The sequence below is a fragment of the Guyparkeria halopsychrophila genome (assembly GCF_044582135.1).
GTDB lineage: Bacteria > Pseudomonadota > Gammaproteobacteria > Halothiobacillales > Halothiobacillaceae > Guyparkeria.
The window spans coordinates 1-57,671 of sequence record NZ_JBDODP010000005.1; the positions used below are offsets into that span (position 1 = coordinate 1).

49 protein-coding genes and 3 tRNA genes (1 of these 52 running past the window's edge) are annotated in these 57,671 nt (G+C 63.0%); 11 read left to right on the forward strand and 41 right to left on the reverse strand.

Annotation, left to right across the window (positions count from 1 at the left end):
• Positions 1-565 precede the first annotated feature (565 nt).
• Positions 566-958: a hypothetical protein gene (locus ABGV18_RS03385; protein WP_396581659.1), complete on the forward strand. Its 393-nt coding sequence runs from the start codon at positions 566-568 to the stop codon at positions 956-958.
• Between the two features lie 162 nt (positions 959-1,120).
• Here the strand turns inward: ABGV18_RS03385 and ABGV18_RS03390 are convergent, their stop codons facing one another.
• From ABGV18_RS03390 to ABGV18_RS03485, 20 genes are all read right to left on the reverse strand, one after another.
• Positions 1,121-1,351: a hypothetical protein gene (locus ABGV18_RS03390; protein ID WP_396581658.1), complete on the reverse strand. Its 231-nt coding sequence runs from the start codon at positions 1,349-1,351 to the stop codon at positions 1,121-1,123.
• Between the two features lie 114 nt (positions 1,352-1,465).
• Complete coding sequence (locus ABGV18_RS03395) at positions 1,466-1,618, reverse strand: hypothetical protein (RefSeq protein ID WP_396581657.1); 153 nt, start codon at positions 1,616-1,618, stop codon at positions 1,466-1,468.
• Between the two features lie 690 nt (positions 1,619-2,308).
• Positions 2,309-2,926 carry a hypothetical protein gene (locus ABGV18_RS03400; protein ID WP_396581656.1) on the reverse strand — a complete coding sequence of 206 codons (618 nt, stop codon included), beginning with the start codon at positions 2,924-2,926 and terminating at the stop codon, positions 2,309-2,311.
• Between the two features lie 1,121 nt (positions 2,927-4,047).
• Positions 4,048-5,883: a DUF927 domain-containing protein gene (locus tag ABGV18_RS03405; protein WP_396584816.1), complete on the reverse strand. Its 1,836-nt coding sequence runs from the start codon at positions 5,881-5,883 to the stop codon at positions 4,048-4,050.
• Between the two features lie 80 nt (positions 5,884-5,963).
• Complete coding sequence (locus ABGV18_RS03410) at positions 5,964-6,902, reverse strand: toprim domain-containing protein (protein ID WP_396581654.1); 939 nt, start codon at positions 6,900-6,902, stop codon at positions 5,964-5,966.
• Positions 6,899-7,222, reverse strand: coding sequence for a helix-turn-helix domain-containing protein (locus ABGV18_RS03415; RefSeq protein WP_396584817.1), 324 nt, complete (start codon positions 7,220-7,222; stop codon positions 6,899-6,901). Before ABGV18_RS03415 ends, ABGV18_RS03410 begins: the two co-directional genes overlap by 4 nt.
• Entirely contained in the window at positions 7,219-7,431 is a 213-nt protein-coding gene (locus ABGV18_RS03420; RefSeq protein ID WP_396581653.1) for a hypothetical protein, read from the reverse strand. The genes ABGV18_RS03415 and ABGV18_RS03420 overlap by 4 nt, the downstream gene beginning before the upstream one ends.
• Complete coding sequence (locus ABGV18_RS03425) at positions 7,428-7,646, reverse strand: helix-turn-helix transcriptional regulator (RefSeq protein WP_396581652.1); 219 nt, start codon at positions 7,644-7,646, stop codon at positions 7,428-7,430. Before ABGV18_RS03425 ends, ABGV18_RS03420 begins: the two co-directional genes overlap by 4 nt.
• A 192-nt stretch (positions 7,647-7,838) precedes the next feature.
• Complete coding sequence (locus tag ABGV18_RS03430) at positions 7,839-8,648, reverse strand: hypothetical protein (RefSeq protein WP_396581651.1); 810 nt, start codon at positions 8,646-8,648, stop codon at positions 7,839-7,841.
• Positions 8,649-8,692: 44 nt separating this feature from the next.
• Positions 8,693-9,910, reverse strand: coding sequence for a tyrosine-type recombinase/integrase (locus tag ABGV18_RS03435; protein ID WP_396581650.1), 1,218 nt, complete (start codon positions 9,908-9,910; stop codon positions 8,693-8,695).
• A 206-nt stretch (positions 9,911-10,116) separates the two neighbouring features.
• Positions 10,117-10,193 (reverse strand) — tRNA-Met (locus ABGV18_RS03440).
• 70 nt (positions 10,194-10,263) lie between these two features.
• Positions 10,264-11,358 carry a redox-regulated ATPase YchF gene (ychF, locus tag ABGV18_RS03445; protein ID WP_396584818.1) on the reverse strand — a complete coding sequence of 365 codons (1,095 nt, stop codon included), beginning with the start codon at positions 11,356-11,358 and terminating at the stop codon, positions 10,264-10,266.
• A 73-nt stretch (positions 11,359-11,431) separates the two neighbouring features.
• Positions 11,432-12,016: an aminoacyl-tRNA hydrolase gene (gene pth / locus ABGV18_RS03450; protein WP_396584819.1), complete on the reverse strand. Its 585-nt coding sequence runs from the start codon at positions 12,014-12,016 to the stop codon at positions 11,432-11,434.
• A 102-nt stretch (positions 12,017-12,118) separates the two neighbouring features.
• Positions 12,119-12,787 carry a 50S ribosomal protein L25/general stress protein Ctc gene (locus tag ABGV18_RS03455; RefSeq protein WP_396584820.1) on the reverse strand — a complete coding sequence of 223 codons (669 nt, stop codon included), beginning with the start codon at positions 12,785-12,787 and terminating at the stop codon, positions 12,119-12,121.
• 178 nt (positions 12,788-12,965) lie between these two features.
• Complete coding sequence (locus ABGV18_RS03460; RefSeq protein WP_396584821.1) at positions 12,966-13,925, reverse strand: ribose-phosphate diphosphokinase; 960 nt, start codon at positions 13,923-13,925, stop codon at positions 12,966-12,968.
• Between the two features lie 17 nt (positions 13,926-13,942).
• A tRNA-Gln gene (locus ABGV18_RS03465) sits at positions 13,943-14,019 on the reverse strand.
• A gap of 87 nt (positions 14,020-14,106) precedes the next feature.
• Positions 14,107-15,033 (reverse strand): 4-(cytidine 5'-diphospho)-2-C-methyl-D-erythritol kinase, encoded by a 927-nt coding sequence (gene ispE / locus ABGV18_RS03470; RefSeq protein ID WP_396584822.1) that lies wholly within the window; start codon positions 15,031-15,033, stop codon positions 14,107-14,109.
• Positions 15,030-15,692 carry a lipoprotein insertase outer membrane protein LolB gene (lolB, locus tag ABGV18_RS03475; RefSeq protein WP_396584823.1) on the reverse strand — a complete coding sequence of 221 codons (663 nt, stop codon included), beginning with the start codon at positions 15,690-15,692 and terminating at the stop codon, positions 15,030-15,032. Before lolB ends, ispE begins: the two co-directional genes overlap by 4 nt.
• A 44-nt stretch (positions 15,693-15,736) precedes the next feature.
• A complete protein-coding gene (locus tag ABGV18_RS03480; protein ID WP_396584824.1) occupies positions 15,737-17,506 on the reverse strand; it encodes a tetratricopeptide repeat protein in 1,770 nt (589 codons plus the stop codon).
• Positions 17,507-17,729: 223 nt separating this feature from the next.
• Positions 17,730-18,245: a DUF6231 family protein gene (locus ABGV18_RS03485; protein ID WP_396584825.1), complete on the reverse strand. Its 516-nt coding sequence runs from the start codon at positions 18,243-18,245 to the stop codon at positions 17,730-17,732.
• Between the two features lie 41 nt (positions 18,246-18,286).
• Here ABGV18_RS03485 and ABGV18_RS03490 point away from each other — a divergent pair.
• A tRNA-Leu gene (locus ABGV18_RS03490) sits at positions 18,287-18,371 on the forward strand.
• 178 nt (positions 18,372-18,549) lie between these two features.
• Here ABGV18_RS03490 and ABGV18_RS03495 read toward each other — a convergent pair.
• The 6 genes from ABGV18_RS03495 to ABGV18_RS03520 all read right to left on the reverse strand — a co-directional run bounded on the left by ABGV18_RS03495 (position 18,550) and on the right by ABGV18_RS03520 (position 25,943).
• Positions 18,550-20,961: a FimV/HubP family polar landmark protein gene (locus ABGV18_RS03495; RefSeq protein WP_396584826.1), complete on the reverse strand. Its 2,412-nt coding sequence runs from the start codon at positions 20,959-20,961 to the stop codon at positions 18,550-18,552.
• A gap of 101 nt (positions 20,962-21,062) precedes the next feature.
• Positions 21,063-22,085, reverse strand: a complete 1,023-nt coding sequence (locus tag ABGV18_RS03500) for an aspartate-semialdehyde dehydrogenase (protein WP_396584827.1) — start codon at positions 22,083-22,085, stop codon at positions 21,063-21,065.
• 142 nt (positions 22,086-22,227) lie between these two features.
• Positions 22,228-23,283, reverse strand: a complete 1,056-nt coding sequence (gene leuB, locus ABGV18_RS03505) for a 3-isopropylmalate dehydrogenase (RefSeq protein ID WP_396584885.1) — start codon at positions 23,281-23,283, stop codon at positions 22,228-22,230.
• Between the two features lie 83 nt (positions 23,284-23,366).
• On the reverse strand, positions 23,367-24,029 hold the full coding sequence (gene leuD, locus ABGV18_RS03510) for a 3-isopropylmalate dehydratase small subunit (RefSeq protein ID WP_396584828.1): 663 nt from the start codon (positions 24,027-24,029) through the stop codon (positions 23,367-23,369).
• A 13-nt stretch (positions 24,030-24,042) separates the two neighbouring features.
• The gene (gene leuC / locus ABGV18_RS03515) at positions 24,043-25,446 is read right to left on the reverse strand and encodes a 3-isopropylmalate dehydratase large subunit (protein ID WP_396584829.1); all 1,404 of its coding nucleotides are present in this window, start codon (positions 25,444-25,446) and stop codon (positions 24,043-24,045) included.
• An 89-nt stretch (positions 25,447-25,535) separates the two neighbouring features.
• On the reverse strand, positions 25,536-25,943 hold the full coding sequence (locus ABGV18_RS03520) for a DUF2237 family protein (RefSeq protein WP_396584830.1): 408 nt from the start codon (positions 25,941-25,943) through the stop codon (positions 25,536-25,538).
• A 109-nt stretch (positions 25,944-26,052) separates the two neighbouring features.
• Between ABGV18_RS03520 and ABGV18_RS03525 the strand changes: the two genes are divergently transcribed.
• Complete coding sequence (locus tag ABGV18_RS03525) at positions 26,053-26,946, forward strand: LysR substrate-binding domain-containing protein (RefSeq protein WP_396584831.1); 894 nt, start codon at positions 26,053-26,055, stop codon at positions 26,944-26,946.
• A gap of 9 nt (positions 26,947-26,955) precedes the next feature.
• Here ABGV18_RS03525 and ABGV18_RS03530 read toward each other — a convergent pair whose 3' ends face one another.
• The 8 genes from ABGV18_RS03530 to ABGV18_RS03565 form a co-directional block, all read right to left on the reverse strand.
• Positions 26,956-27,798, reverse strand: a complete 843-nt coding sequence (locus ABGV18_RS03530; protein WP_396584832.1) for an HAD-IIB family hydrolase — start codon at positions 27,796-27,798, stop codon at positions 26,956-26,958.
• Positions 27,791-29,044 carry an amylo-alpha-1,6-glucosidase gene (locus tag ABGV18_RS03535; RefSeq protein ID WP_396584833.1) on the reverse strand — a complete coding sequence of 418 codons (1,254 nt, stop codon included), beginning with the start codon at positions 29,042-29,044 and terminating at the stop codon, positions 27,791-27,793. The genes ABGV18_RS03530 and ABGV18_RS03535 overlap by 8 nt, the downstream gene beginning before the upstream one ends.
• A 126-nt stretch (positions 29,045-29,170) precedes the next feature.
• Positions 29,171-30,421 (reverse strand): organoarsenical effux MFS transporter ArsJ, encoded by a 1,251-nt coding sequence (arsJ, locus tag ABGV18_RS03540; protein ID WP_396584834.1) that lies wholly within the window; start codon positions 30,419-30,421, stop codon positions 29,171-29,173.
• Positions 30,422-30,441: 20 nt separating this feature from the next.
• Positions 30,442-31,455: an ArsJ-associated glyceraldehyde-3-phosphate dehydrogenase gene (locus tag ABGV18_RS03545; protein ID WP_396584835.1), complete on the reverse strand. Its 1,014-nt coding sequence runs from the start codon at positions 31,453-31,455 to the stop codon at positions 30,442-30,444.
• A gap of 493 nt (positions 31,456-31,948) precedes the next feature.
• Complete coding sequence (gloA, locus tag ABGV18_RS03550; RefSeq protein WP_396584836.1) at positions 31,949-32,332, reverse strand: lactoylglutathione lyase; 384 nt, start codon at positions 32,330-32,332, stop codon at positions 31,949-31,951.
• 58 nt (positions 32,333-32,390) lie between these two features.
• Positions 32,391-35,132 (reverse strand): EAL domain-containing protein, encoded by a 2,742-nt coding sequence (locus ABGV18_RS03555; protein WP_396584837.1) that lies wholly within the window; start codon positions 35,130-35,132, stop codon positions 32,391-32,393.
• Between the two features lie 94 nt (positions 35,133-35,226).
• Complete coding sequence (locus tag ABGV18_RS03560) at positions 35,227-37,950, reverse strand: EAL domain-containing protein (protein WP_396584838.1); 2,724 nt, start codon at positions 37,948-37,950, stop codon at positions 35,227-35,229.
• Positions 37,951-38,189: 239 nt separating this feature from the next.
• Positions 38,190-39,425: an argininosuccinate synthase gene (locus tag ABGV18_RS03565; RefSeq protein ID WP_396584839.1), complete on the reverse strand. Its 1,236-nt coding sequence runs from the start codon at positions 39,423-39,425 to the stop codon at positions 38,190-38,192.
• A 328-nt stretch (positions 39,426-39,753) separates the two neighbouring features.
• On the opposite strand from ABGV18_RS03565, the gene aceE reads away from it, so the two are divergent.
• The 6 genes from aceE to ABGV18_RS03595 all read left to right on the forward strand — a co-directional run bounded on the left by aceE (position 39,754) and on the right by ABGV18_RS03595 (position 47,357).
• Complete coding sequence (gene aceE, locus ABGV18_RS03570) at positions 39,754-42,411, forward strand: pyruvate dehydrogenase (acetyl-transferring), homodimeric type (RefSeq protein ID WP_396584840.1); 2,658 nt, start codon at positions 39,754-39,756, stop codon at positions 42,409-42,411.
• 57 nt (positions 42,412-42,468) lie between these two features.
• Positions 42,469-43,872 (forward strand): dihydrolipoyllysine-residue acetyltransferase, encoded by a 1,404-nt coding sequence (aceF, locus tag ABGV18_RS03575; RefSeq protein WP_396584886.1) that lies wholly within the window; start codon positions 42,469-42,471, stop codon positions 43,870-43,872.
• A gap of 10 nt (positions 43,873-43,882) precedes the next feature.
• Complete coding sequence (gene lpdA, locus ABGV18_RS03580) at positions 43,883-45,655, forward strand: dihydrolipoyl dehydrogenase (protein ID WP_396584841.1); 1,773 nt, start codon at positions 43,883-43,885, stop codon at positions 45,653-45,655.
• A gap of 27 nt (positions 45,656-45,682) precedes the next feature.
• On the forward strand, positions 45,683-46,468 hold the full coding sequence (locus ABGV18_RS03585; RefSeq protein WP_396584842.1) for a TSUP family transporter: 786 nt from the start codon (positions 45,683-45,685) through the stop codon (positions 46,466-46,468).
• Positions 46,469-46,520: 52 nt separating this feature from the next.
• Positions 46,521-47,015, forward strand: a complete 495-nt coding sequence (gene coaD / locus ABGV18_RS03590) for a pantetheine-phosphate adenylyltransferase (protein ID WP_396584843.1) — start codon at positions 46,521-46,523, stop codon at positions 47,013-47,015.
• Positions 47,016-47,108: 93 nt separating this feature from the next.
• Positions 47,109-47,357 carry a YfhL family 4Fe-4S dicluster ferredoxin gene (locus ABGV18_RS03595; RefSeq protein ID WP_396584844.1) on the forward strand — a complete coding sequence of 83 codons (249 nt, stop codon included), beginning with the start codon at positions 47,109-47,111 and terminating at the stop codon, positions 47,355-47,357.
• Between the two features lie 93 nt (positions 47,358-47,450).
• On the opposite strand, the gene ABGV18_RS03600 is transcribed toward ABGV18_RS03595, so the two are convergent.
• From ABGV18_RS03600 to orn, 7 genes are all read right to left on the reverse strand, one after another.
• On the reverse strand, positions 47,451-47,720 hold the full coding sequence (locus ABGV18_RS03600) for a phosphopantetheine-binding protein (RefSeq protein WP_396584845.1): 270 nt from the start codon (positions 47,718-47,720) through the stop codon (positions 47,451-47,453).
• A complete protein-coding gene (gene serS, locus ABGV18_RS03605) occupies positions 47,717-48,997 on the reverse strand; it encodes a serine--tRNA ligase (RefSeq protein WP_396584846.1) in 1,281 nt (426 codons plus the stop codon). Before serS ends, ABGV18_RS03600 begins: the two co-directional genes overlap by 4 nt.
• 62 nt (positions 48,998-49,059) lie before the next feature.
• A complete protein-coding gene (gene greA, locus ABGV18_RS03610; protein WP_396584847.1) occupies positions 49,060-49,542 on the reverse strand; it encodes a transcription elongation factor GreA in 483 nt (160 codons plus the stop codon).
• Entirely contained in the window at positions 49,539-52,772 is a 3,234-nt protein-coding gene (carB, locus tag ABGV18_RS03615; RefSeq protein ID WP_396584848.1) for a carbamoyl-phosphate synthase large subunit, read from the reverse strand. Before carB ends, greA begins: the two co-directional genes overlap by 4 nt.
• Positions 52,773-52,826: 54 nt before the next feature.
• On the reverse strand, positions 52,827-53,981 hold the full coding sequence (gene carA, locus ABGV18_RS03620; RefSeq protein ID WP_396584849.1) for a glutamine-hydrolyzing carbamoyl-phosphate synthase small subunit: 1,155 nt from the start codon (positions 53,979-53,981) through the stop codon (positions 52,827-52,829).
• Between the two features lie 178 nt (positions 53,982-54,159).
• Entirely contained in the window at positions 54,160-54,972 is an 813-nt protein-coding gene (gene dapB, locus ABGV18_RS03625; protein WP_396584850.1) for a 4-hydroxy-tetrahydrodipicolinate reductase, read from the reverse strand.
• Positions 54,973-55,047: 75 nt separating this feature from the next.
• Positions 55,048-55,593, reverse strand: coding sequence for an oligoribonuclease (gene orn, locus ABGV18_RS03630; protein WP_396584851.1), 546 nt, complete (start codon positions 55,591-55,593; stop codon positions 55,048-55,050).
• Between the two features lie 195 nt (positions 55,594-55,788).
• Between orn and mgtE the strand changes: the two genes are divergently transcribed.
• Both mgtE and rsgA read left to right on the forward strand, forming a co-directional pair.
• Entirely contained in the window at positions 55,789-57,222 is a 1,434-nt protein-coding gene (mgtE, locus tag ABGV18_RS03635) for a magnesium transporter (protein WP_396584852.1), read from the forward strand.
• Between the two features lie 187 nt (positions 57,223-57,409).
• Positions 57,410-57,671, forward strand: the 5' end (the start) of a protein-coding gene (gene rsgA / locus ABGV18_RS03640; RefSeq protein ID WP_396584853.1) for a ribosome small subunit-dependent GTPase A. 716 nt of this gene lie beyond the right edge of the window; only the first 262 of its 978 coding nucleotides appear in the window; the start codon lies at positions 57,410-57,412; its stop codon lies beyond the right edge, outside the window.

Consider the following 57,671-nt stretch of genomic DNA (forward strand, 5'->3'; position numbering starts at 1 on the left):
CAGCGCCGGGTCGTCAAGGCCGAACATATCGCCCTGATCGGCGGCGTTGTTATCACCCATCGACTTAACCGCGCGCATGATGTTGACCGCCACGCTGATCGGCTTGCCTTCCTGGGCTGAGCCCCAGGGCTTGCAGGCGGTCGCTGTACGGGGCGGCGTTCGCTACTTGCGCGGCGCCCTGGTCGGTGACTTGACCGGCTTGATGCGCCTCGACCAATAGCTCGCTGCCTCTTTCAGCGACCTGCCACCCAGTTCGGCCTTTTTGTCTGGACGTGAGCCCTTCGGCTGCTGCTTCATCGCCCGTGTACCCGCTTTGCTGGAAGAATTGGACATAGTCTTTCACCTCGCCCTGGCCGTCGCGGGTATTGAGGCCCGCGCCCCTCTTTCGCCTTCTGCTCTTCCGATCTCATCGGGATAGCGGAGGCCCTTCACCGGACAAGCTTGCTCGACGGAGCGGCTCATCGACAAGAAATTTGACCGCGATCCAATAAGCATCATACCTTGCGATTTGCATGAAAAGATTGGACCCGGGAACGGTTTGTCAAAAAACACAGGATTTACAAAAATGGAAAGATATTATCTTATCAAGTTGATACTTGCGGCGCTCATCACAACCACAACTGGGTGCCAATTTCAGGAAACAGAACAACCAAATTACTCCAGTTACGATGAATGTGTAATACAAAACGCAAAGCATGCCAAGACAAACGGAACCGCACGAATTATACAGAGATCTTGCCTTGGCCAGTTTCCGATCCAATTTGATTGGCAAGAAATTGCAGACAAAGCGAACATGAAAAGCTGGAAAGAAGTCTTGCAGGGAAAAGGATTCAAAGAACTTGCAGAAAAGGAAAAACAGGAAGCAAAAAACCAGTATTGGGAAGAGGTGATAAAACCATTTATTAGAAATGATTTCATAGAGACTGCGAGGGAGCAGTTCCTAGCCATTCGGCATTAAAAATTCCTATGAATTAAAATGCTTGCGCGGCATGGCCAACACCTAAATGTTGTGCCGGTGGTTCCGGTCTCGTGATTCATTAGGGCCGGGCAGGTGGCGGCGTGCGCCGCCCGCAATCCTTTCAGACAAAAGCAGAGGCACGAGCCTAGACCGAGCGCCTGTTTAGTTAGGTTTGACGATGAAGGGGTCGAGCAGGCTGAACCCAAGCGTCATCACGGCTACCCACAAAAACCAGGATGAAACCATAATGACAATGCCGATTGTCGCGCGGCGCCCTTCGTTGTCCGCGCCAGGGTAAATCTTGCCCACGAACGCCCGGCCGCCGACAACGGCGCCAAGCATTAACAAGAAGGCCGGGACATTGACCACCCACATGGCAACACTGGGGCTCATTTCATCTTTCCCTCACTCATGCTCCGCCTCCTTGAAAAGGAAGATCATGTTCACAAGTACGAGGAGCGCATTCAGCGCCACCTCAACAACTTCAACCGGGGGTATGATCGGTGCCTAGCCCAGCCCGTGCTTGAGATAGTCAGCAACGTAGATCCATATGGTGCCGATAACGTAGCTTGCAAGCAGCAGAACGACTATCAAGCCAAAGGCAGCCTCGAGGCCAACAAATTGATTGCCCCCACCTTTCTTCTTCCTTCTTTCACTCATGCTCCGCTTCCTTCATTGCTCGGCAAAATTCGTCAAGATGGTGGTCGATCCTCCACTCGATAATCGCCCCCATGGTGGTGCGCTCAAGATGGCTTGACCACTACAAGGACACTGGGAAGTTTGCCGCGCGGGGCGGGCCTCCCTTTTCGTCTTTTTGCTCTAACTATTCCTAACATTTAATGACCTTACCAAGTCTAGCGCGATCCCCGCACGCGGTGCATTTACTCCACTTGTTCTCGATCCGGTTCAGCACGTCGTGTGGAACCGCCAGCACATCGAGCAACATCCCGGACGCTTCGGCGAGGTCTCCGTCGAGGTTGGGCCGGATGAACTCCCGTCAAAGCAGGCCGAGATAGATTCGGCGTTCCTCGATTGCCTCGATCATGCCGCGCTCGGTCATCATTCCCATGGCGCACCCTCCGCAGGCACAGGCCGCCAACTCGAACAGGCGCGGCGGTCTGTGTCGAACATGAAACCGCAGGTCGGGGGCGGCTCGCACACGTTGAACCCGGCGCATCTGCGAACCCGCAGGCCAACGGATCGACCAGGGACCCGCTTGGTGTCAATCAAGTTTGCCGGGTGGTTCCTAGCCCTTAGGCACGCTCTACGCTTCCCGCGTGGGGTAGGGCGGGTACAGGGCCCCGAATGACTCGCTATGCCTGCCACCTCGCTCTCTTGCGGCCTCTCCCGCTATTCCGAACCACGGTTCGCGTTTTTCTCTGCCCAGGACTTAGAAGGGCCTTCCTCGGATGGCGCAGAAATTGGATCAAGCATGTTTGGCCCGGCAGATACCCAGTAGGCATCTGTCTGCCCATGTGGCCGAAGTTTCCGCATGGAAAAGCTGAGGTCACCCAAAAAGACTACGTCACCAGCGTTGAACATGCGGCACTCACCACGGAGCCGATGGGCGCTCAATGACCTTGCAAAAGCCGCTTTGTCACCGGACGCGGCAAAAGAAGCTAGCCGGTCATAATCACCACGAGACTTGCAGCCAACGATGCTGCTTTCTGCGAATCGATACCAACCGGATGAGCTCGCAACTTGTGGCGGCGCATTTTCTGCCGTGGGGTTGTCATTGGTTTCAGGCGAACTGACTTCATCAGGACTGCCGTAAACCATTTCGATTTGCTTTTCGATCGGGACCGGAGTGTAGACCTCACGGTTTGAATCGACGGCGGGCTCTCCAAGTATCGCGTCATAGGCTCCAGCCCCAGCGAAATAGAAACCAAACCCGATGATCGCGGCGAAAATAATGGCAACCGGCCCATAGACCAGCACACGGATCGTGTTTTCTATCCAGCGCGGCATGAGAGCCCCCTATGGCCGCACTCCGGGCAATCCCTCATCGTCATTTAATGACACTCCATGTTGTTGACCTCAGCCCTTACAGTAGCCCGATACCAACGGCAGAAAAACCCGCAATGTGCCGGCCATGGTGATTGATCATCGGCGCAAGGGCCCCTAGTAACCTACCGCCAGCGTCGGGACCGTGCCCGTTCCTCGGCACGTCGAAGGTAGGCGGTGTAGCCGCGAACCTGATCCCCCAGGGTCGAGCCCGGCGGCGCCACTTTCCCGCTTGCTTGCAGTTGTCGCAGGCGTCGGGCGGGGATGCCCAACAGTCGGGCCACGGTGCGTTGTGGCGGCGTCAGAGTGTCCAGGTCGATCATTGGTTGGTGCTCCCGGTTCCGGTGTCGTGGTCGGCCAAGGCTGGGCCATTCGTTGCAGTCGGGCGGGCTGGCAAGCGTGGGCGCTTCCGGTATCTGGGGGACAACAACAACCCCCAAGGCAGGCCGAAAATTATTCGAACTCCGCGGTCTGCCGCACCCGCGTGGCCGGCAACTCTCAGAGGGACCCGCGCACTTCCCGTCCGCCATGAGCGCGTGAGCATGTCGGTCTGCTATCGTCCGTATTGGCCCCCTCGCCAGGAAGGCGATGCACCAAGACATTGGGAAGTCTGCGATGCGGGGCGGGCCTTCCTTCCGTGTCTCTCTGCACTAACTTTTTCTAACTTTCTGACCCGGCTTGCTTGGCTCGGCCGCCATCGCTATGACTCTCCCTCCACAGTCACAGGCCGCCAGATCGAACAGGGGCGGCGGTCGGTGTCGAACATGAACCCACAAGCCGGGGGCGGTTCTCCCGCCAGGCATCGCCCGACACGGGCACGGGGTGCGATCCGCTCGAAGCGTCGGCAGTCGAGACAGCGAACCAAGGGCAAAGGCGGCACACCAAAGCCGGGCCATGCCGCCGGCTCTGCCTTTGGTGCTTGCGGCGCGGCCTCCCGTTTTTGACTCGGACCCCTGCTATTTTCGGTGGTACGGGTGGTACAAGGGGTACAGCCCCGCCATGGCGCGGTTTCAGATGTACCATCTGCCTTTTTCTCAGGTGGTACAGGTGGTACAGGCCGGCGGGTGGTCATGTGGTCGAGCACGTTACCCAGCCCCATGGTCGCCTCCCTCGTCGGGCAGTCTCACGACATAAAGCCGCTTCTTACCCTCCGGCGTGCGTACCTGCTTTGATCGCTTGCCGTAACCCGCTTCCTTGTCAGCAAGCCAACCGGCCACGTCCAATGCCTGGGCAATGCGGGCAGTGTCGAAGCCTGGGGAAGCGGCCCGAAGGCCGGTCGGAGTGAACAGGTAATCACGCACCCCGTGGCGCTCACGCCACCAGCCAGCGCGGCCCGCGTGCGTGGTCACCTTGTCCGGTCCCTCCAGATTGGTAAACCGAGTGTCGGCATGCGCGTCGATAAAAGCCGCCACGGCATCGCACACCTGCCGATCCTCGGTTACACCCGAACCCTTGGCATTCGCCCACACGGCGAACAGATCGGCGGCGGCTTGCATGGCCTCGCCTTCGGGCCAGCCGGTAATGCCATATTCCGTCGCCAACTCGCCCGCGATCCCCGCCACGGCAAACGCCTTGGCGGCGCGACCCTCCAGGCCATCGCGGCCGGCAAAGGCGGGCAGGGCCAAGGCTCGCTCCAACTCCCCGCCCATGTCTCGGGTGTCATCGATCAACCGGCACACGAACTCCGGGCCGGCGTGCCCATAGTGGCGACCGGCGGCCCGCTTGATCGCGTCCGCTAGCGACCGGCCGCCCTCGTGCTTGTGCAGGTCATCAAACACCCCTTGGGCGCGGTTGGCGGGAATGTCCAACAGCCGGACCGACTGCCCGGCTTTCTGCCGGTGTCCGCCTTCGGCCATGTGGGCGGCCAAGGTGCGTTCCCCGGTAGACAACATCGCCACCCGCCAGCGGTAGGCATGTCGTGCTGCCCCTGTCCGGGCGGCGCGCGTCTTACCGACTCCGTTGCCAAGCGCATAGACGGTGCTACCAATCTCCCGGCTGTCCGCCTCGCTGATCTCGTCAAGGCATAACAACGTGTCGTTCAGCGCGGCGGCGATGCCCTCCAGGCCATTGCCCGTCGCTCGCCAGGTGCGTACAAAATCAGGGCCACCCCATACGCTGGCGGCCGCGTGCAAGCCGGTGGTCTTGCCGCTCGAACTGTCACCCACAAAGTGGAACCCGTGCCCGGTGTGAGAAGCCACGCGCTCGAACAGGGGCCCGGCGAACCCGACCGACACGGCGAACACCAGCACGGGGTTGCCCGCCATCAACGAAGCGAGCTCATCCCGCCAGCCGGACAAGGTGCCGCCAGCGGTGAACTGATCGGCGGCCGGGTGCTCGCTCTGATAGCTCACGTCGCCTTCGCCAATCGTCTTCCGGGGCAGGATGAATAGCTCGTCACCATGCCAGCCGGTGCGGGTGGCGGCGGTGACTCGTCGCCTCGGGCTCGATTGCATCAACCAGGCGTTAAGCCGTGCTCGCGCCTCCGGGTTGATCCTTACCCCAAGGTCGAGCAATTCGGCGCGCATCTCGTCGCCCCCGGCATTCAGCAGGCGCATGGGCATTGCCCACTCCCGCCACTGGCCGTCCGGGTTCACGAACCGCAACAGGCGGCCGAAGCTATCGCCCTGGGGGCTGGCGGTGATCGCCTCGACGTGGATTGGCGAACACACCCACAGGTCGAAGGGCTCCGGCGGTTTGTCGCCTTTGCCGCCTCGCATGCCGTGGTAGTACAGGCCGGGCCGGCCCAACTCGGTCCAATCGTTGTAAACCGCAAAGCTCGGGCGCTTCGGTTCCGGCAGCTCCGGCGTTTCGGGCGGCGGTGCCTCAGTCGGTGCAACCGGCTCGGGCAACTCCGGGGCGGTTTCGTCTGTACCACCTGCACCACCCTCGGAAATGGCCGGTGGTACAGGCTCAGGCCGCATGCTGGCGGGCTTGTACCACGTGTCCCACCTGTCCCCCCGGTTTTGCAAGGGGGCCGGGTTCGTTTCGGGTGCTGTCTCTGTCATTCGGCACCCCCTTGGTGATAGGCCATCAGGTCGTTGAAGTCGGAAATCTCCAGCGGCGCGCCCGGCGGGAAATCCGGCCAGATAACCCGACCGCCAGCATTGATCGCGGCGGCTCGCCCGGCTGCCATGCCGGGGTTGTGGTCCGGGTGTTTGCGGTCGTTGTCGCAAGCGACCACCAACGGCAGGTCGGGCCAACGCTCACGGGCCGCCAGCGCCACGGGCTCCAGGTTGCCGGCGTCGATTGCGGCTAACACCAGGTCGCCCGGTGACATTGCCGCCAGCGTGCAGCCGGTCGCCCATCCTTCGCAGACGGTCAGCCGGTCCGGTTGCTCGGGTGCATGAACAGGGATCGCATGCCCGCGCTTCGCCCCGCCGGACAACATGCGCTTCCCGCCCTGTTGATCGATGAACTGGAGGGACGCAAGCGACCAATCGGATAGGCGGCGGATAGGTAACACTAGGCGGCCGCCTTGCTGACGGGCACCCATGGGCTCGATCCGCTTTCGGGCAGCGTAGGGGTGGGCCGCATCGGCCGGGACCGATCCCGCCCATAGGCTGGCGGCTCGCTTGGCGGCCATGGCATGGCGGTTTGCTCGGTCGGCAGCGGTCTGGGCTTTGGCGGTTGCAATGCGTGCCCGTTGCTCTGCCTTCTCGGCCTCGCTCAGCGATTGCCAGGCATCGGCGTGCCACGTGTGCTTTGCCCCGGTCCGCCAGCTACCGAACACCCCGACCGGGTTTCGATCTCCGTGCAGCACGTACCACCCGTTTTTCGATCCGGGTTTGTCACCCTCGACCCGGTATCGGCGCATATCACCATCGGCAACCAGGGCGGCACCTTCGGCCGGGGCCAACTCGGCCTCACGCATGGCCGCCAGCATGGCAAGCTCGGGCGGCGTGATTGCCTGTCTCTCGCCTGTCTGGGTTCGTGCGCTCATTGGCTCACCTCCGCAGCTCCAGGCATTAGGACGTACTCGGCAACGTGGTGGGGGTTGCCGGCGGCGTCGCGCTCTGTGCGCCATAGCGTTTCGATGCGGTGGCCTCGGGCTCGCAGCTCAAACACACGGCCGGCAGGGTGCAACACGTTAAGGCGCTCGCGTGCCTCAATCGTTGTCAGGCGGTGATGCTGGCGAAGGTGGGCGAGAACGCGGGCGCGTTGTGCTTCGGCACTCCGGCCCTGTGCCTGGGCGGTGCTACGCTGACGGTGTGTCCCCGGCCCCTGCATACCTTCGCGGTGTGTGGGGGTTTCTCGTTTCATGCCACAGCCTCCCGCTCGTTTGCCTCGATCTCAGCGGCCAGCGCATTACGCGACCGGACTTCGGCGGCGTTCAGCTCGTGCCGGCGGCGGTAGGCTTCGGCCTCCGCTCGACTGGCGAAGGGACCGGCCACCATGTGGCGAATCAGGATCGGCGGGAACACGGTCGGCAGGGCGCGGCGGTCGGTAAGGTGGTAGGCGCGGGCGGTCATGCTTCCACCCCCTGCCGGTCGGCAATGAACTGGTCGAGGGTGGACAGCCGCCAGCCGGTTACCTGTGCCGACAGCTTGATAGGACGTGGAAGCTCCCCGCGCTCGACAAACCGGTAGAGGGTCGATTTACCGATCCCCAGATAGGCGGCCGCCTCACGCGGACGGATGATGGCTTGGCCCTGATAGGCCGGGCCGGCATGGGTGTTTCTGGTCATGCGTCTTACCCCGTGGGTTTCGTTGAACACGGAATAAAACTAGGGCGGGAACGGGGCGGCGAATAGGTGGGCAGGTTGCAGAAAACCCATCCCGTAGAGCGGGTGCAACCTGGGGTGGGTAGGTGCTGACCTCGACTCGCTGAGATCCCTCGAACCCTATCGTGACGGGCTTTGCTAGAGGGGGTAGGTTCGTCAGTCCCCGCCTGGGGTTTTCGGTGATCCGCCTTGCGGTCGCCAGTTGACGACGGCGGCGGCTTGCTCGATTCCGGTCTGATTCATCTTGCGCTTGCCCGTTTCGCGGTCCGTTGTCACCAGGTCAAGCTCGGAATAGTGAGACTCCAGCCATTTGGTCGCGGCTGATTTCGGGCTCTGCCCGCTCCACAGCTCGTCATCCTCCATCGCTTCCCATGCGCGAACAGCGGCCGCCAGCTTCGGGGAGTAGCGCGGGTGTTCGCGGTCGAGATATGCGGGCTTCCCTTCTGATTCGAGGCCGAAAAACGGAACGGGAAATCGGCGCGACTCCAGCCAGGAGACCAGGTCATCACGCGCCACGGTCGTCTCGAACCAATCAGGGAATTGCTTGTAGAAGAATGACCCGCCCTCGGACTGGTGGAACTCTTCGTCTTCGTCGGCGGTGTTGCCGTACTCGGGGTTCATTCCGAACGGCGCGGTTTCTCCGGCCTCCCGGTAGTCCATGTCGGTCACTGCGTCTGCATAGCCATATTCGCGGGCCGAATAGCGCACGGTCGCCGGCAGCTTGTCTTCACGGATCGCGTTGGAGATAGCAGACAGCACGGTCTCAAGGTCCGCTAATCCGGGGTCCAGGTTGTTGGCATCAATGCTGTGAGGCGTCGGCAAATTGCGCCCATTGTCCGGTTTGAACCAATAGACCTTTGTCGGCTCGATACCAGCCACGAGCGCGACGGCATCAACCACCCGGAAAACGTCACTCAGCGCCCAAAACTTCCCGATCTGCCGGGTTGATTCGGTTTGGTCACTCATCGCTTTCCCTCTCTAGTGTTTCCCGTGGAATCGTCCATTGGCGGTCACTCGTCGCCAGGCTTTCGCAGCCGGTCGCAGTAGTCCGCCCATGTCTGCATCATTTCCCGCCGGTCCTCCAGGTGCTTGGTCCGGTTGTAGCTCCGGCCGTTGGGATCTCGCACGGTGTGGGCTAGCTGGTGCTCAATCCAGTCGGGGCGATACCCCAACACCTCGTCGAGCATGGTGCGGGCGCTCGCCCGGAAACCGTGGTGGGTGTGCTCGGTCTTGTCGAAGCCAAGGCGGCGAAGGCAGGCGTTCACGGTGTTGGCGGATAACGGCCGATCCGCGTTGCGGATGTTGGGGAACACCAATTCCCGGTGCCCGGTCCATGCCCGCAGCTCCCGCAGAATCTCGACGGCTTGTGAGGGGAGGGGCACGGTGTGCAACTCGGGCTGCTCTTGCGCCTTGCGCTTGGATTTCCAGAACGTCCATTCCGCCCGGTCTAGGTCAACTTCCGACCAGCGCATGTGCCGCAACTCGCCGGGGCGTGTCCACAGCAACGGGGCGAGGCGGACGATTGCCAAGACTTGAGGTTGCGCCTCTAGGCCGTTGATCGCTCGCAGCAATTCCCCGAAGCGGGCCGGGGTGGTGATGGCGGAAAAGTGATCCGGCGCGGGTTTCTTTGCCATGGCTTCCTCCAGGCCGGCGGCCGGGTTGAAGGTGGCCAGGTCGGAGGCAATGGCGAACTTGTAGATTCGGGCAACGTGCTGGCGGGCGCGGCGTGCCGACTCGATCCCAGCGGACTTCTCGACCACGCGCAACACCTCCAGCAATCGGGAGGGTGTTATCTCAGCAATCGGCACGTGGCCAAGGGCAGGGAACACGTGGCGGTTTAGCCGGCCCTCGACCTTCTCGCGTGTACCAGCGGCCCACGCTTGCGCGGCCAGCCAATCGCGGCCGACTTTCTCCAGGGTGGAGGTCCGGGTCTGATCGGCCATGCGGGCGGCCTCGACTTGTTGGCGACGGTGCTCGATTGGGTCGATCCCATCCGCCAGGAAGGCGCGGAACTCGTCACGGCGGCGGCGAGCATCGGCCAAGCTCATCTCTGGCAGCTTGCCCAACGTGGTTTCCCGGCTCTTGCCGTGGAACTTGTAGCGGAACACCCACGCCCGGCCACTTTCGCGGACGCGCAAAGACAGGCCGCCCCCGTCAAATAGCTTGAAGGCGCGGCCGGCGAACTTGGCCCGGCGAACGTCGAGCGCGGATAGTTGGTTGGTACGCATGCCTCTGTCCCCTGTATCAGCGAGGCGGGGCAGGGCGAAGGTGGGGGCTAGTCAGTCCCCACCCGTGCCGTGGTCCCCCCTCTGGTCCCCTCTCTCTATCCTACATTGGTGGGGACCGGCTGGGACAGGGCGGGACAGCAAAAAGCCCCGGAACCGCACTTTAGTGAGATCTCCGGGGCTTTTTGGGACTCACTGGGGAGGCTGTTTGGTGGCTATGGGTGGATTCGAACCACCGACTCCGGCATTATGAGTGCCGTGCTCTAACCAGCTGAGCTACATAGCCAAGCAAGGCGCGCATTATCGGGATTCCCCGACGGGTTGTCAACCCTGTCCGCGCGCCTTTTCACGCCCATTCAGACATTGAATCGGAAGTGCACGACATCCCCTTCGTGCATGACGTAGTCCTTGCCTTCCAGCCGCCATTTTCCAGCTTCCTTGGCCCCTTGCTCGCCACCACAAGTGACGAAATCGTCGTAGGCGACCACTTCGGCGCGGATAAAGCCCTTTTCGAAGTCGGTGTGGATCACACCGGCGGCCTGAGGGGCCGTCATGCCGCGCTTTATCGTCCAGGCACGCACTTCCTTTACCCCGGCGGTGAAATAGGTCTGCAGGCCGAGCAACTCGTAGCCGGCGCGAATCACCCGGTCGAGTCCGGGTTCCTCGAGTCCCATCTCATCGAGGAACATGGTCTTGTCCTCGCCTTCCAGGTCGATCAGTTCGGCCTCGGTGGTCGCGGACACCGGCACCACCGTCGCTCCCTCAGCGCCGGCGAGGTCGCGGACCTGGTCGAGGAACGGATTGTTCTCAAAGCCGTTCTCATCCACGTTGGCAATGAACATCAGCGGTTTGCTGGTCAGCAAGTGCAGATCGTGAAGCAGGGCGAGCTTCTCGGCATCAAGCTTCATGCTTCGGACCGAGTGCCCCTGATCGAGCACCTCGGCAACTTCCTTGACCAGCTCGAGCTTGGCCGCGGCATCCTTGTTCTGACCGGACTTGGTCTGCTTGGTCAGCCGGTCGGTGGCCTTTTGCACGGTGTCGAGATCGGCAAGTGCCAGTTCGGTATTGATCACCTCGATGTCGGCGACCGGGTCGACCTTGCCCGCCACGTGGATGACATCATCATTGGCGAAGCAGCGCACGACCTGCACGATGGCATCGGTCTCACGAATGGTGGCCAGGAACTGGTTGCCCAGACCTTCGCCCTTGGAGGCACCGGCCACCAGCCCGGCGATGTCGACGAACTCCATGCTGGTCGGGATGACCCGCTCGGGCTTGACGATCTCGGCGAGCTTGTCGAGGCGGGGGTCGGGGACGGCGACCACCCCGACGTTCGGCTCGATGGTGCAGAACGGGTAGTTGGCCGCCTGGATGCCGGCCTTGGTCAGCGCGTTGAACAGGGTGGACTTGCCGACGTTGGGCAGGCCCACGATGCCACAGTTGAAACCCATAGGGACTCCGTTGATTCAGTGTCAGGATGCGGCCGGGCAGGGCGGCCGCGGGTGTGTCGGGTCGTCCGTCCGCTCAGGCGGACGGGCGATAGCTGTTGATCGCCTGCCTCAGTGCCGCGTCATCGGCATGCACGAGCTTGGGCGCGAGGTGACGGACCTCGATGACCACGTCCTCGATCAGGCGTCGTTCATCCGGGGGCGGGTTGGTCAGGACATACCCGACCACCGCATCTCGGTGCCCCGGGTGCCCCACGCCGATGCGCAGGCGCCAGAAGTCCGCGCTGCCGAGCGCGGACTGGATATCCTTGAGGCCATTGTGACCGCCGTGCCCGCCACCGCACTTCAGTCGCATCCGGCCAGGTGGCAGGTCGAGCTCGTCGTGGATTACGAGGATCTCTTCTGGGGCGATCTTGAAGAACTGCGCCAATGGACCGACGGACTGGCCCGACCGGTTCATGAAGGTATCGGGCCGCAGCAGCCGTAGGTCGACGCCGTCGACCATCACCCGGGCAGCCGCGCCCTTGAACTTGCGTTCCTCGGCCCAGCTGCCGCCCAGTGTGGTGGCGATGGCGTCCACGGCCCAGAAACCGGCATTGTGGCGGGTGCCATCGTACTTCTGTCCGGGGTTACCCAGTCCCACGATCAGCTTGATACTCATGGGCGCGGATTATCGCATAGCTGATTGCGCCAACACCCGGACCGAAATGAAAAAACCCCGATCAATTGATCGGGGTCTTTCGAGGATCGCGGCGGGGGAGGATCAGGCTTCTTCGCCGCCTTTCTCTTCCTCGCCACCGGCTTCGGCTTCTACGTCGGCCTGTTCTTCCTCTTCCGGCTCTTTCTCCAACTTCGGCGGGTGGATCGCGACCACGGCCACGTCATGCCCTTCACCCAGCGCGAGCTCCGGAATGGCGATGCCTTCCGGCAGGTTGATTTCGCTCAGGTGGATCGCCTCGTTGATATCCAGTTCGCTCAAATCGATGGTCAGGTACTCCGGCAGCTGGCGCGGCAGGCACTCGATCTCGACTTCATTGTGGATGACACTGACCACGCCGCCGGCCTTGGCGCCCTTGCTCTCTTCGCGGTTGTCGAAGTGCAGCGGGACGTTCATCCGCATCTTCTGACCACGGGTGATGCGCTGGAAGTCAGCGTGCAGCACGACGGTGGTCTTGTACGGGTGACGATGCAGGTCACGCAGGACCACCTCGTCGGTCTCACCGCCGACATTGAGCTCGAGAATATGCGAGAAGAATGCCTCGTGGTCGAGGTGCTTCAGGAGCTCGTTGTGGTTGATGGTCAGCGAGACCGGGGCCTTCTTGCCACCGTAGACGATGGCCGGGATGTTCCCTTCGCGACGCAGGCGGCGGCTCGCACCCTTCCCCAGGTCATCGCGAACGGACGCTTCAATCTTAAAAGTTTCATTAGACATGATTGGGTCCACTCCAGAAATAAAAACCGCCGGGGCGACGACTGTCCGGCTCCCGGCGTCTGATGTACGGTTGTGGCCCGCGACCAAGCCACAACCGACGCGCGCCGCCCGAGTGATCGAGCGGCGCGCGAATTGTACAGGGAAAGCCCGTTCGCTGGAAGGGCAGACGGCCTTGCTGTTAGTCGTCGTTATACAGCGAACTGACCGACTCGTCGGTATGAATGCGACGGATGGTCTCGGCGAGCATGCCGGCGACAGAGAGAACGCGGATGCGCTCGCAGGCCTCGGATTCCGGCTTGAGCGGCACGGTGTCGGTCACCACCAGCTCGTCGAGGGAAGAGGCCTCGATGTTCTCGATTGCCTTGCCCGACAGGATGGCGTGGGTGGAATACGCGACCACCTTGCGGGCACCCTGTTTCTTCAGGGCATCGGCCGCCTTGCAGAGGGTGCCGGCGGTATCGACCATGTCATCGACCAGCACGCAGGTCTTGCCCTTCACCTCACCGATGATGTGCATCACCTGCGAGACGTTCGCCCGGGGGCGACGCTTGTCGATGATGGCAAGATCCGCGTCATCGAGGCGCTTGGCAACGGCTCGGGCACGCACCACGCCGCCGACGTCCGGCGAGACGACGATCAGGTCTTCGTATTTCTGTCGCCAGATGTCACCCAAGAGGATGGGAGAGGCGTAGACGTTGTCCACCGGAATGTCGAAGAAGCCCTGGATCTGGTCGGCGTGCAGATCGACGGTCAGGATGCGGTCCACGCCGCCGCTCTGCAGCATGTTGGCCACAACCTTGGCGCTGATCGGCACGCGAGACGAGCGGACACGACGGTCCTGGCGGGAATAGCCGAAGTAGGGGACGACCGCGGTGATGCGGTGAGCCGAGGCCCGACGCAGCGCATCGGTCATCAGCATGAGCTCCATGATGTGGTCGTTCGTCGGATCGCAGGTCGGCTGAATGACAAAGATGTCGCGACCGCGGACGTTTTCCAGGAGCTCGACGGCGGATTCGCCGTCCGAGAAATGCGCTACCGATGCCTGTCCGAGTTGGCTATCAAGACTTTCCGCAACTCGTTCGGCCAATGGCCGATTCGCGTTGCCCGTGAAGACCATCAAGGAGCGTGTTAGTGACATCGGTCTCGCCGGTTATTTGGCTGGGCCGGCAGGATTCGAACCTGCGAATGCCGGAATCAAAATCCGGTGCCTTAACCAACTTGGCGACGGCCCATTCGAAGAAGGTGCGCATCTTAACCAAGCGATCCGGGTTTGCCAAGGGCTGATGGCGGTTTTTTTACCTTTTCGCATGGTTGGTCCCCTAAGGCGCTGTTTTGGCGTGAGCGAGCCGTGAAGAGAGGAAAAACCGTCGCAGGATTTCGTGCCTCGATGCCAGCCGCTCACCGATCCGCTGGCCCTCGAGTTCGGAGGCAACCGGGGTGAACAGGCAGGCGCCCGACCCTGTCATGCGCGCAAATCCCGCTTCGGCCTTCAAGTCGGCGAGCAGGGCGGCGAGTTCCGGCTGCTGATCCAGCACGAGCCGTTCGAACACGTTCTGCCCCTGGTCGCGCCAGTGTTCGAGCAACTCGGCATCCGGTTGCTTGGGTAAGTTGCGCTCTAGCCGCTCGTTGGCGAACAGGCCGGCGGTCGGCGAGGAGACACCCGGCACCAGCACCAGATAGATGCCGCTGGTGTCCGGCGCGACGTCGGGATGCAATTGCTCACCGATGCCGTGTGCCGTGGCACTGTGGCCATGAACGAAGACCGGCACATCGGCACCGAGCTCCTTGCCGATCCGCGCGAGGGTATCGACCGGATAATCGAGGTTCCAGGAACGATTAAGGGCTCGTAACAGGCAGGCGGCGGCCGCTGAACCACCGCCCAGCCCGCCGCCCACCGGCACGTGTTTTTTCAAGGTGATGTGCGCGCCGGGCGCGGGTTGATGGCCGCGCCGATCGTCACGGGCTTGCTCGCGCAACCGGATCGCTGCCCGGTGGAGCAGATCGCCGTGGGGATCGGCCGGCATTCCGTCGATCGGCTCGTTGCCGGCGATCCACTCGACCCGAATATCGTCGTGGCCGGTGTCGATTAGCAATTCGTCACCGTAGTCCAGCAACTCGAAGAAGGTCTGTAACTCGTGATAGCCGTCCGGCCGTCGGGCGTTGACGTGCAAGTAGAGGTTGAGTTTGCAGCCGGCCTGGAGCCAGGTCCCCGCGTTGGCGGATTCCGCGCTGGGGGAAGCGGTCATCGAGGTGTTTGTCCGATGTCCCAGGTGTCGACCACGATGCGGATCCGCATGCCATCGTGGGATAACTCGACGAAATGGGGCAGGGCGAGTCGCCCGACATCCTGGTAGCGGTCATATTCGACCTCCCAGCCATCGTCGTCGGTGAAGGCGGCGAGACGGCCTTGATCGTCGAGACGGTAGTCGCCCGCGGACAGCGCATCCAGGGAGTGACTGGGCAAACCTCTCACCCACCGCGGCAGGGTGGCCAACGGGATGCGCCAACCGGTCTGTTGCTCGAGGAGCGCTTCGGGATCGTCGGTGACGCGTTGATTGCCTTTACCGTCGGTCAGGAGCATGTGGCTTGGTGTCCCGGTCATCGCCAGGCGCCCCGTATCAAAGGGGCCACTCAATACGAGCGAGGTCACGGGGCCTACCTGTGTCCAGTCGAGTTGAACACTGCCGCCGGTGACGCCGGAGCGAACGGCCGCCCGTCCATCAAACGCCCAGTCGGCCATCGATTCGAGCGCTCGCGCGTGCGAATCCCACGCCGTCAATTGCGCCTCGCTGGCTGGCTCGGTCGGCTGTGTGCCAAGTAGCGAGGCGCAGCCGGAAAGCAGGGCGGTGGCGACGAACAGGGCGGTAATGCGCAGTTTAATGGTGGACGTTGCAATGATTGACATGAAGAAAGACGGCGTCGGTTGCTGGGGGCGGGCGGCGGTTTGACTCACGGTTGACCGTTTGCCGGCACCAGCTCCGGGGCGAATTTGCGCAGGGTTTCGAGCAGGGTGATGTCACTGGCATCGAGTTCGAGGGCCTCTTGCCAGATCTCGAGCGCCTGGTCACGCTCGCCCTCGGCCCACAGCACCTCACCGAGATGGGCGCCGATTTCGGCGTTGGGTGCGCGACGGTAGGCACTTCTCAACACCCTGAGGGCCGATTCAAGATCGCCCTGGCGGTATTTGAGCCAGCCGAGGCTATCGAGGTAGGCCACGTTATCCGGGTCGATTTGCAAGGCGCGCCCGATCAGCTTCTCGGCCTCGTCCAGATTGCGGTTTTCGTCGGCCAACGTGTAGCCCAACGCGTTGAGGGCTTGGGCATGCTCGGGATCGCGGTCAACAAGTTCGCGCAGCACGCTGATCGCCGAGCCGGATTCTTCGAGGGCAAACAGCGTCATGGCCTTTTGCAGACGGAAATCGCTGGCATCCGGCCAGGCATCCAGGGCCTGATCGGCGATTTGCAGGCTTTCCTCGAACTGTCCGGATGCCGCAAGCGTCGAGGCGAGCGCGAGCATGAGCTGCTGATGGTCGGCCTCGTCAATCTCCTCAGAGAGCAGGGCGGCTTCCAACCCACGGATAGCGGCGTCCGCCTGGCCCTGATCGACCCGGGCGCCGGCTAGCAGCACCTGGGCATTGGCGTACTGCTCGCTGCGGGGGCTTACCTGCGACAGGGCGGATTCCGCGCCGTCGAGGTCGGCGTCCTGCAAGGCAACGCGTCCACGGATCAGGTGGACGACATCCGCATGGCCGGGTAAGCGCTCGAGGCGGTCCAGTGCCTGTTCGGCCAGATCGGGACGCTCCAAACGAAACGCGAACAGCGACAGGGTGCGCAGGAGCTCGGGATCTTTCGGCTGGATTTCCAAGGTGCGCTCAAGCAACGCAAGCGCGGCGTCGTCCCGGCCGGCCACCAGTCGCGCCTCGATCAGCCCGCTCGTGTAACGGCCTTCATCGGGAAACTGGTTGTGGGCCTTTTCGAGTACTCGGATGGCTTGTTCGACATCACCGTCACGATTGGCAATGACCATCGCCAGATCGTAGGCCATGGTCTCGTCGGGACGCAGTGACATGGCACGGTCGGCGGCGTTGCGGGCCAGCGCCGGTTCGCCGAACGACAGCGCGAGCTTGGCGATGACCACCTGGGCTTCGTATTGCTGGGGGAAACGTTCGGCCAGGTGGTGGGTATAGGCCACCGCCCGGTCGCGATCGAGGCTCTTTTGCAGGTATTGGCCTGTCTCGTTGAATATCTTCTCGACGTTGCCCGAGTCAGACTCGAGCCACTGGTTGAGGGCTCGATCCGCTTGCTCGGTCTCACCGAGTTCGAGTGAGGAGACCATCATGACCGCGGCCGCGCGGGCGTTTCCCGGCGAGAGTTCGCGCAGTTGTTCGGCAAGGGTTTGGGCCAGGTCGAAGCGATCGGCAAAGATCGCCGACTGAATGGCACGTTCGAGCAATGCCGGATCGTTGCTGTTCTGGGCGACTGCCGCGTAGTGGGTCGCGGCCTGATCGTAATTCTTGTGCCGACCGTAGAATTCGCCGGCAAGCACGTTGAAGATCGGGCTCTGATCGAACGCGTCCAGTTCACGGGCCGTCGCACCGGATCCGGTGGCGCCCATGTCCGAGTCGGCCGCGGACTCGTTGGCCGGGCTGCTGGAACAGCCGGACCCGAGCAAGGCCAGATTCATGGCAAGGAACAACGCAGCGGACGGGATCGGTCGCATGGCGGGCCTATCGAAACGGTGAATTCATTCGGTCCGAAGAGACTTCCGGACGACTGGTGACCATTGTAGTGCAACTACCTGCGGGCATGGTTGCCGCGTGTGCTTGCGATGGGCGATGGCCACGAGACAATCGCCGCCCAACACGTCATAGCTATACGAGGACAAAGGTTCGTAGAATATATATTATGTTAAATAGAGTCCAGACTGGTCTCGAGGTAGGCCCTCACCACCGGTACTTGCCCCACAGCTCCGGATTGGCCCAATGACGCGCATTCAACCAATCCGGGGTCCGCTTGTAGGTTTCGATATCGAACAGATAAACAGGCACATCTGCCGCGTGACGGGTAAACCCGAGCGACACCATCTGTTGATCCACCGAACCACCCACCCGATGCGCCTCACCGAGATGAACGATCAGCGGCCGATTCAATCGGTCACGCAGTGCGGCAAAAAATGGCGAGATCGCCTTCGTCCACTCATCCAGCTCGACGATCAACTCGATGACGGCGTCATCCTTGGTGGCCGCCCGTGAAATCAGGTCGTCCAGGTTCACGGCTGACGTTGTCGCCTCGTGCGGGTTTTCCTCTGGTGCGTCTGATGTCAGGAAAACCGTCAACCGCTGTTTGCCGGGATACGGCTTCTCACACGCAATCAAGCGCTTGTCGTCACTGGCCAACGCCGGGCGGCGCTCGGGCGCGACCACCCGCAAGATCAACTTCGGCGTTTTTTTTGCATTCACTGTTGACAGCCCCCCTCAGGATTCCTAATATGCGCCGCGTTGCCCAGGTGGCGGAACTGGTAGACGCGCTAGTTTCAGGTACTAGTGGAGAGATCCGTGGAGGTTCGAGTCCTCTCCTGGGCACCAAATTGCAAGTCCGATAGAAGGCCGGTGGCTCCATGAGTCGCCGGCCTTTTTCGTTTCGCATCGCCGAATCCGTTCTTGAGCCAAGCTTTCCACGCCAAGCGATGAATAGACAATAACAAAAAGGCCCACCAACGGACGGCGGGCCTTCTCTTTTAGGATCGCGTGAGTGGCGCGGGCATCAGCCCGGGTGCCGATTCTCCAACTCGTCGAGTCGCTCCAGTGCTGCCGTGGTGCCCTCTTCCTGCAACTCGGCTTTGATCATGTCGAAGCTTTCCCGATCACCCACATCGAGGAAGGCTTCGGCCAGTCCCACCCGCGTGTCGATGTCGGATTCATCGCCCGCGGACGACGCGGTTTCCTCGTCGGTGTTGGTGGAGGCAGGCTCGTCTTCGGCAGGCTCCTCAGGGGACGGGGCCTGATCGAGATCCAGGTCCATCCCCATGTCCTGATCACCCGAGGCGGTGGGCTCCCCGCGCTCACCTGCCGGTTCGTACCCCGAGAGGTCCAGGTCGAGCGGCGCGGGTTCGTCCGTTTCGCTATCGCTCTCCGGGGTGTCGACGCTGGCCGGTGGCGTTTCATTTGCCGGCAACTCGAGCTCGTTCGGCTCATGTGGTGACGGTACATCTTCCACCTGGTTCGCCGAAGGCTCCTTGGCCGGTGTTTCCAGCGCGAAGGAGTCGTCGAAATCCATCGACTCCTCGTCTTCGACGGGGCTGGTCTCCGGCTCGGGCGTGGCGAGCATATCGTCGATGTCATCGTCCCATTCGCCCCCGGACGAAGCTTGCGGCTGGTCGTCGGCCTCCCATTCGTCAGTCGACTCAGGTGTCTCATCCCACGCGGTTGAGTCCACCGGGACGCCTGTCGCCTCCTCGGGGCCGGCAGACTCGCCCACGGACTCGTCGCCCTCGGCCGTCCACGTGGAATCATCGTCTTGCGGCTGGGAGTCGCCGAGTTCATCCCCGGTTTCGCCGGCATCGATGCCCTTGAGGCGATTGAGCGCCGACTGAAGGCCGCTGTGCCCCGGGTGCTCGGCAAGGCTGTCCTGCAACAACTCCTCCGCCTGGTGAGTCAGGTTGAATGACTCGAGTACCCGCGCCTCTTCGAGCGCCATCTCCGGGTTCATGGGGTCATCCATGCCGCTGGCCGGAGTTGCCGCCACGTGATCCGGGTCGCTATCCGTTGGCGCGTACGCCACGCCGGCAGCCGCCGCGCCGGTGACCGCAGCCGATCCGGCCACGGTCGATGCCGTGGTAGTCGACCGCGGCGGCTCAACGACCGGATCGTGATCAACCGCCGGCTGGTTCGACGCGCCGGCGGTGACCGGCATCGGCACCCCGGGTTCCTCGTCCGGTCGATTACGCCGCAAGCCGAGGGCGATCAGCAACGCGATGATCACCAGCCCCAATACGCCGGTCAGGTACTTGCCCCACTCCATCCAGAAATTGCCGGATGCGCGTTCGGCGCTCGCGAGTTCGGCCCGCGATTGCTCGATGACCTGCTGCAATTCAGCGATCTGGGCGTCGCGCTGGTCGACGGCGAGCTTGACCGTATCAATCTGATCCTTGAGCGCGCGGAGCTGCTCGGTCAGCGCCTCGCTCTCTGCGCGAGCCGACTCGACCTCCTCGCGGTCCAGCAACGTCTCACGCTCGTCCTGCGCGTTAGATGACTGTGTGCCGCCGGCAATCGCCGCCAGCGGCTGCTCACGAGTCAAGCCACCAAAGTCGCCCAGGGTCGCCGGAGCGACAGCGGCTCGCTCACCACCCTCTTCTTCCGGTCCCAAGAGTTCGAGCGCCGGCAGCCGCTCGATCTCCGTCACGGAGTCCGAAGCGGAATTGTCAGGCTCGGCTTGGTCGGTGCTGGTGGGTGACGCGCCGGTGTCCGGCACCCGAAGGCGTGCTCCGGCCATCAGGGCGTTGCCGTTGCCATTGGCGAATGCTTGCGGGTTGGCGTCAATGATCGCCTGCATCATGGGGCGGACATCGGCGCCGTCGGCCACATATTCCCGAGCAATCTCGTAAAGCGTATCGCCGCTTTGGACATCACGGGTCCCGTCGAGGGGTACGTCTTGCGCCGGTTCGACGCGTTGCCAGCTGGAGGTGGCCGGCGACGAGCGCGAGGGAGCTTGTGTCGTGGAAGTGGGGGCTACCGCTTGGTTGGAGGTTGTTGCTCCACCGGAACGGTCGCCCTGGGTCGAGCCCATCGATGGCGGATCGAGCAGCAGGTTGTACTCGCGAATCATCCGTCCCTGTGGGGAATCCACCTCAAGCAGGATGCTTAGGATGGGGTCACGAATCGGACGCTTGGAACCGATCAGGACGTATTCCTGGCCACGATCCGACTCGATAGTGAAGGTGAGATTGCCCGTGATGTTTTGCAGCGAAACGCCCGCCTCTCGATAGAACGAGGCCGGTGCCAACTTCACGGTGATCTCGTCGAGTGGCTCGTCACTGGAGCGCGCCAGCGGCACTCGCACATCAAGGGGTTGACTCAAGTACGACTGCACCCGGGCCTCGCCCAGGGTGGCGGCCTGGCTGATCAACGGGGTCCCGGCACCCAGAATCCCCGCAATCACCAAACTCAACTTCCGCATGTCACTCACTCCTTGCTCGCGCCGGTGGGCCGAGCGTCATTGCCCGGTTAACGTTCCGTCGCCTTCCTTTGGCCCCATTTCGGGCCCGATTGTGCCACAGTTCAGAGGTGGTCGCGCACCAGGCATTCGGCGATCTGGACGCTGTTGAGTGCCGCGCCCTTGCGTACGTTGTCGGCCACAACCCACAGGTTGAGGCCACGCTCGTGCGAGATGTCCTCGCGGATGCGGCCCACGTAGACCGGGTCGTGCCCTGCCCCCTCGGTCACGGCCGTCGGGTACCCGCCGTCACGACGCGTGTCGAGCACCTCGATGCCCTCGGCCTTCTTGAACAGATCCCACGCCTGCTGGGCGGTGATCTTGTCACGGGTCTCGATGTGGAGGGCTTCGGAGTGACCAAAGAACACCGGCACGCGGACCGCGGTCGGGTTTACCAGGATCGATTCGTCCTCGAAGATCTTCCGGGTCTCCCAGACCATCTTCATCTCTTCCTTGGTGTAGCCGTTGTCCTGGAAGACATCGATCTGCGGCAACGCATTGAAGGCGATCTGCTTCGGATAAACGACGGCATCGGCCTCTTGGCCATTTAGCTTGCGGGCGCTCTGCGTGGCCAGTTCCTCGATCGCCTCCTTGCCCGAGCCGGAAACGGCCTGGTAGGTCGCGACGTTGATCCGCTCGATGCCCACCGCGTCGTAGATCGGCTTGAGCGCAACCAGCATCTGAATGGTTGAGCAGTTCGGGTTGGCGATGATGTTGCGCTGCGTGTAGCCGGCGATCGCGTGGGCGTTGACCTCCGGGACGATCAGCGGCACGTCATCGTCGTAGCGGAACTCGGAGGTGTTGTCGATCACGATGCACCCGGCCGCGGCGGCCTTGGGCGCGTATTCGCGCGAGATCGAGCCACCCGGCGAGAACAACCCGATCTGGACCTTGGAGAAATCGAACGTCGCCAGGTCCTCGACCGTCACGAACGAGTTGCCGAAGGCAATCTTCTTGCCCGCCGAGCGCTCGGATGCCAGTGCGTACACCTTGCCGACCGGGAATTTGCGCTCGGCCAGGATGGACAGCATGGTCTCGCCAACGGCACCCGTGGCGCCAACGATAGCAACGTCGACCGTCTTGCTCATGAAGATTTCTCCTTGCGATTGGAAGTCTGTTCAAACGGGGGCGCGGGGTGACGACCGTCGAACAGTCGTCCCCGCAGAATGCGAAATGGTGGATCTAGCCTAGCGCATCACGCCGGGCTCACGAAGGGGTCCGTTCGGCCACTCAGGCCTTCAGGGCGTCGACGACGGCCTGACCCATGTCGCTGGTAGAGACCTGCGTCATGCCCGGCTGCATGATGTCCGGCGTGCGCAGGCCCTGGTCGAGCACGGCGATGCAGGCGTTTTCGATCCGTTCGGCCAGGTCGCCTCGACCGAAGGAATACCGCAGCAGCATGGCGGCCGAAAGAATCGTCGCCATCGGGTTGGCCACGCCTTTCCCGGCGATATCCGGTGCCGAGCCGTGACTGGGCTCGTACAGGCCCTGCCCCGTTTCGTTGAGCGAGGCCGACGGCAGCATGCCGATCGAGCCGGTCAGCATCGAGGCCTGATCGGAAAGGATGTCGCCGAACAGGTTCTCGGTGACCATCACGTCGAACTGCTTGGGCGTGCGCACCAGTTGCATCGCGGCATTGTCGACGTACATGTGCGAGAGCTCGACGTCCGGGTATTCCGCGGACAGACGATTCATCACCTCGCGCCACAACTCCGAGGTTTCCAGCACGTTGGCCTTGTCCACCGAGCACAGGCGCTTGTCGCGTTTCTGTGCCGCCTCGAAGGCGACGCGGCCGATGCGTTCAATCTCGGCCTCGTTGTAATGCATGGTGTTGAAGCCTTCGCGCAGACCGTCGACTTCGCGGATGCCACGCGGCTGGCCGAAGTACACCCCGCCGGTCAGTTCACGCACGATCAGGATGTCCAGGCCCGCAACCACCTCCGGCTTGAGCGAGGAGGCGTCCGCCAGGGCGCTGTAAAGCATCGCCGGGCGCAAGTTGGCGAACAGCCCCATGGTCTTGCGGATCGCCAGCAGGCCGCGCTCCGGGCGCAGCGGCCGGTCGAGGTTGTCGTATTGCGGGCTGCCCACCGCGCCGAGCAGTACCGCATCGGCTTCGGCGGCCTGTTGGCGGGTGACCTCGGGAAACGGTTCGCCTTCGGCGTCATAGGCTGCCCCGCCAATCAACCCGTCGGTGAACGACAGCTCCAGGTCGCTGCCGTCGACGACGGCCTTGAGCACCTTGACGGCCTGCTCGGTGATTTCCGGGCCGATGCCGTCGCCGGGCAGGACAAGAATGTTCTTCTGAGTCACGGGATTAGCGATCCTTTTGTTCTTGAATTCTCGGGAAAACGGGCCGTTTCAGCGGCGACTCAGCCGCCGAGGTTGCCACGCAGATCGTTGAACAACCACGGCGTCCTTTCCCGTTGCGCCGCCTCATAGGCCTTGATCTTGTCGGCATGCTCGAGGGTCAGCGCGATGTCGTCGAGCCCATTGACCAGGCAGTGCTTGCGGAAGCTGTCGATCTCGAACTCGTAGGTCGTGCCGTCCGGGATCTTGACGACCTGGTTCGGCAGGTCGATCTCGAGTTCCTGGCCCGGCTTCGCCGCGACCGCCTTGAAGATCGCATCGACCTCTTCCTCTTTCAGCGCAATGGGAAGCAACCCGTTCTTGAAGCTGTTGTTGTAGAAGATATCGGCGAACGACGGCGCGATCACGGCACGGAAACCGAAGTCGGTCAACGCCCAGACCGCGTGCTCACGTGATGAACCGCAGCCGAAGTTCTCGCGAGCCAAGAGGATGGTCGCGCGGTCGAACGGCTCGCGGTTGAGCACGAAATCCGGGTTCTTTCGGCGCTGGCTGTGATCCATGCCCGGCTCGCCGGGATCGAGGTAACGCCAGTCGTCGAACGCCGTCGGCCCGAAGCCGGTGCGCTTGACCGACTTGAGGTACTGCTTGGGGATGATCGCGTCGGTGTCGACGTTCGAACGATCGAGAGGGGCGACGATTCCCTGGTGGGTAGTGAATGCCTGCATGATTCTGTCTCCCTTACGCTTGTCGGACGTCGACGAAATGACCCGCGATGGCCGCGGCGGCCGCCATGGCTGGGCTGACCAGGTGCGTGCGACCACCCTGCCCCTGCCGACCCTCGAAATTGCGGTTCGAGGTGGAGGCACAACGCTCGCCCGGCTCGAGCCGATCGGCGTTCATGGCAAGACACATGGAGCAGCCCGGCTCCCGCCACTCGAAGCCGGCCTCGAGAAAGACCTTGTCGAGCCCTTCCTTTTCGGCCTGCTGGCGCACCAGCCCCGAGCCCGGCACCACCATGGCGAGCGTGACGTTGTCGGCCACGTGGCCCCCCTTGATGACCGCGGCCGCGGCGCGCAGATCCTCGATGCGGGCATTGGTGCATGAGCCGATGAAGACCTTGTCGATCTGGATGTCCGTCATCGGCGTGTTGGCCTCGAGCCCCATGTACGCCAGCGCCTTGCGCATACCCTCGGCCTTGACCGGGTCTGCCACGGCTGCCGGATCGGGGACGCGCCCGTTGACCGGTCCGACCATCTCCGGAGAGGTGCCCCAGCTCACCTGCGGTTCGATCTTGGTCCCATCAAGGGTCACGACCTTGTCGAACTCGGCGTCGGGATCGGACTTGAGGGTGCGCCAGTACTCGGCTGCCCGCTCGAACATCTCGCCCGTCGGCGCGAACGGCTTGTCGCGGAAGTACTCGACCGTTTTCTCGTCGACCGCCACCATGCCGGCACGGGCACCCGCTTCGATCGACATGTTGCACACGCTCATCCGCCCCTCGATCGAGAGCGACTCGATCGCCGATCCGGCGAACTCGATCGCGTGGCCGGTCCCGCCAGCGGTGCCGATCTTGCCGATGATCGCGAGCACGACGTCCTTTGCGGTCACGCCCGGGCCAAGCTCGCCATCGACGCGCACCTGCATGGTCTTCGTGCGCTGTTGCAACAAGGTCTGCGTCGCCATGACGTGCTCGACCTCGGAGGTGCCGATGCCGAACGCCAATGCGCCGATCGCGCCGTGAGTCGAGGTATGCGAATCACCGCAGACGACCGTCGAGCCCGGCAGCGTGAAGCCCTCCTCGGGCCCGATGATGTGCACGATCCCCTGACGCATGTCGGCCATCGGGAATTCCTGGACACCGAATTCCTGGCAATTGCGATCGAGGGTGCTGACCTGCTCGCGCGAGACGGGATCGACGATCCCGCCGGCCCGATTGGTGGTCGGCACGTTGTGATCCGGCACGGCCAACATGGCGCCGGTGCGCCACGGCTTGCGATCGGCCAGGCGCAGCCCTTCGAAGGCCTGCGGGCTGGTTACCTCGTGGACGAGGTGACGATCGATATATAGCAACGCCGTGCCGTCACCCTGGTCATGGACGACGTGCGCGTCGAAAAGCTTTTCGTAGAGTGTCTTTCCAGCCATTGGCGTTTTCCTCCGGATGATCCGGACCGGCATCGATCACCGACCGGGGTAGATCTCCGTCTTATCAATGGGTTGAGGCGTCTTATTCGCTAAAACTCGTAAAATCCGTCATCCAGTCCCGAGGCCGGCGGATCGACGGCGTGCTCGATCAGGTCGCGCAGCTTGATCACGCGCAGTACCTCGTGGTGGGTCGAGGCCAGCACCACCGGTGGCGCCACGCCGGCCTCGAATGCCTCTCGCCACCGCCAAGCGCAGATGCACCAGCGGTCCCCGGCCCTAAGCCCGGGAAAATCGTAGGCCGGCATCGCTCGGCGCAACTCGTTGCCCTGGGCGGCGGTGTAGTCGAGAAACGCGTCATCGAGCTCCGTGCACACCCCATGCACCCCGCCATCCTCGGTGCCGACGAGGCATCGCCCGTCCCGGTAGAAGCCGGTGATCGGGTCCACCGAGCATCTGCCCAGTGGCAGGCCGAGCACGTTGAGGGCGTCTGTTTTCATGGCGGAATGATAGCGGCGTTACGATAATAACTAAAATGGAAATAACGCATGACGTCCATTCCCAATGGTTATACTTGCCATCGGCAGTACCGGATTTTGGAGATGGCCGATGAACCCCCTTCACCTTGATACCCAACAGTTACTCACGTTTCTGGCGGTGGCCGAAACCGGTTCGTTCTCGGCGGCGGCCACCCAGTTACACATCAGTCAGCCGGCCGTTTCCAAACGGTTGGCGCAGCTAGAGGAGCGGTTGGATTTCCGTTTGTTCGATCGGCTTGGACAGCGAGTCGTACTGACCTACCGGGGTGAGCGACTGCTTCCCTCGGTGCGCGAGGTACAGACCTGCCTGGATGACATCGCCACGGCCGCGGAGGTCAGCGGGGAGGCGCTCAGCGGCCGATTGGCTCTGTCCCTGAGCCATTACGCCGGCTTGCACCTGCTACCGGAGGTACTCGAGCGGTTTTCCGAACATTATCCCGAGGTACTGCTCGATCTGAGTTTCCATGATTCCGAACGGGCGATCGAGCAGGTTGCGCTGGGTGAGTCGTCGTTGGCGTACGCCACCCTGCCGCCCCGCCTTGACGATCGCGTGCGCACTCGCGTTCTTTGGGAAGAGACCATGCAGCCGGTGGTCGCTCAACGTCATTGCCCGGGCGGCAGGCCACCGGCGCTGGATCAAATCGGCAAGCGCTTGCCGTTGATCCTGCCGGCGGAGGCCACCAGTACGCGCACGGCCATCGACCGGTGGCTCGACGACCGGCAACTCCTGCCCCCGGCGATCATCGAGATCAATCAGCTGGATTCCATCGCCGTTCTGGCCGGAACCGGGGTCGGTTGGGCCCTGCTGCCCACCACCTTGCAGCGTGAGGGGCTGGTGGGGCTCGAGTGCGGCAATTGCGTGCTACCCACCCGTCGCCTGGGCCAGATCGAGCCGGTCGGTCGGGCGCGAAACCCCCTCGCCGAAGCCTTTATGACAGTGGTAGAGGAACTCGACGCGGGCTGAACCCGCGCCTCACTCTATCTCCAGCCATGAGCGGGCCTCGGGAATGAAGTGCACGACGCCCTCCAGAATGCCTGCCGCGTAATTGCCGTTCATCCCCAGAAATCCCCCGCGGGCGACGTACAGGCAATCCCCGGCACCACGCTCGGCCGTGGCGTGGATGGCAGCCTGCTTGATCTCATCCCTGGCATTGGCCACCACGATCGCCTGAAGACCACTCGTCAGCACGGGCAGGTCATTGCCGCTGTCGCCGGCGAAGACCGTCCGGCTCGGGGAGGCGTGCAGATGCGCCTGGAGAAAACGGATCGCGTGTACCTTGGTGGCCCCGGCCGGCAAGACATCGACCAATCCCACGTCGCGCATCTCGTCGATGCTCCAGATGACACTGCTGCGCACCCCGGCCTCGGCAAGGCGCTCGCCAATCCGTTCGGCAAGCGACTCTCCATCCAGATCTGCCGGCGCGTAATAACTGAGCTTGTAGGTGTTCTGTTTTTCCGATTCCTGAGGCTCGATATCCGGAATATCCACGAGCATCTCGGCCAGCATCTCTCGGCTGTTGCCACCCCAGTCGGCCGCGATCTCTTTCGCCCAGGCCTCCCAGGCATGCCACTCGCCGTCGTCGATGCGGTAGATCGTCGTGCCCACGTCGCCGATGGCGAAATCCGGCACGGGCAGCGAGAACTCGTCTATTGCCGACTGAAGCAGGCGCCGGTCACGGCCGCTCACGTAGGCCAGCGTCACTTCGGGGCGTCGGGCCAGTCGCCAAAACAGGTCGCGTGCGTCTCGCGATTCCAGTTGGTGGCCGTTCGGGATCAATGTCCGGTCGAGGTCGGTACATATCAGCAGTTCACTCATCGTCGTCGATCCTGAAAAGCGGTTCGCCCTGCAGGGCATAATGGGCGGTGACGGCCGCGGCAGCGCTCCATCCCTGGCATCGCGTCCCGCCCGGCGTGAGGTCTCGGCCGTGCACGAACTCCGGGAATGACCAGGGTTCTTCATCTTCCATCGACAAGAGGTTGGCGGCGTGAATGGCGTCGAGGTGCCGCCGGGCCTTTACGCTATGCCCTCGTTTGGCCAGATCGGCGACGTAAAAGCCGGTGAGCATCGGCCAGAGCCCGCCATTATGAAACTCGTACGGTTTGTTCTTGAAGGTGTACGAGAACATCATCTGCAGGCTTTCCCAGTCCCGATCCACGGCTTCGATGATGGGGTGAAAGGCCGGCAGGAGCGGCATGGCTTGTGGCGCGATCGTCGCGATGTAGGCATCGACCTGCTCGCTCTGCGAGTCGTTCGCGACACGGAACAGGTTGGCCAGGACATTGGCGAACGCGTCAAACCGGTACCCGTAGCCGGTCGGCGAAAAGAATGGCATCCAGTATTGATCGTCACGGCGCGGCGCGGCCTTGCGCCCCTTCTGATACAAGACTTCGTGGTAGATGTCAGCCGGCTCGTTGCCATTGAACCAGAAATTGCCTCGAATCAGGTGAAGCAGTCGGGTGGTTCGGTCCTGCAGTTGATGGTCGGCCGAGCCGTGGACATGGGTGTGGATGCGGCAAAACGAGCGCAATGCCTGCAGGTAGAGCAACTGGTCGTAGAGGATGTAGCCGGACTGGACATATTCGTCGGCCCAGTCACCGGTCTGCGGCACGTAAATCAGGCCGCGGTCGTTGAACTCCCAGGCCCCGAGCAGGAAACGCACGCGCTCCAGGGACGGCAGGATTTCCGCCAGAAAGGCGTCATCCCCGGTGGCACGCCAGTACTCGGCGCAACCGATCACGAACCAGAGATCCGCATCCACGCGCCCAGTGGTGCCACCGTAGCTGATGCGTTGCGTGGTGGTATCGACATTGCTGGGGATCTCGCCATGGGGGCCTTGGTGACGTGCCAAGGTGCTGAGCGTCTGGCGCATCGTGGCTACCAGTGACTCTTCCCCGGTCATCAAGGCGGCCAGCCCGATGATCACCCCGTCACGGGCCCAGACCCGGCGATAATTGTCCCGCTGGGTGGGCGAGGCAAGGAACCCGTCGTCGGTGGCGCACTGGCGCACCAGTTCCAGCGCATGCTCCAGAGCTTCCTTGCGCGTGTCGGATGATTTCGTCATTGCTGCCCCTATCGGTTTCCTTTGCCGCCGTCGTCACGCAAACGAGTGTAGAAGGTGGCCGCCCTAAAAGCGGGCAAAGGACCCGACTGGCCTGCGATCGAGCGGTAGCTGACGCTACGTGACGGCTCAGTCGCCCTCCCCGCCCAAGCTCGATTCCAGCGCGACGAGTCGCAGACTCAGAAGGCCCGCAATCACCACGAAGGCCAGCGCAAAGCCGAGGCTGCCAGCAATACCCAGCCACTGGTAGCTTGCCCCGGAGAGCACGGTGCCCAGCAAACGCCCGCCCGCATTCGCGGCGTAGTAGAACCCCACGTTCTCTGACGTTTTTTCATCGGCCGAATAGCGCAACACCAGGTACGAGTGGGTGGCCGAATTGAGCGCGAACACCACGCCGAAGAACGCCAGGCCCAGGGTGATGATCCAACCGGCCGTCTGCCCCGACGCAATCGCCAGCAGCAGTGCGCCCAGCGGCAGGACCAGGGCAAAGCTCCAGATGACCGCGGTGCGGGCACCGGGGCCATCAGGTGAGCCATCCGTTGGGCCACCGGGGCCTGATCCGGTTTTCGGCCGACGTGCGCCGAGCAACCAGGGGGCCGCGGACTGAACCACCCCGTAACCAATCACCCACAGGGCAAGGTAGGCCCCGACCCAGTGGAAATCCCAGCCGATCGAGACGAGGAAGACCGGCAGCGCGACCACGAACCAGACATCGCGAGCGCCGAACAGGAACAACCGGGCCGCGGCCAACCAATTGATCAATGGCTCGCGGGCGAACATCTGCCGAACCCCGGTCTTGGCCTTGATGGCGCCGAAACCGCCCGGCAGCGTCAAGGTCATCAGGAAGCCCACTACCAACAGCGCGGCAAGCAGGCCCATGGCCCCCTGGAATCCAATCGCGGCCAGCAACACGGCGCCGAGGAAGAACCCTGCGCCCTTCAGGGCATTTTTCGAACCGGTGATCCAGGCGACCCAGCGGAACAGCTGCGCGTTGCCCTCGCGCGCGACCAGCTTGACCCCGGCCTTCGCCGACATCTTGTTGAGATCCTTGGCGATGCCGGAAAGCGCCTGGGCCAGCATCACATAGGCCACCGTCAACCAGGGATCGGGCACCGTCAGCATCAGCAACGCGGCGATCTGCAGCCCAGTACCGACCTGCATGGTTCGATTCAGGCCGATACGCGCGCCCAGCCAGCCCCCCACCAGGTTGGTGACGATGCCGAAGAACTCGTAGAAGAGAAACAGCATCGCAATGGCGAACGGCGAGTAGCCGAGCTGGTAGAAATGCAGCACCACCAGCATGCGGATCGCCCCGTCGGTCAGGGTGAACAGCCAATAGTTGCCGGTGATGGTGAGGTAGTGGCGTAGCGCGGTAGGCATGGTGACTCCGTGTGCTTGCCTCAGGCCCGACCGATCATCGACACGAGTTCGACCAGCCGCTGGGCATAGCCCCACTCGTTGTCGTACCAGGCCAGCACTTTAACCAGATCCTGGTCGATCACCATGGTCGAGGGCGCATCGATGATCGAGGAGCGCGGATCATTGGTGTAATCCACCGAGACCAGCGGACGGGTCTCGAACCCCAGGATGTCCTTCAACTCCCCGTCGGCGGCCTCGCGCAACAGCCCATTGACCTCGTCGACCGTGGTGGAGCGCGCGGGGGTGAAGACGAAATCGGTCAACGAGGCATTGAGCAACGGCACTCGCACGGCCAGCCCGTTGAGCCGCCCGTCGAGCTCCGGGAAGATCGCGCCGATGGCCTTGGCCGAGCCCGTGGTGGTGGGCGAAAGTGACATCGACGAGGCCCGGGCGCGGCGCCAGTCCTTGTCGCCCTTGTCGACCACCACCTGCGTGTTGGTCGGGTCATGCATGGTGGTCATCGTGCCGCGCTGGATACCCAGCCCCTCGTGCAACACCTTGACCACCGGCGCCAGGCAGTTGGTGGTGCAGGAGGCGGCGGTGACGACCTGGTGACGGCTGGCATCGAACAGGTCGTGGTTCACGCCCATGACGACGTTGAGCACCTCATCATGCTTGACCGGCGCGGCCACGGCGACGCGTGACGCCCCCTGCTCCAGGTGCGGCGTGATTTCCTCGAAGCGCCGCCAACGGCCGGTCGCCTCGATTACCACGTCAACCGAGGAGCGGCCCCAGTCGATCCCTTCCACCGACTCGCTTCGAGTAAAGCGGATATCCCGCCCGTCCAGCGTCAGGGTGTCACCCTCCCCCGCGATCGACCGTTGCCAACGGCCATGCACGGAATCAAATTCCGTCAGGTGCGCCATGCAGGCAGCGTCGGCGGCGATTTCATTGACGTGCACCACCTCGAGACCGAGGTCCGGGCGGTCGGCCAAGGCCCGGAATGCCAACCGGCCAATACGCCCGAACCCGTTGATGCCTACCCGAATCGTCATGCCTTAACTCTCCCGCTGGTGTCGATGGCCTTGATCGGCGCGGCCACAGTATATGGACTATGGAATATAGCGAAGCCTACGCCGCGAATATGACAGTTGCATGTCGTCGAGCGAGTGCATCGCCTTGCTACTTACGGCACAGCCCTGACTCCAAGCGAAGTATGCCGTCTCGGCCGGTTTAACCGTGACACCGATCGGTACGAGATCGACCGGAATCGCGCCGATTTCGACCCGCCAAAGTTTTTCACAGAAACTGTGGATAACTATGTGGAAGAAACCCAGAATGGTCGGTCCTACAAGGCAGGAGACACTGTTGGGTAATTTTTAACCAAACTGTCGCACTCTGAGCAAAAACATTTGATAACAATGGGTTAGACAACCCCCTTCGCTAACTGACTGATTCATCGTGCACGAAAAAGGCGCAACCGACGTTGCGCCTCGCTGTATGTGGAAAATACTCACTGTCAAGGCTTGACAGCGGTCTATTTTTCCCTCACTTCGCACCGATCAATTCAATGGCATACCCGTCCGGATCCGCGACGAACGCAATGATGGTGGAACCGGCATTCATCGGGCCGGGTTCCCGCAGGATCGTGCCCCCTTTCTCGCGGATCTTTTCGCCGGCGGCGTAGACATCATCGACCTCGATCGCGATGTGGCCATAGCCATCACCGAGGTCGTACTGGTGATCACCCCAGTTGTAGGTCAACTCCAGCACGGCAGTTTCGCTCTCTTCGCCATAACCGACGAAGGCCAGGGTAAATTCACCGGCCGGGTAGTCCTGCTGGCGCAACAGCTTCATGCCGAGTACGTCGGTATAGAAGGCCAGCGATTTCTCGAGGTCACTGACACGGATCATGGTGTGAAGAATGCGCATGGGTTGTCTCCAATCAAAAATGAATCGCAGTCGGGTTTGAATCGAGCAGCGAGCTGCTTTAGACGAGGTCAGGCCCTGCGTGCCCTCTAGACGGTTCGGCCCCACCGTTGTCCAACGGAGTCGGGCGATGCAGCAGGAAGCCTTGGATGTAATCGACACCCATCTCGGTCACTTGTCGATACTGGTCGTCGGTTTCCACCCATTCGGCCACGGTCTGCGCGCCCATTACGCGTGACACCTGGACGATGGCGGAGACGATTACAGCGGCCACGGGATCATGTGACAGGTCTTCGACCAATCGCCCGTCGATCTTGATGATGTCCGGGTTGAGACGACGCAGGTATTCGAACGAAAGGAAACCGCCGCCGAAGTCGTCCAGGGCAAATCGGCACCCGATACGGCGCATTGCCCCGATCAATCGTTCGGCCTGATCGAGGTTGACGATCGCCGCGGTTTCGGTGATCTCGAAGACCACCCGCGCCGGGTCCACGTTCCATTCGCCGAGCTCATGGCGGATGAACTCCAGCATCTCCGGGTCTTGCACCGAGTGAGCGGAGAGATTGATGCTCACTGTGCCGCGATCTGGCGGCTGGCGAGCAAGCCAGCGGCAGCTATGGCGAATCACCCAGCGGTCGATTTCGCCCATGGCATGATGTTTCTCGGCGATCTCTATGTATTCACTGGGAAATCGCAGGCGCCCATCGGCGTCGGTCACGCGCAGGAGCATCTCGTGGAGCATGGGAATCCCCGCCTTTACGGGGACGATATGCTGGGCGGCCAGGTTAAGTCGATCCTCGGCGATTGCTGCGCGCAGGGCATTGTATCGTTGGATCTGTTGCTCGCGCTCCAGCATCTCGGTGTCCTCGCCGGAGAATTGCACCACCCGGTCGCCCCCCAGCCGTTGGGCACTCTGGCACGCACGCTCAGCGTCTTCCAGGCGTCGCGAGGCGAGCAGATCGTCGCTGTCGATCCGAGTCACGCCGACACTGGCCTTGAGCCGCAGGTGTTCGTGCTCGTCGGGCAGCCGAAACGCGTGAATGATTTCCAGCACCTCACGGGCGACCAGGGCGCAGGTGTCGCGGCTGGCTAGTGGCATCCAGATGGCGAATTCGTCCACCCCCATACGCGCGAGCACGGCATCCGACGGCAATTCGAGCGAGAAGTGACTGGCCAGCGAGGCGAGGATGCGGTCGCCCAACTCGCGGCTGCCGATTTCGTTGAGCAGCCGGAACTCGTCGAGGTCGGTCCAGACTAGACAACTGGCGTGGACCGGTTCGTTGCGTGGCGCCCTGCCGGGCATGGCCTGGGAGAGAAATTCCTCCATGGCCTCCCGGTTGAGCACCCCGGTCAACCGGTCATGGTTGGCCCGGTAGCTCAAGAGTGCATTGGCCGAGCGCAGATCGGTGACATCCAGCATCGACACGAGCAACTGGGTGCCGCCCTCCGCCTCGATCCGACTGAGCTTGAGGTTGACGTCAAATCGCTGCTTGTCCCGTTCGATCATGCCATCGACCGAGCACGTCTCTTGGGTCTCGACCGTTTCGACCAGATCACTGAACGAACATTGTGGTGACAGCCCCTCGGTCTGGAGATTGAACACCTCACAGAACGGCCGCCCAAACAACTCCCCGTCGAGGTCCGCGCGCGCAAAACCCTCGACCGCCCGATTGGTGAGAAGGATAGTCCCCGATGCGTCGGTGAGTACCGCGCCGGTATGCAAACCGGAAAAGGCGCGCCGGAGCCGACGTTTTTCGGCCCCCAGTCTTTTCGTGGCGCGCCGCGCCTGCCAGGCGAACAAGGCGAGCAGCACGGCCAGAACCAGCACGAAGTAGTGCCAGAAATGTCGCAACAAGGACGCGGGGGAGATCGGATCGGGGAGCCACTTGTCGCGCAGCCTTTCGACGATGGAGTAATCCAACGGCGGGCGCCATCCGGCAATTCGTGCCTGTTCGGCGGCCGGGGCGTCGGCAGGCATGGCGATCAATTGGCGGGCGACACCGGCCGCCAGGCCATCCGGCGCATGACGGGTGGCGGCAAAAGGCCATTCAGGCACCAACGGCGTATTGCTGGGATAAGGGAAACCCTCGCGTGCCGCATCCCCCACCGGCACCAGCCGGCTGTCGGGATAGGCTTCCAGGTAACTCTGAAAGAAGCTGGAACGCACCACCCCGGCGTGCGCTCGGCCATCGAGCACGGCATCCACTACCGCCTCCAAAGGCAGCCCGGTGAAAATCGGCGTGATCTCGTGCTCGACATCCAGCCCGGCATTCTCCAGTGCTTGCATCCCGAGCAGCCAGCCGCCCAGCGCATTCGGGCTGGTGCCGGCAACCCGGGCACCAACCAGGTCATCGAGTTCGGCAAAGCCGGTTCCCTGGCGGGTGAAGATCACCGCTCCCAACTGTTCCAGGGGCTGGCCGTTGGCCTCGACCACCAGGGTCGCCAACGGCCAGATGGAATCCAGTCGGGAGAGCTCCGCGTACTGCAGCGATTGCGTCAAAACGAAATCAAGCCGCCCTTCGACAAACGCATTGCGCAACTCGGAGAGAAAAAGGGGCTTGATGACAAAGCGATAGCCCGGGTTACGTTCGCTCAAGTAGTCGGCGGTCGGCTGCCAGCGGCCGAGTGCCTCGTCCTTGCCGGCGTAGGCGAGCACACCGACCTGAATCGACGTTGCCGCGGCGTCCCGGTCGGCTTGTGCGGGTGCAGGGTTGACGAGCCAAACCCAGGCCAGGGCAAACAACGCAAACGCGATCCGTCTACCACCAACGACAAACGGCCGACCGGTCTGCACTCCTCCCACGCCCAATTTCCACCCCGTGCCGAATCGCGGCATATCGTTGTCACCGTCAATGTCCTGCTTGTTATCGATCGCTCGGTCAAATGCGGGAGCGCCGTCAGCCAGCCAACACCGGGCGCTCCGCGGCGAGTCGTTCGACCAGTGATTCTGGACGATGCAGCAGGTAGCCCTGCACGAAATCCACCCCGATGCGCTCGAGTTGCGCCAGCGTGGCCGGCGTTTCCACCCACTCGCCTACCGTTTGGGCCCCCATGACTCGCGCCACGTCGTGAATGGATTCGACGATCACGGCGGCGACGCGGTCGTGTTCCAGGTCGCAGACCAGTTTGCCGTCGATTTTGACGATGTCCGGCTTGAGTCGACGCAGGAACTCGAACGAGATCAAGCCACCACCGAAGTCATCCAGAGCCACCAGGCAGCCAAGGTCGCGTAGCGAGGCTATCAGCTCCACTGCCTGATCAAAATTCGCGATGGCCGCCGTTTCGGTGATCTCGAAGCACAAGCAGGTCGGATCGATCTCGTAATGTTGCAACGTGTCCCGGACAAAGCCGACCAGTTCGCCGTCCTCCATCGACTGGCCGGAGAGGTTGATCGTCAATCGCATCGGCGGTGACCCGGCGATCAAGTGGTCACGTAGGGTCTGGAGCGTCCGGCGGACCACCCAACGATCGATCTGCGGCATGTAGTTGAATCGTTCGGCCAGCTCGATCAATGGGGCCGGCGAACCCAACTGGCCATTCTCTCCGGCCAGGCGGATCAAGACCTCAAGACGCACCCCGTCGGTTTCGGCGGCGCCGATGGCGTGGATTTCCTGGGCATGCAACACAAAACGATCCTGCTCGACCGCTTGCTTGAGACGGTTGAGTTCGGCGAAATCGGTCTGGCGCAGGGACCGTTCACCGGCGCTTTCCTCGAACCCGACCAAGCGGTTGCCGCCCAGCTTCTGAGCGGTCACACAGGCCGATTCGGCCTCCTCGAGGACGGTGGCGGCGTTGTAGCCACCATCAGCGGCCACCTCGCGAACACCGATGCTGGCCGAGGTGCGCAACGCCCGGTCGTCCCCGTCGAGGCGAAAATCCCGGATCGCGTGGAGTACCCGTTCCGGCCAGTCGTCGCCGGCCGACGCGGCCAGGTAGATGCCGAATTCGTCACCGCCAAGGCGCCCCACCGGCGTGTTGGGCGGCAACATGACCCGCAGGTAGCCCGCCAGACGACGGACCAGCTCGTCTCCCATCCGATGCGAGCCTCCTTCGTTGACCAGGCGAAAATGATCCAGATCCACCCAGAGCAGCGTTCCGCCTTCACCGCTCCGTTCTGCATCCGTGGGCTGCATCCGCGACTCGACTTGATCGAGGAAATGCCGTCGCGTCAACAGACCGGTCAGCTCGTCGTGCGTGGCGCGATAGGCCAGCTGCCGACTGGTCTCGTCGAGCTCGGTGATGTCCATCATCGAGACGACCAGCCGCCGCACCTCGCCGAGGTCGGCGACGTCGTCCATTCGAGCGGCCGTCAGGTTGAGCACCCGCCTGGGATGGCCATGCGCGAGGATTACCGCGTATTCCACCCAGCTGCGGGTGGCCAACTGTTCGATCATGCCGGCAAGCGAAAAGTCATGGGTGTCATGGCGCAACATCAACGCGAACACGTCCGTCAGGCGTTGACCCACGGCCTCCACCGACTGCATCCCCTCAGGCAGCAACCGCTCGGCCGAGGGGTTGGGAAACTGGATGCGCCCTTCCCCGTCGAGCGTGACAACGGCATCGTGCATCGCCGTCAGTGCAGCCCGATGCTCGCGCTCGCGTTGGGCGAGAAGACGGCGGGCTCGCCATTGTTGCCAGAGCAGGAGGGATAACAGCGCACTCAAGCCGACGGGCACGACCCACCAGTGCGCCCGGAACCAGTCGACCATGTCGACTGGTGGGGTGAGCCATCGATCGGCCAGCGCCTCGAGGTCACCGTAATCGACCGGTTCAGACCAGCCGGACAGGTTGGCGGCAAGGAGGGGTGCCGAATCGGTCGGCATCGAGAGCAACGCCGAACGGACCTGTTGGCGCAATGCCGGCGCCGTCCGCGTCGTTGCGGCCAATGGCCACTGCGGTACCAGTCGGCTCGAGAGGGCATGCGGATAACCCGGTTCACTGACACGGTTGAGCACGCTGAATGTCTCGGCTGTGTAGCGCCCGGCTTCGATTTCCCGCGTGAGCACATCGGCCCGCACGATACCGGCATCCGCCCGCCCGGCTGCCACCGCGCCGAGCACATTGCTCATGGGTAGACCGACGTACAGGGGCAGGATGTCGTTCTCGATCGACAGCCCGGCCCGTTCAATCTCCTCGGCACCCAGGATCCAGGCCCCAAGGGCATTGGGCGCCACCCCCGCAACGATTGCGCCCTGCAAGTCAGCCAGGTCGTTAATCTCATCGCGCCCGGCCAGGCGCACGATCACCGACCCGAAGCGATTGCTCGGACTGCCCGCGCCGTTGACCACCCGGGTCGCCAGGGCTTCGAGGCCGTAGTCGGCACGCAACTGGACGAATTGAAGTGGTTGGAGGTGAACGAAGTGCAGTTCGTTCTGCCGGACGGCACGTGCCACTTCCTGCAGGTACAGCGGCCGGATCTCGAAACGCGTCCCCTTGATGCGGTCACTGAGGTAATCGGCGGTCGGGTTCCAGCGCGCCTGCGCCTCCTCCTTGCTGGTGATGGTGAGCACGCCGATGCTGATCAGTCGATCGTCACTCGCCCATGCCTGGGCATGGATCGGGGACTGCCACGCTGCAAGCACGATGATCCCGATCAACAGGCGTTGCACGGTGTGTTGCATCAAACCAACCCCCGCTCGGCTGGTGGCACCGATGACACAAAAAAGGCGGGCCGTGACCATCGCCACGACCCGCCCTATCAGCGGAGATACCTTTTTGGCGACCATTTCCCTGCGGTTTACCACTCGCTGCATGCCAGACATCCCTTGCCTGTGAATCACACCCTTTCGGGTACCGGTCGGCCCGTCCCCGTTGCGCCGGGAGGGAGCCCGGTTTGCTGCCGGGACACCCTTCCAACCGCTTAGCCGCGTCGGCCGGCCTTCGCGCTGATGCGCAGACGCAGGGCGTTGAGCTTGATGAAGCCCTCGGCATCGCGCTGGTCGTAGGCACCGGCGTCGTCCTCGAATGTCGCGATTGCCGGGTCGAACAGGCTGTTGTCGGACTGGCGGCCAGCCACGATCACGTTGCCCTTGTACAGGCGCAGGCGCACGTCACCGTTGACGTTGTCTTGTGTCGCGTCGATGGCCTTTTGCAGCATCTCGCGCTCGGGGGCGAACCAGTACCCGTTGTACACCAATTCGGCGTACTTGGGCATGAGTTCATCCTTCATGTGCGCCTCGCCACGATCGAGCGTGAGCGACTCGAGTGCGCGACGCGCCTTCAGCATAATGGTGCCACCCGGGGTCTCGTAGCAGCCGCGCGATTTCATGCCCACGTAACGGTTTTCGACCATGTCGAGTCGACCGATGCCGTTGGCACCACCCAGCTGGTTGAGCTTCTCGAGCAGCGTGGCCGGCGAAAGCGTCTCGCCGTCGATCGAGACCGGGTCGCCCTTCTCGAAACCGATCACGATCTCGGTCGCTTCATCGGGCGCCCGCTCCGGGCTGACCGACCAACGCCACATGTCCTCCTCCGGCTCCCACCACGGATCCTCGAGGTTCCCGCCCTCGTAGGAGATGTGCAGCAGGTTGGCATCCATTGAGTACGGCGATTTCTTGCCGGCGGCGGCGAAGTCGACCGGGATGTCGCGGGACTCCGCGTAGTTCATCAGCTTCTCGCGGGAGGTGAGGTCCCACTCGCGCCATGGAGCGATCACCTTGATGTCCGGATTGAGTGCGTAGGCATTGAGCTCGAAACGCACCTGGTCGTTGCCCTTGCCGGTAGCGCCGTGAGCGACGGCATCGGCACCGGTCTCGCGGGCGATGTCCACCAGGCGCTTGGCGATCAACGGACGAGCGATGGACGTGCCCAGCAGGTACTCGCCCTCGTAGATGGCGTTGGCGCGGAACATCGGGAAGACGTAGTCGCGCACGAAGGTCTCGCGCAGGTCGTCGATGTAGATTTCCTTGACGCCCATCTTCTCGGCCTTCTCACGCGCCGGGTCGAGCTCCTCGCCCTGCCCCAGGTCCGCGGTAAAGGTGACGACCTCGCAGTCATAGGTCTCTTCCAGCCACTTGAGGATCACCGAGGTGTCCAGACCGCCGGAGTAGGCCAGTACCACCTTGCCGAGCTTCTTGGGGGCCGCGGGATTACTCATCAGAACTCCTGATTTCGATTTGTGTTTGCGATGTGCTTGGCACGAGATCGCGCCATTATATAGACACCGCTGCGCCTTGACAGGGCATAGGGATTTTCAATCCCCCGATTACGCCACTCCCAGGGCCGTCAATATGGCACTCTTCTGATTGCTTGCGTCCCTGAAAAGGGGCGTGAAACGGCTTCTCCATGCGCTCGTGCATAGGAAAACGCGGCGTAATCGCGCATAATGAGGCGCAAATTTTGGTCCGGTGCGACCATCGAAACCCCGCCATGAGGCGCTTTGTGGGGATTTCGGACGCGCCCAACGACAGCTTTGAGGAGTGCTTGTGACCGATTACATCGATCAGGATCCGCAGGAAACCCGGGAATGGCTCGACGCACTCGAGGCAGTGGTCAGCTTTGAAGGGACGGAAAAGGCCCGCCATTTGATTGGCAACATGATCGAGCTGGCGCGCCAGCACGGCATCGACACCCCCTACTCCGCGACCACCCCCTACATCAACACCATTCCGCCCGAGAACGAGCCGCAGTATCCCGGCGACCGTCAGATCGAGCAGCGCCTGCGCGCCCTGATCCGCTGGAACGCCATGGCGATCGTGGTGCGGGCCAACAAGGAAAGCTCGGTCGGCGGCCACATCGCCTCCTATCAGTCCAGCGCGACCATGTACGAGGTCGCCCTGAACCACTTCTTCAAGGGTCACGACCACCCGGAAGGCGCCGACATGGTGTTCTTCCAGGGTCACGTCGCGCCGGGGATGTACGCCCGGGCGTACCTCGAGGGACGCATCACCGAAGACCAGCTGCTCAACTACCGCCAGGAAGCGCACAAGGATGGACTGAGCTCCTACCCGCACCCCTGGCTGATGCCGAACTTCTGGCAGTTCCCGACCGTCTCCATGGGCCTGGGGCCGCTGATGGCGATCTACCAGGCACGCTTCATGAAATACATGGACGCGCGCGGTTTCGGCAAGATCAACAGCCGCAAGGTCTACGCCTTCCTCGGTGATGGCGAGATGGACGAGCCGGAATCACTCGGCGCCATCGGCCTGGCCGTGCGCGAGAAGCTCGACAATCTGGTCTTCATCGTCAACGCCAACCTGCAGCGCCTCGATGGCCCGGTTCGCGGCAACGGCAAGATCATCCAGGAACTCGAGGGTAGCTTCCGGGGCGCCGGCTGGAACGTGATCAAGGTCATCTGGGGGCCGGGCTGGGACGAGCTGCTGGCTCGCGACAAGTCGGGCAAGCTGATGGAACGGATGATGGAAGTTCCCGACGGCGAATATCAGGCCTACAAGGCCAAGGATGGCGCCTTCGTCCGCGAGCACTTCTTCGGCAAGTACCCGGAGACCGCCGAGCTGGTCAAGAACATGACCGACGACGAGATCTTCTCGCTCACCCGTGGTGGCCACAGCCCGCGCAAGATGTACGCGGCCTACAAGGCGGCCAACGACTGCAAGGGCAAGCCGACCGTCATCATCGCCAAGACCATCAAGGGTTACGGCATGGGCCCGTTCGGCGAAGGCGCGATGACCGCCCACCAGCAAAAGAAGTTGGACAACGACGGGCTGAAGTACTTTCGCGACCGTTTCGGCTTGCCGATCTCCGACGAGCAGCTCGAAAAGAACGTGCCGTTCTACAAGCCGGACGACAGCCACGAGCTGATCAAGTACATGAACGAGCGGCGCAAGGAGCTGGGCGGCTACCTGCCCTCCCGCGTCGACCGCGCCGAGTCCATCCCGGCACCGGAGCTCAAGGCCTTCGACATGATCCTCAAGGGCACCGGCGAGCGCGAGATGTCCTCGACCATGCTCTTCGGTCGCATCCTGGCGATGATCCTGCGCGACAAGAAGCTCGGCAAGCGCGTCGTGCCGATCATCCCGGACGAGGCCCGCACCTTCGGTCTCGAGGGGTTGTTCCGCCAGGTGGGTATCTACGACCCCGCCGGTCAGCTCTACGAGCCGGTCGATTCGGACCAGGTGGCCTGGTACAAGCAGGCGGCCAACGGCCAGGTGCTGCAGGAAGGCATCAACGAGGCCGGCTCCATGTCCTCGTGGCTGGCCGCGGCCACCGCCTACGCCAACTACGGTGAGGCGATGGTGCCGTTCTACATCTACTACTCGATGTTCGGCTACCAGCGCGTGGGCGATCTGGCCTGGCTGGCGGGCGACATCCGGGCGCGTGGCTTCCTGATTGGGGCGACCGCCGGCCGGACCACGCTCGAGGGCGAGGGTCTGCAGCACAACGACGGCCACAACATCATGATGTTCTCGGTCGTGCCCAGCTGCCGCGTCTTCGATCCGACCTACGGCTACGAGATGGCCATCATCATCCGTGATGGCCTGCAGGCGATGGTCGAGGAAAAGCAGGATTGCTACTACTACATCACCGCGATGAACGAGAACTACGCCCACCCCGCGATGCCCGAGGGTATCGAGGAAGGCGTTCTCAAGGGCGCCTATCGCCTGCGCGAGAGCAAGAAGAAACTTAAGAACCGTGTCCAGCTGATGGGTTCCGGCACCATCCTGCGCGAGGCCGAGACCGCGGCCGTGATGCTCGAGGGCGACTGGAAAATAGCGGCCGATGTCTGGTCGGCAACCAGCTTTACCGAGCTGGCCCGCGAAGGTCAGGCCTGCGAACGGCACAACCGGCTGCACCCAGAAGCCGATCCCAAGACGCCGTACATCACCGCCGCCCTTGAGGAACGCAACGCCCCGGTTATCGCGGCGACTGACTACATCCAGGCCTACCCGGATCAGATCCGTCGATTCGTGCCAAATTCGTTCACCATCCTGGGCACCGACGGCTACGGCCGTTCCGATACCCGCGCGGCACTGCGTCGCTTCTTCGAAGTCGATGCCGCCCACATCGTGGTCGCCGCGCTCAAGGCCCTGGCCGACGAAGGCACCATCCCGGCCACCAAGGTCACCGAGGCGATCAAGAAATACGACATCGATCCGGACTGCGGCCCGCCGATCGAGCGCTAAGACCTACCGCCCCTGCCCCGCTCATGCCGGCATGACGCGGGGCACCGGCCCCATTCGATCCGACGCCCGCAAAAAGACGCGGACGCGCATGCAACCTTTCATGGAGACAGGCTGATGGCCATCAAGTCGATCACCCTCCCCGATATCGGCAATTACGACAACACCCCGGTTATCGAGGTGCTGATCTCGCCCGGCGACCGGGTGGAAAAGGAAGACTCGCTGATCACGCTGGAGTCCGACAAGGCCACGATGGAGATCCCGTCCCCCTACGCGGGCGAGATCAAGAAGGTGCTGGTCAAGGTGGACGACTCCCTGAAACAAGGAGACCTGATCGCCGAGATCGAGGCCGAGGAAGATTCCGGAGACGACGCCGAAACGCCCTCGAGCCAAGAAGCGGCAAGCCAGGAAGAGTCGACCAAGGAAGAGTCAGCCGAGGCAAAGCCGGACGAGAAACCGGCCGAGACCGAGAAGCCGGTACCGGCTGGCGAGAAGCCCGCCGAGCCCGCGGCCCAGGCGCCGCAGACACCCGCGCCCGTCAATCGCCAGAGTGCCGGTGCGGCCTTCCACGCCAGTCCATCGGTGCGTGTTTTCGCCCGAAAACTGGGCGTGGACCTGGCCAATGTCACTGGCACCGGTCCCAAGGGCCGCATCCGGCAGGAAGACGTCGAAGGCGCGATCAAGACGGTGATGGAAGGCGTGGCCAAGGGCGGGGCGGCTACCGGGGCGGGCATCCCGCCGCTGCCGGAGATCGACTTCTCCCAGTTCGGCGAGATCGAGGAAAGCCCGCTCTCACGCATCAAGAAGCTTTCCGGCAAGCATCTCTCGACTGCTTGGTTGAACATTCCGCACGTCACGCAGTTCGACGAAACGGATATCACCGAGGTCGAGGCCTTCCGCAAGTCACTCAAGCCGCGCGCTGAGAAGGCCGGCATCAAGATGACGCCGCTCGTGTTCGTGCTCAAGGCGCTGGCGCACGTGCTGCGCGAGTTCCCGCACATGAATGCCTCGCTCGCGCCCGATGGCGAGAAGCTGATCGTCAAGCAGTACATCAACCTCGGCGTGGCCGTGGATACCCCCAAAGGGCTGCTGGTGCCGGTGGTGCGCGATGTCGACAAGAAGGGCATCTTCGAGCTCTCCGAGGAACTGATGGCCATCTCGGAGCGTGCCCGAAACGGCAAGCTGACCGGTGAGGACCTCTCCGGCGGTACGTTCTCGGTCTCCAGCCTCGGGGGCATCGGCGGCACCCAGTTCACGCCAATCGTCAACGGTCCGGAAGTGGGCATCCTCGGGGTGTCCAAGGCCAGCATGCAGCCGGTCTGGGATGGTTCAGACTTCGTGCCGCGCCTGATGCTGCCGCTGGCGTTGTCCTACGATCACCGCGTCATCGATGGCGCCGAGGGCGCGCGGTTCATGACCACGCTCTCGCGCACGCTCACCGATCTTCGCGAACTGATGCTGTAAGGAGCACCGGATGACCATCGAAACCATCAACCTGCCGGACATCGGCAACTTTGACGAAGTCGAGATCATCGAGGTGCTGGTCGAGGCCGGCGACGCCGTCGAGGCCGAAGACTCGTTGATCACCCTGGAGACCGACAAGGCCACCATGGAGATCCCGGCACCCGCCGCCGGCACGATCACCGAGATGCTGGTCGGCGTGGGCGACAAGGTCCGCACCGGCAAGCCGATCGCCAAGTACGAGCCCGCCGCAGCCGATGGCACGGACGACAAGGACGACAAGGCCGATGCACCGGCCGAGACAGCCCCTGCCCCGACCGAGGAAGACAAGTCGGCCGCACCCGCTGCTGCCGCAACCACCGACGCCAAGGCCGACGTCGAGTGCGAGATTTGCGTCCTGGGTGGCGGCCCGGGCGGCTACACCTCCGCCTTCCGCGCCGCGGATCTGGGCAAGAAGGTGGTGCTGATCGAGCGCTATCCCGTCATCGGCGGCGTGTGCCTGAATGTCGGCTGCATTCCGTCCAAGGCGTTGCTGCACGTCTCCGAAGTGCTCAACGAAACCCGCTCGATGGGCGCGCACGGTGTGACATTCGCCGAGCCCAAGATCGATCTGGACAAGCTGCGCGGCTTCAAGGAAAAGACGATCAAGAAGCTCACCGGTGGCCTCGAGGCCCTGGCCAAGCAACGCAAGGTGCAGATCGTGCGCGGTTACGGCCGTTTCGTCGATCCGCACCACGTCGCGGTCACCGATGACGATGGCAAGGAAACCCTGGTCCGGTTCGACAACGCCATCGTCGCCGCCGGCTCCCAGCCGGTGAAGCTGCCGTTCATTCCGCACGACGACCCGCGCGTGATGGACTCCACCGACGCTCTCGAACTCGAGGAAGTGCCGGGCAAAATGCTGGTCATCGGCGGCGGCATCATCGGTCTGGAAATGGCGCAGGTCTATGATTCGCTCGGCGCCGATATTTCGATCGTCGAACTGGCCGACACCATTATCCCGGGGGCCGACAAGGACCTGACCCGTCCGTTGCTGAAGATCCTCAAGAAGCGCTACCAGGACATTTTCCTCGGCTCGAAGGTGACCAATGTCGAGGCCAAGAAAGATGGCCTTCATGTCACCTTCGAGGGCAAAAACACACCGGAAACGGCTGTTTTCGATCGCATTCTGGTCGCCGTTGGTCGCGCGCCGAACGGCAAGAAGATCGATGCGGACAAGGCCGGCGTATCGGTCGACGAGCGCGGCTTCATCGCCGTCGACGAGCGGATGCGGACCAACGTCGAGCATATCCATGCGATCGGCGACGTGGTCGGTCAGCCGATGCTGGCCCACAAGGCGGTGCACGAGGGCAAGGTCGCCGCCGAGGTGATCTGTGGTCTGCCGTCGGCCTTCACGCCGATGGGGATTCCCAGCGTGGCCTACACCGATCCGGAGGTCGCCTGGGCCGGCAAGACCGAGGACGAGCTCAAGGCCGAGGGTGTCGAGTACGAGAAAGGCGCCTTCCCCTGGGCCGCCTCAGGCCGATCGCTGAGTCTTGGCCGCGACGAAGGTCTTACCAAGGCCTTGTTCTGCAAGAAGACCCACCGCCTGCTCGGCGCGGGCATCGTCGGCCCCAACGCCGGCGAGTTGATCGCAGAAGCCATGCTGGCGATCGAGATGGGCGCGGACATGGCCGACATCGGCTTGACGATCCATCCCCACCCCACCCTGTCGGAGACCCTTGGCTTCGCCGCCGAGATGGCCGAAGGCACCATCACGGACCTGCTGCCGCCCAAGAAACGCTGATTGGGCGCCGGCAAAGGGAGGACGCGAATGGAATACCTGTTGTTCGCCATCCTCGGCATCGTCGGTGGAGTGGCCGCCGGCCTGCTCGGCATTGGTGGCGGACTGATCATGGTGCCCGTCCTGCTGATGATCTTTCCGACCATCGGTATCAGCGGCCCCCATCTGGTGCATATCGCGATCGGCACGTCATTGGCGGCTATCGTGTTTGCCTCGATTACCTCGGTATACAGCCACCACCGGCACGGGGGCGTGCTCTGGGACGTGTTCGCGCGGTTTGCGCCGGGGATGGCGCTCGGGGCTATTCTGGGCTCGACGGTGGCGCATTACCTGCCCGGCAACGTGCTCAAGATTGTCTTCGGCGTGCTCGAGATCGCGGTGGCCCTGCAGATGGCCTTCGGCAAGACGCCGCCGGCCAGTCGGCAGCTTCCCGGAATCGTCCCGCTCACCGGGGTATCGAGCACCTTCGGGGCGATCGCCTCGATCATGGGCATGGGCGGCGGCGCAATGACGACCCCGTTCTTCCTCTACTGCAACGTCACCGCTCGTAACGCGATTGCGACCAGCGCCTCGCTGACCCTGCCGACCGCGTTCTTCGGCGCGGCCGGGTACATTGTCAGCGGCTGGACCATCGAGGGTCTGCCCGAGATGACGGCCGGCTACGTGTACCTGCCGGCACTGGCGGGTATTGCCGTGTTCTCGGTGCTTTTCGCCCCCATCGGTGCCAAACTCGCGCAGATATTGCCGGCCCTGATGCTCAAACGCATCTTCGCCTTTGTGCTGATGGGTCTGGGCATTCACATGATTCTTTCCTGATCCGGGCCTGCACCCGATCCGCTTTCGACCTCAGTCCATCGGGGGCTTCTGCATGACACGCAAGAAACGCATCGCGGTCTATCCGGGCACGTTCGATCCGATCACGTATGGACATGTCGATCTCGCCCATCGTGCCGCCCGGCTGTTCGACGAGGTGATCGTTGCCGTCGCCGGTGATTCGGGCAAGCAAACCCTTTTCTCCCTGGAAAAGCGACGCACCCTGGTCGAAGAGGCGATCGGGGACGAGACCGGTGCGATTCGGGTGGGCTCGTTCGATGGTCTGTTGGTGGACTTTGCCGCCGAGGTGGGGGCCACCGCCCTGGTGCGGGGATTGCGCGCGGTGAGTGATTTCGAGTACGAAATTCAGCTGGCTGCCATCAATCGACGACTCAACAGTGAACTCGAAACCGTGTTTCTTTCCCCGGCCGAAGATCTTGGGTTCATCTCGTCGAGTATCGTGCGTGAACTGGCGCGCCTCGGTGGTGATGTCACCGACTTCGTTCCGCCGGCGGTGGTTCGAGCGCTGGACGATATTGACCGAGCCTGATACTGCGGAATTTTCTGCCCGAGCGCACCAAAATACCGTTTACCTGTTATCCTGTGCGCCAGTTAACGACGAGATTTTTGGGGAGGAATCCGCATGTCCCTGCTGATTACCGACGAATGCATCAACTGCGATGTCTGCGAGCCGGAATGCCCGAATGGCGCCATTTCCCAGGGTGACGAGATCTACGAGATCGCACCCAACCTCTGCACCGAGTGCGTGGGTCATTACGATGAACCGCAGTGCGTGGAGGTTTGCCCGGTCGATTGCATCATCACCGACCCGGACAACAAAGAGACCGAAGATCAGCTGATGGGCAAGTACCAGCAACTGACGGGCAGCTAAGCTCGACCGAGCCTCTGCTCAAGCAAAAACCCGCCGGAGGTTCGGCGGGTTTTTTACGTTCGGCCATTCAATCTGGTAGACGTCTTGAGACGCTTACGTCCGTACCCGGATGAATTCGGTCACCGTGCCGAATGTCGCGAACCATTCGGCGTCGATTTCATCATCGGAAAGCTGGATGTCGAAGCGATCCTCGAGTGCGGTGAGCAGCAACACCACGCCCATCGAATCGAGCTCGGGTATCTCGCCGAACAACCCGCTTTCCGGCCCGAAGCGTTGCGCCGGCCCGGGCAGGTCGAGCGTGTCGAGGATGATCTGACGTACCGTATGAAACAGCGGGTCGGGCGCGATCGATACCTCGCTCACACCTGGGCCTCAATCCGTTCGACCCCGCCCATGTAGGGGCGCAACACCTCCGGCACGATCACATCACCGTTTTCGCACTGGTAGTTCTCGAGCACGGCCACCAGGGTCCGGCCGACGGCCAGACCGGAGCCGTTGAGGGTATGTACCGGTTCCGGCTTGCCTTCGGCGTTGCGTGCACGGGCCTGCATGCGCCGCGCCTGGAAATCGCGGGTATTGGAGCACGAGGAGATCTCGCGATAACGCCCCTGCCCCGGCAGCCAGACCTCCAGGTCATAGGTCTTGGCCGCGGAAAAGCCCATGTCGCCGGTGCATAGCGCCAACCGGCGGTACGGCAAGCCCAGGGCATCGAGCACTGTCTCGGCATGGCCGGTCAGTTCTTCGAGGACGCGTTCGGACTCCCCTGCCGACACGATCTGCACCAGTTCGACCTTCTCGAACTGGTGCTGGCGGATCAGCCCGCGCGTGTCACGCCCGGCCGATCCGGCCTCGGAGCGGAAACAGGGGGTGTGGGCAACCATCTTGAGCGGCAACTCGTCGCTCTCGAGGATCCGGTCACGCACCAGGTTGGTCACCGGCACCTCGGCGGTCGGGATCAGGTACCACGGGGCTTCGCCTTCGAGCTTGAACAGGTCCTCGGCGAATTTGGGCAATTGCCCGGTGCCGAACAGCGAATCGGCATGCACGATGAACGGCACCTGCACCTCGGTATAACCGTGCTCACGGGTATGCAGATCGAGCATGAACTGCGCCAGCGCACGGTGCAGGCGGGCGACCGGCCCGGACATGGTGACGAAACGCGCGCCCGTCAGCTTGGCTGCCGCCTCGAAGTCCATCCCGGCCAGACCGGCCCCGAGCTCGACGTGATCTCGCGCCTCGAATGAGAACGCCGGGATCTTGCCCACGGCGTGCACCTCGACGTTGTCGTCCTCGCTCTCGCCCACCGGCACGTCGTCGTCCGGCAGGTTCGGGATGCCGGCGAGAAAGGCATCCAGTTCATCGGCGATGTCGTTGAGGCGTGCCTTGGCGGAGTCGAGACGATCGCCAAGCTCACCCACGGCCGCGATCAACGGCTGGATATCGTCGCCGGCCGCCTTGGCCTTACCGATCTTTTTCGACTCGGCATTGCGCTCGGCCTGCAGCGTCTCGGTCTGCACCTGCAGGGATTTGCGTTCGGATTCGAGCGAATCGAACCGCTCTCGATCGAAGGCAAACCCGCGACGGGCCAGCCGTGCGGCGACATCGTCGGTTTCCTGGCGAAGAACTCGGGCGTCAAGCATGGGGGGTCCATCGGTTGCGAAGGAGAGGCCGGCGGGTTGTCCTACCCGGCCGGCAAGGCATGTCAGGCGATGTACTCGACCTCGACGATCTCGAAGGTGCGGGTCTTGCCACCCGGGGCATTGAAAGTGACCTCGTCGCCGACCGACTTGCCGATCAGGGCACGGGCAATCGGCGAATGGATCGAGACCAGATCCTTCTTGATGTCCGCCTCGTCGTCGCCGACGATCTTGTAGCGGATCTCCGCGTCGGTATCCAGGTCGAGGATTTCGACCGTGGCGCCGAAAATCACCTTGTCACCCGGCGGCATGCGGGTGACGTCGATGATCTGCGCATGCGACAGCTTGGCCTCGATTTCCTTGATCCGTCCCTCGACGAAGCCCTGCTCCTCGCGGGCGGCGTGATACTCGGCGTTTTCCTTGAGATCGCCCAGTTCCCGTGCCTCGGAAATCGCCGCGATGATACGGGGACGCTCCACGCCTCGCAGTCGCTTGAGCTCTTCCTCCAGGCTGGCCGCACCGGCGGCGGTCATCGGGGTCTGATTCATGTAACACACTCCTGATGCAGGTCCTGCAGCCGGTTGACGGTGACCGGCTGGTGCAGATATTTCAATGCCAACGCCATCGCCTCGGCTCCGGCCAAGGTGGTGAAGTACGGGATCCGATAGTGCAGCGCCTCACGCCGGATCTCGTAGGAATCGCTGCGCGATTGCTGACTGTTCGAGGTGGTGTTCACGATCATCGCGATGTCGCGGTTCTTGATCATGTCGACCACGTTGGGACGCCCCTCGGTCACCTTGTTGACCATGGTCACGGCCAGCCCGTTCTCGTCGAGGAAACGCGCGGTGCCACGGGTGGCGACCAGCGAGAAGCCCCACTCCACCAGTGCCTTGGCGACCGGCAGCATTCCCTTGTAGTCCTGCTTGCGCACCGAGATGAACGCCGTACCCGACAGTGGGAGGGAATTGCTTGCCCCGGCCTGCGCCTTGGCGAAGGCCTCGCCGAATTCGCGACCGACCCCCATCACCTCCCCGGTCGATTTCATCTCGGGGCCGAGCAGCGGATCGACGCCGGCGAACTTGATGAACGGGAATACCGCTTCCTTGACCGAGTAGAACGGCGGGATCCGCTCGGCCGTAATGCCCTGGCGTTTGAGGCTGACACCGGCCATCGTGCGCGCGGCCACCTGCGCCAGCGGAACACCCACCGCCTTTGATACGAACGGCACGGTCCGCGAGGCGCGTGGATTGACTTCGATGATGAAGATCTCGTCACCCTGGATGGCGACCTGGGTGTTCATCAGGCCAACGACATTCAGCTCGCGGGCCATCGCCGTGATCTGCTCACGGACGCGATCCTGTACCGACCGCGGCACGGTGTACGGCGGCAGCGAGCACGCCGAATCGCCCGAGTGGACCCCGGCCATCTCGATGTGCTCCATCAGACCACCGATCACGACGTCCTCACCATCACAGACGGCATCGATGTCCATCTCGGTGGCATCGTCGAGGAAGCGGTCGAGCAGGACCGGCGACTCGTTGGACACCTTGACCGCGTCGCGGATGTAGCGCTTGAGTCCGTCCTCGTCGTGGACGATCTCCATCGCGCGGCCGCCCAGCACGTACGACGGGCGCACCACCAGCGGGTAACCGATCTCGGCGGCCAGATGAATCGCCTGGTCGGCCGATCTGGCCGTGCGGTTGGGCGGCTGCTTGAGATCCAGCTTGTGGATCATGTCCTGGAATCGTTCCCGATCCTCGGCCCGGTCAATGGCATCCGGCGTAGTGCCGATGATCGGTGCGCCGGCCTTCTCCAGGTCGCGCGCGAGCTTGAGCGGCGTCTGCCCACCGAACTGGACCACGACCCCACGCGGCTGTTCAACCTCGATGATCTCGAGCACGTCCTCGAGTGTCAGCGATTCAAAATACAGACGGTCCGAGATGTCGTAGTCGGTGGACACCGTTTCCGGGTTGCAGTTGACCATGATGGTTTCGTAGCCATCCTCGCGCAGGGCGAGCGCGGCGTGAACGCAGCAATAGTCGAACTCGATGCCCTGACCGATGCGGTTGGGCCCGCCACCGAGGATCATGATCTTGTCACGATTCGACGGCTCGGCCTCGCAGAACGGCTCGTAAGTCGAATACATGTATGCCGTCGACGTCGGGAACTCCGCGGCACAGGTATCGACCCGCTTGTAGACCGGGCGCACGCCCAGCGCGTGGCGGTGCTTGCGCACCGTGCTCTCGGTCTCGTCGAGGAGTTTGGCCAGCCGCGCATCCGAGAAACCCAGCCGCTTGAGCTGGTACATCTTCCCGGTCCCCATCTCCTTGAGACGTCCGCCCCGCAGTGCTTCCTCGGTGCGCACCAGGTGTTCGATCTGCCGCAGGAACCACGGGTCGATGAACGAGTGACGGTGAACGCGCTCGACGTCGAAGCCGTGGCGGAACGCGTCAGCGACGTACCAGAGTCGATCGGCACCCGGCGAATGCAGCTCGCGCACCAACCGATCTTCGATATCGTCGTCCGCGAGGCTGCCTTCCAGCACCTCATCCAGACCATCCCGCCCGATTTCCAGGCCGCGCACCCCCTTCTGCAGGGACTCGCTGAACGTCCGGCCGATCGCCATCACCTCGCCGACCGATTTCATCTGAGTGGTCAGTCGATCGTTGGCGGACGGAAATTTCTCGAAGGTAAAACGCGGAATCTTGGTGACGACGTAATCGATGGTCGGCTCGAACGAGGCCGGGGTCGCGCCATTGGTGATGTCGTTCTTCAGCTCATCGAGGGTGTAGCCGATGGCGAGCTTGGCCGCGACCTTGGCGATCGGGAAGCCCGTCGCCTTGGAGGCCAGTGCGGACGAGCGCGACACCCGCGGATTCATCTCGATGACGATCATGTCGCCATTTTCCGGGTTGACCGCGAACTGCACGTTCGAACCGCCGGTTTCCACCCCGATCTTGCGCAATACCGCCAGCGAGGCGTTGCGCATCACCTGGTATTCCTTGTCGGTCAGGGTCTGTGCCGGGGCGACGGTGATCGAGTCCCCGGTGTGCACGCCCATCGGGTCGAGGTTCTCGATCGAGCAGATGATGATGGCGTTGTCGTTCTTGTCACGCACGACCTCCATCTCGTATTCCTTCCAGCCGAGCACCGACTGTTCGATCAACAGCTCGTTGGTCGGCGAAAGATCCAGACCGCGACGAACCAGTTCCTCGTATTCCTCGCGGTTGTAGGCGATGCCCCCGCCCGTGCCGCCCATGGTGAACGACGGACGGATGATCGCCGGAAAGCCGATCTCGCCTTGCGCGGCCAGGGCGGCCTCGAAGGAATGCACCACGGTCGAGAGCGGGGTCGACAGGCCGATCTCGGTCATCGCGTCCTTGAAGCGATCCCGATCCTCGGCCATGTCGATCGCGTCCTGGCTGGCGCCGATCAGCTCGCAATCGAACCGGTCGAGCACGCCGTGCCGGTGGAGCTCCAGCGCACAGTTCAGCGCCGTTTGGCCGCCCATGGTGGGCAGGACGGCATCTGGACGTTCCTTCTCGATGATCGCGCTGACCGCCTCCCAGGTGATTGGCTCGATGTAGGTGGCATCGGCCATCTCCGGGTCGGTCATGATCGTCGCCGGGTTCGAGTTGATCAGGATGACCCGCAGGCCCTCCTCGCGCAGCGCCTTGCAGGCCTGGGCCCCGGAATAGTCGAACTCGCAGGCCTGACCGATCACGATCGGCCCCGCGCCGATGATCAACACACTTTGAATATCGTTTCTCTTTGGCATGCTCGACTCACCTGCCAGCCGTGGCTGGGCAGTTGGTTGTTCTGGAAAGGCGGCTCAGCGACGGGCGTCGATGCTCTCGACGAACTGATCGAACAGCAGGTCGAGATCATGCGGCCCGGGGCTCGCCTCGGGGTGGCCCTGAAAGCTGAAGGCCGGACAGTCGGTACGACGGATACCCTGCAGGCTGCCGTCGAACAGCGAGCGGTGCGTGGACTCGAGATGGGCCGGCAGGCTGTCCTCCTCGACCGCAAAACCGTGATTCTGGCTGGAGATCAATACACGCTTGCTATCGAGGTCCTGGACCGGGTGGTTCGCCCCATGGTGGCCGAACTTCATCTTGCTGGTCTTCGCGCCGCTGGCCAGTGCCAACAGCTGGTGGCCCAGGCAGATGCCGAACAGCGGGATACCGGTCTCGAGGACGCGCTCGATGTCGCCGATCGCCTTGGTGCAGGCCGCCGGGTCGCCCGGGCCATTGCCCACCAGGATGCCGTCGGGGTTGGACGCCAGCAATTCCTCGACCGGCGCGTCGGCCGGGAATAGCGTGATGCGGCAACCGCGATCAACGAGCTTGCGCAGGATGTTGTGCTTGAAGCCGTAGTCGTAGGCGACCACATGACGAGTCGCCTCGGGGCGATCCTCGTCATTCACCCACCAGGAACCAGCGGTCCACTCGCGCACCTCGTGGATACCGACCTCGGGGATCAGGTCCATGCCGGCCAGACCGGCGAAGGCCTGTGCCTTCTCCACCGCGGCAGTGGCGTCGAGGTCCTCACCGGCGACGATGCAACCCTTCATGGCCCCCTGGTCGCGCAGGCGGCGGGTCAGCTCGCGGGTATCGACTTCCGAGATGGCGACCACGTCATGTTCGCGGCAGTAGGCCTCGAGGGTCTGTTCGCCGCGCCAGGAGCTCATCTGGCCGGAATCGCGGACCACCAGTCCGGCAACGTGGACCGAGTCGGATTCGGCATCCTCGGCATTGATGCCGACGTTGCCGATGTGCGGGTACGTGAGGGTCACGATCTGACGCCGGTAGGACGGGTCGGTGAGAATCTCCTGGTAGCCCGTCATCGCGGTGTTGAACACCACCTCGCCCACCGACTCGCCATCGGCCCCGATGGAGGTGCCGTAAAAAACGCTCCCGTCTTCAAGAGCCAGGAGCGCCGTGTTGGCCGGGAGCCCGGTGTTCGCGTCTGAGACCGTGCTATCCAAGAACTTTCCCCCACAGAATTGTCGTGTCACCCCGCCCGAGTTGGCGCTGGCCGCCGAGGCAGCTAGCGCCCCTCGGTTTCGGGGCGCAATTATGACTGAAACGCCCCTATGCTGTCCACGGCGGGAGGTGCCGAGTCGGGGCGCTCACTGGTCCAGCCGCACCCATCTAGCCGTGGGGTCAGACCGGCTTGAGGCCCAGCACGTGGCTCATGTCGTAAAGCCCGGCGGGCTTGTCGGCCACCCATTGCGCGGCACGAACGGCGCCCTTGGCGAAGGTCATGCGGCTCGAGGCCTTGTGGGTGATCTCGACGCGCTCGCCGATGCCGGCGAACAGCACCGTGTGATCACCGACCACGTCCCCGCCTCGTATCGTCGAGAAACCGATGGTTTCGGCGGAGCGCTCACCGGTAATCCCTTCCCGACCGTAGATGGCCACCTGTTGCAGGTCCCGGTCCAGCGAGTCGGCCACCGCTTCCCCGAGCCGCAAGGCCGTGCCGGATGGCGCGTCGACCTTGTGGCGGTGATGCGCCTCGATGATTTCGACGTCGTAGTCGTCACCCAACATGGAGGCAACCTGCCCCAGCACCTGCAGCAGCACGTTGATGCCGATGCTCATGTTCGGGGCGAAGACCACCGGGATCTCCTGGGCAGCAGCCGCCAGCTGGTCCTTCTGCGCGTCGGACAACCCGGTGGTGCCGATAACGATCGCCCGGCCCTTCTCACGGCAGATCTCCAGGTGACGCATCGTCGCGTCAATCGTGGTGAAATCGATCAGCACGTCGAAGTCATCACCATGGCCGGCGAGGTCGTCGAACACCGGCACGCCGATCTGCCCGATCCCGGCGATCTGCCCCGCATCCTGGCCGATCAGCGGGCTGCCACTGCGGGCGAAAGCCGCCCCCATTTGCGTCTGACTGCCGTGGTGTGCCGCCTCGATCAAACGACGACCCATGCGACCGTTGGCGCCAACAATCCCGACTCGTGTACTCATGATGTTCTGCCTGACTCTCTGGATTCTTGAATACGGATTTTCCGAAGTCTATCAATCCGCTTGACGACGCGCGCCCTAGAGCTTGAAAAAGCCGGCCCGGTAATGGGAAAGCTCGGCCACCGAGCCCCGAATGTCGTCCATCGCCTGGTGATTCGAGTTCTTGCGGTAACCGGCCAACACCTCGGGCTGCCAACGCCGGGCCAGTTCCTTGATCGTGGAGACATCCAGGTTGCGATAATGAAAATACGCCTCGAGCTCCGGCATCAACCGGGCGAGAAAACGGCGGTCCTGGCAAATGCTGTTGCCGCACATCGGCGACTTGCCTTCGGGCACGTACTGGCGCAGAAATTCCAGCGTCCGGGTCTCGCCACAGCGCAGATCACAGTCGCTCTGCCGCACGCGTTCGACCAAGCCGCTCTGCCCATGCACCCGCGTATTCCATTCGTCCATGCCGGCGAGTTTTGCCTCGGGCTGATGAATGGCCACCACCGGCCCTTCAGCCAGGACATTCAGGTGCTTGTCGGTCACCAGGGTGGCAATCTCGATGATGGTGTCTCGGACCGGATCGAGCCCAGTCATCTCGAGATCGATCCAGATCAGATTGTCTTCCGGGGCGTGCATGGACTCTCTCCTTTTGATGGCAACCGTGGCAAGCGAGGCGCCGAGAAGCCTAGCACGTGAAGGGTGGCGCGCAGGCGCGCGTTCTGCCAATCCATCCTGCCCGGAGGCACGTGGTGTCCGCTATACTGGCCGCCGATTCATCCATCCTCGACGGGATACCTTGCTTCCGTCAGACCATCCCGGAATCCGACGTTCATGGCCGAACTCACTGACATTGATCGCCAGGAAGAGCTCGATTCGCTGATCCACGAGATCCGCGACACGCTGTCTCAGGAGACGAGAACGGGTACGGCCAGCGATGCAGGGGAAGGGTTTGAGCCCCTGTCCGATCTGGCCAAGCACGATCTGGCGAAACTGGCGGAAAAGATCGAACGGCTGCACGCCGCCGACGTGGCCAAGGTCCTGGAATCCCTGCCACAGGACGAGCGCCTGGTCATCTGGGATCTGGTCCACTCCGATCGCGACGGCGAGGTGCTGCTCGAGGTCTCCGATTCGGTCCGGGACACCCTGATCGAGGTGATGGACCGCGAGGAGATCCTCAACGCGGCCTCCACGCTGGATACCGACGAACTCGCCGACCTGGCCCCCGATCTCCCCGAGGGGATGATGCAGGACGTCTTCACCGCCCTGCCGATCGACGATCGGGAAAAGCTGCGTTTCGTCATGTCCTACGACGAGGACACCATCGGCGCGCTGATGGACTTCGACCTGGTCACGGTCCGGGGCGACGTGACCATCGAGGTCGCGTTGCGCTACCTGCGGCGGATGGACTCGTTGCCGGATCACACCGACAAGCTGTTCGTCATCGATCGCGACGGGCTGTTCGAGGGCGTGATCCATTTGAAAACGTTGCTGCTCAACGATCCGGAAACCCTCGTGGCCGACGTAATGGCAGGCGATGCGGTGCGCTTTCATCCCGAAGACAAGGCGCGTGATGGCGCGGATGCCTTCGAGCGCTACGATCTGATCAGTGCGCCGGTCGTCGACGAGGTCGACCGATTGGTCGGTCGGGTCACGATCGACGCGGTGGTCGACTTCATTCGCGAGTCGTCCGACGAGGAGCGTCTCTCCCAGGTCGGCTTGAGCGAGGAAGAGGATATCTTCGCGCCGGTGCGCAAGTCGGTGAAGAACCGCGCCCCCTGGCTGGCCGTGAATCTCGTCACGGCAATCGTCGCCGCGCAGGTCATCGGCCTGTTCGAGGGATCGATCCAGGAATTGGTGGCACTGGCCGTCCTGATGCCGATCGTCGCCGGCATGGGCGGCAATGTCGGCAACCAGACCATCACGATGATCGTGCGGGAGCTGGCCTTCCGTAAGCTCGGCGGCGGCGATATCCGGCTGCTCTACAGCAAGGAGCTCAAGGTGGCCCTGATCAACGGGGTCGTCTGGGGCGGGATCCTCGGGCTGGTCACCTTCCTGATGTACCAGAACGCGGGGGTTTCCACCATCATGGTTGCGGCGGTCAGCCTCAACTTCCTGAGCGCGGCCTTCTTCGGCGTGACCATCCCCATCCTGCGTACCCGAATGGGACGCGACCCGGCGCTGGGCAGCGCGGTCATGATCACGGCGATCACCGACTCGGGCGGTTTCTTCATTTTCCTGGGGCTGGCCACCCTCTTTCTGCTCTGAGCTAGCCCAATATTTCATGAAATCCACGCGCCCTCACTTGTCTCTTGACCGCCCGTCTCTTGACCGCCCAAGGAATGTTCCTCAGTCGGCCGTAATCACCGATACGTCACTCCTTCGGAAAAGCCCTTGGGCGACCAATATCCCGCGCGATCATCACGCCGCTTCATGAAATATCCGGGCTAGAGGCATGACTCGAAAGATTCGTCTTAGCAAGCAGCAACAACGCCACGTCGACCGCCGGCGGCGCGTCGACACGGAGTCCGACACCACCCTGTCCCCGGGTATCGTGGTGACCCATCACGGCCACGACCTGCTGTTCGAGGACAGCGACCACCATCTCCACCGCGGTCGCGCCCGGCGGACGGTGGGCCGCCTGACCACGGGCGATCGCATCCGCTGGCACGACGACGAGCAGGGAAACCTGATGATCGAGCAGCGTGAGGATCGCC

Excerpts from the sequence above, each read along its gene's own strand:
- ABGV18_RS03385 (WP_396581659.1), top strand. The coding sequence starts at position 566 with ATGGAAAGATATTATCTTATCAAGTTGATACTTGCGGCGCTCATCACA.
- ABGV18_RS03390 (WP_396581658.1), bottom strand. The coding sequence starts at position 1,351 with ATGAGCCCCAGTGTTGCCATGTGGGTGGTCAATGTCCCGGCCTTCTTG.
- ABGV18_RS03395 (WP_396581657.1), bottom strand. The coding sequence starts at position 1,618 with ATGAGTGAAAGAAGGAAGAAGAAAGGTGGGGGCAATCAATTTGTTGGC.
- ABGV18_RS03400 (WP_396581656.1), bottom strand. The coding sequence starts at position 2,926 with ATGCCGCGCTGGATAGAAAACACGATCCGTGTGCTGGTCTATGGGCCG.
- ABGV18_RS03405 (WP_396584816.1), bottom strand. The coding sequence starts at position 5,883 with ATGCGGCCTGAGCCTGTACCACCGGCCATTTCCGAGGGTGGTGCAGGT.
- ABGV18_RS03410 (WP_396581654.1), bottom strand. The coding sequence starts at position 6,902 with ATGAGCGCACGAACCCAGACAGGCGAGAGACAGGCAATCACGCCGCCC.
- ABGV18_RS03415 (WP_396584817.1), bottom strand. The coding sequence starts at position 7,222 with ATGAAACGAGAAACCCCCACACACCGCGAAGGTATGCAGGGGCCGGGG.
- ABGV18_RS03420 (WP_396581653.1), bottom strand. The coding sequence starts at position 7,431 with ATGACCGCCCGCGCCTACCACCTTACCGACCGCCGCGCCCTGCCGACC.
- ABGV18_RS03425 (WP_396581652.1), bottom strand. The coding sequence starts at position 7,646 with ATGACCAGAAACACCCATGCCGGCCCGGCCTATCAGGGCCAAGCCATC.
- ABGV18_RS03430 (WP_396581651.1), bottom strand. The coding sequence starts at position 8,648 with ATGAGTGACCAAACCGAATCAACCCGGCAGATCGGGAAGTTTTGGGCG.
- ABGV18_RS03435 (WP_396581650.1), bottom strand. The coding sequence starts at position 9,910 with ATGCGTACCAACCAACTATCCGCGCTCGACGTTCGCCGGGCCAAGTTC.
- ychF (WP_396584818.1), bottom strand. The coding sequence starts at position 11,358 with ATGGGTTTCAACTGTGGCATCGTGGGCCTGCCCAACGTCGGCAAGTCC.
- pth (WP_396584819.1), bottom strand. The coding sequence starts at position 12,016 with ATGAGTATCAAGCTGATCGTGGGACTGGGTAACCCCGGACAGAAGTAC.
- ABGV18_RS03455 (WP_396584820.1), bottom strand. The coding sequence starts at position 12,787 with ATGTCTAATGAAACTTTTAAGATTGAAGCGTCCGTTCGCGATGACCTG.
- ABGV18_RS03460 (WP_396584821.1), bottom strand. The coding sequence starts at position 13,925 with ATGTCACTAACACGCTCCTTGATGGTCTTCACGGGCAACGCGAATCGG.
- ispE (WP_396584822.1), bottom strand. The coding sequence starts at position 15,033 with ATGACCGCTTCCCCCAGCGCGGAATCCGCCAACGCGGGGACCTGGCTC.
- lolB (WP_396584823.1), bottom strand. The coding sequence starts at position 15,692 with ATGTCAATCATTGCAACGTCCACCATTAAACTGCGCATTACCGCCCTG.
- ABGV18_RS03480 (WP_396584824.1), bottom strand. The coding sequence starts at position 17,506 with ATGCGACCGATCCCGTCCGCTGCGTTGTTCCTTGCCATGAATCTGGCC.
- ABGV18_RS03495 (WP_396584826.1), bottom strand. The coding sequence starts at position 20,961 with ATGCGGAAGTTGAGTTTGGTGATTGCGGGGATTCTGGGTGCCGGGACC.
- ABGV18_RS03500 (WP_396584827.1), bottom strand. The coding sequence starts at position 22,085 with ATGAGCAAGACGGTCGACGTTGCTATCGTTGGCGCCACGGGTGCCGTT.
- leuD (WP_396584828.1), bottom strand. The coding sequence starts at position 24,029 with ATGCAGGCATTCACTACCCACCAGGGAATCGTCGCCCCTCTCGATCGT.
- leuC (WP_396584829.1), bottom strand. The coding sequence starts at position 25,446 with ATGGCTGGAAAGACACTCTACGAAAAGCTTTTCGACGCGCACGTCGTC.
- ABGV18_RS03520 (WP_396584830.1), bottom strand. The coding sequence starts at position 25,943 with ATGAAAACAGACGCCCTCAACGTGCTCGGCCTGCCACTGGGCAGATGC.
- ABGV18_RS03525 (WP_396584831.1), top strand. The coding sequence starts at position 26,053 with ATGAACCCCCTTCACCTTGATACCCAACAGTTACTCACGTTTCTGGCG.
- ABGV18_RS03530 (WP_396584832.1), bottom strand. The coding sequence starts at position 27,798 with ATGAGTGAACTGCTGATATGTACCGACCTCGACCGGACATTGATCCCG.
- ABGV18_RS03535 (WP_396584833.1), bottom strand. The coding sequence starts at position 29,044 with ATGACGAAATCATCCGACACGCGCAAGGAAGCTCTGGAGCATGCGCTG.
- arsJ (WP_396584834.1), bottom strand. The coding sequence starts at position 30,421 with ATGCCTACCGCGCTACGCCACTACCTCACCATCACCGGCAACTATTGG.
- ABGV18_RS03545 (WP_396584835.1), bottom strand. The coding sequence starts at position 31,455 with ATGACGATTCGGGTAGGCATCAACGGGTTCGGGCGTATTGGCCGGTTG.
- gloA (WP_396584836.1), bottom strand. The coding sequence starts at position 32,332 with ATGCGCATTCTTCACACCATGATCCGTGTCAGTGACCTCGAGAAATCG.
- ABGV18_RS03560 (WP_396584838.1), bottom strand. The coding sequence starts at position 37,950 with ATGCAACACACCGTGCAACGCCTGTTGATCGGGATCATCGTGCTTGCA.
- ABGV18_RS03565 (WP_396584839.1), bottom strand. The coding sequence starts at position 39,425 with ATGAGTAATCCCGCGGCCCCCAAGAAGCTCGGCAAGGTGGTACTGGCC.
- lpdA (WP_396584841.1), top strand. The coding sequence starts at position 43,883 with ATGACCATCGAAACCATCAACCTGCCGGACATCGGCAACTTTGACGAA.
- ABGV18_RS03585 (WP_396584842.1), top strand. The coding sequence starts at position 45,683 with ATGGAATACCTGTTGTTCGCCATCCTCGGCATCGTCGGTGGAGTGGCC.
- coaD (WP_396584843.1), top strand. The coding sequence starts at position 46,521 with ATGACACGCAAGAAACGCATCGCGGTCTATCCGGGCACGTTCGATCCG.
- ABGV18_RS03595 (WP_396584844.1), top strand. The coding sequence starts at position 47,109 with ATGTCCCTGCTGATTACCGACGAATGCATCAACTGCGATGTCTGCGAG.
- serS (WP_396584846.1), bottom strand. The coding sequence starts at position 48,997 with ATGCTTGACGCCCGAGTTCTTCGCCAGGAAACCGACGATGTCGCCGCA.
- greA (WP_396584847.1), bottom strand. The coding sequence starts at position 49,542 with ATGAATCAGACCCCGATGACCGCCGCCGGTGCGGCCAGCCTGGAGGAA.
- carB (WP_396584848.1), bottom strand. The coding sequence starts at position 52,772 with ATGCCAAAGAGAAACGATATTCAAAGTGTGTTGATCATCGGCGCGGGG.
- dapB (WP_396584850.1), bottom strand. The coding sequence starts at position 54,972 with ATGAGTACACGAGTCGGGATTGTTGGCGCCAACGGTCGCATGGGTCGT.
- orn (WP_396584851.1), bottom strand. The coding sequence starts at position 55,593 with ATGCACGCCCCGGAAGACAATCTGATCTGGATCGATCTCGAGATGACT.
- mgtE (WP_396584852.1), top strand. The coding sequence starts at position 55,789 with ATGGCCGAACTCACTGACATTGATCGCCAGGAAGAGCTCGATTCGCTG.